Raw genomic sequence first — 56411 nt, 5'->3', positions numbered from 1 at the left:
CGGGACACCCTGACCGAGGGCGCCTACTTCTTCACCTTCATGGGCACCCCGTCGACCAGCAAGCCGTGGGGTTTCCAGTACGAGGGCCACCACGTGGCGATCAACTACTTCGTACTCGGCGACCAGGTCGTGATGACGCCGACCTTCATGGGCTCCGAGCCGACGTCGGCCACCTACAACGGCGAGAAGATCACCCTCTTCAAGCCGGAGACCAAGGCCGGTCTGGCGCTGCTGCGCTCCCTCACCTCGGCCCAGCGTGCCAAGGTGATCGACTCCAAGGTGAGCAAGTCCGGCACCGACATGAAGGCGGGCGCCGGCTCCGACAACCTGACCCTCGCCTACCAGGGCCTGCCCGGCTCCGAGCTCACCTCCGCCCAGCGGGACAAGCTCCTCGACCTGGTCCGCGTGTACGTCGGTTACATGGACGACGGCCATGCCGGGGTGAAGATGACGGAGGTGGAGAAGCACCTGGACCAGACGTACTTCTACTGGCTGGGCGCGACCAAGGACACCTCGGCCTTCTACTACCGGGTGCACAGCCCGGTCGTCCTCATCGAGTACGACGCCCAGTCCCCGCTCGCCTACGGGACGAAGACCGGCACCGGCGGCGGCCGGCCCTCGGGGCAGCCCACCGGCCAGATGACCGGGCAGCCCACCGGCGGTATGCCCTCCGGCGGGCCGGGCGGCGGTGGCATGGGCGGCCCCGACGGCACGCCCACCCAGCAGCACATCCACACCATCATCCGCACGCCCAACGGCGGCGACTACGGGGTCGACCTGCTCAAGCTCCACTTGGAGACCGACCACTGAGAAGCCCGCTCGGGGCTCACCAGAGCCGCGTGCGTCCAGGCCGGCTCGTGGGTCACCGGCTGGGCGGCGCGGGCGAGGGTACGACGGTCCGCGTGACTGCCGGCCGGTATCAGCGGACGTATGTCCACCTCGGCCACCAGTCCGCGGGTCGTCACCACTCGCCAGAGGGAGGCCAGCAGCGTGTCCTCGCCTACATAGGCGGGCACGGTGCTGGCCGCTCCCGCTTCCAGCCGGTAGTGCAGCCGCACCGGCTGGACGGGCGCGCCGGCGTCCAGTGCGGCCTGGAACACGGCCCGCCTGAAGCGCCCCTGGGCCCGGCCGCACCAGGTGCTGCCCTCCGGGAAGGCGACCACCGCGGCCCCCTCCCGCAGCGCCCCCGCGATCCGGCCGACGGTGTCCGGCAGGGCGCGCAGCCGGTCCCGGTCGATGAACAGCGCCCCGGCCCCGGCCACCAGCGCGCCGGCCACCGGCCACTCGCGGATCTCCTGCTTGGCGAGCATCCGCGCCGGCCGTACGGCGGCCAGCAGCGGGATGTCCATCCAGGAGATGTGGTTGGCGACGAGGAGCACCCCGCCGGTGCTCGGGGCACTGCCGGTGATCCGGACCTGGACCCCGGCGGCGCGGACGAGCGTCCGGGAGAACCGCCGCACCCACTCGGCGGGGATCCGCCCGCCGACCGGCAGCAGCGCGATGGCGACGAGCATCAGGGCCACGACCGCGGTGAACCGCAGCACGGCCCGGGGCAGGGCCGTGAGCGACCCCGCGCGCTCCACGCAGGCGCCCGGAGTGCAGGGCGCGCTGGGCAGCCAGACGCTCATCAGGCCGGGACGAGCGAGAGGAAGTGCCGCAGATAGCGCGCGTTGACCCGGCGCATCGACAGCAGCACGTACATGTCGGCGACCCCGAAGTCCGGGTCGTGCGCGGGCTCCCCGCACACCCAGGCGCCGAGGCGGAGGTAGCCGCGCAGCAGGGCGGGCAGTTCGGTGCGTCCCTCGGGGGCCGGGCCACTGGGCACCCAGGGCCGCAGCGGCCGTACCCGGAACTCCTCCGGCGCGAGGTGCTTGGCCTGGACCCGGTCCCAGGTGGCGGCGGCGAGGGCACCGCCGTCAGCGAGCGGGACGGAGCAGCAGCCGGCCAGCCACTCGTGGCCGCGGTCCACCATGTACCGGGCTATGCCGGCCCAGATCAGGCCGATCACGGCGCCGTCGCGGTGGGCGGGGTGCACGCAGGAGCGGCCGACCTCGACCAGGCCGGAGCGGATCCCGGCCAGCGGGCCGAGGTCGAACTCGCCCTCGGAGTACAGGCGACCGGCGACCGCGGCACGCTCCGGCGGCAGCAGCCGGTAGGTGCCGACGACCTCGCCGGTGAGGGCCTCGCGGATGAGCAGGTGGTCGCAGTACGCGTCGAAGGCGTCCACGTCCAGACCCGGCTCCGGCCCGTCGAGCCGGGCGCCCATCTCTCCGGCGAACACCTGGTAGCGCAGCCGCTGTGCGGCCCGGACGTCGTCCTCGTCACGGGCGAGCTGCACCAGATAGCCGGAGTCCCCGGGCGGGGCGGCGAGAGCGGGGGGTGAGGCGGGCATGGCGGTCATGGAGGTCTCCTGCGCCGAGCGGAAGCTGAGGAAATCTGCACCTGCTTTCTTCCGTGGCAGGCTGGACTCGGCGTGACGTGCGCGGGACCCGTGGATGTGGGACTGCTGAATGCCGGGGGTCGCAGGGCGTACGGTCACTGAGAGACGCGCCGGAGTAACGCTACCGTGGTCCGACGGCCACCCTGAAACGCGAGACGGGGCCGGAGAGCACCACCCCCGACCCCGCCCGTCCGCACCTTTCGGCGAACGACTTTCACTTTTCAGCGCCCCTCACAACAGCGCCCCCGAAAGGGGCGCGGGGAACTGCGCGACCAGCCCCCACGCACCCGCACTCCCCGACGGCGCTACCGCTTCCCCACCTTCCGGGTAGCCCGCAGCCACTCCTTGTTCATGCTCGTAATGGACACCAGCGGGATGCCCTTCGGACAAGCCGTAGCGCACTCCCCCGTCAGCGTGCACCCCCCGAACCCCTCCGAATCCATCTGCGCCACCATGTCCAGCACCCGCGTCTCCCGCTCGGGCGCCCCCTGCGGCAGCACGTTCAGATGGTTGATCTTGGCGGAGGTGAACAGCATCGCCGCCCCGTTGGGGCAGGCGGCGACACACGCCCCGCACCCGATGCACTCCGCGTGCTCGAACGCGAAGTCGGCGTCGGCCTTCGGCACCGCCGTGGCGTGGGCCTCCGGCGCGGCCCCGGTCGGCGCGGTGATGTACCCGCCGGCCTGGATGATCCGGTCGAACGCCGACCGGTCCACCACCAGGTCCTTGATCACCGGAAAGGCCGACGCCCGCCACGGCTCGATGTCGATCGTGTCGCCGTCCATGAAGGACCGCATGTGCAGCTGGCAGGTGGTGGTGCGCTCCGGCCCGTGCGCGTCCCCGTTGATCACGAGGGAGCACGCGCCGCAGATGCCCTCGCGGCAGTCGTGGTCGAAGGCGACCGGATCCTCGCCGCGCAGGATGAGTTCCTCGTTGAGGGTGTCCAGCATCTCCAGGAAGGACATGTCGGAGGAGATGCCGTCCACCTCGTACGTGGACATCGCGCCGTCGGCGTCGGCGTTCTGCTGCCGCCAGACGCGCAGGGTGAGCTTCATGCGTAGCTCCGCTGGGTGGGGTGGACGTACTCGAAGACCAGGTCTTCCTTGTGCAGGACCGGGGCGTCCCCGGTGCCGGTGAACTCCCAGGCGGCCGCGTACGCGAACTCGTCGTCCTTGCGGGCGGCCTCGCCGTCCGGCGTCTGGGACTCCTCCCGGAAGTGGCCGCCGCAGGACTCGGCGCGGTGCAGCGCGTCGAGGCACATCAGCTCGGCCAGTTCCAGGTAGTCGACGATGCGGTTGGCCTTCTCCAGGGACTGGTTGAACTCCTCGCCGGTCCCCGGCACCTTGATCCGCCGCCAGAACTCCTCACGGATCTGCGGGATGCGCTCAAGTGCCTTGCGCAGTCCGGCGTCCGTGCGGGCCATCCCGCAGAACTCCCACATCAGCTCGCCGAGTTCGCGGTGGAAGGAGTCGGGGGTGCGGTCGCCGTCGACGGACAGCAGCAGGTTCAGCCGGTCCTCCGTCTCGGCCAGCACCTCCTGGACCACGGGGTGTTCGGCCGTCACCGCCTCCTGGTGGGGGTGGCGGGCGAGGTAGTCGTTGATGGTGGCCGGGAGGACGAAGTAGCCGTCCGCCAGGCCCTGCATCAGCGCGGAGGCGCCGAGGCGGTTGGCCCCGTGGTCGGAGAAGTTGGCCTCGCCGACGGCGAACAGGCCGGGGACGGTGGTCTGGAGGTCGTAGTCGACCCAGAGCCCGCCCATCGTGTAGTGCACGGCGGGATAGATCCGCATCGGCACCTCGTACGGATCCTCGTCGGTGATCCGCTGGTACATGTCGAAGAGGTTGCCGTACTTCGCCTCGACGGCTCCCCGCCCCATCCGCTTGATGGCGTCGGCGAAGTCCAGATAGACACCCTGCCCGCCGGGGCCGACGCCCCGGCCCTCGTCGCAGACGTTCTTCGCGGCGCGGGAGGCGATGTCGCGCGGGACCAGGTTGCCGAAGGCCGGGTAGATGCGCTCCAGGTAGTAGTCGCGCTCGTCCTCGGGGATCCGGTTCGCGGGCCGGGTGTCGCCCTTGGCCTTGGGCACCCAGATCCGGCCGTCGTTGCGCAGCGACTCGCTCATCAGGGTGAGCTTGGACTGGTGGTCGCCGGTGCGCGGGATGCAGGTGGGGTGGATCTGCGTGAAGCAGGGGTTGGCGAAGTAGGCGCCGCGCCGGTGCGCCCGCCAGATCGCGGTGGCGTTGGAGTTCATGGCGTTCGTCGACAGGTAGAAGACGTTGCCGTAGCCGCCGCTGGCGAGGACGACGGCGTCCGCGAAGTACGTGTCGATACGGCCCGTGATCAGGTCCCGGGCCACGATCCCGCGGGCCCGCCCGTCGACGACGATCACGTCGAGCATCTCGGTACGCGGGTGCATTTCCACGTTCCCGGCGGCGATCTGCCTGCTCAGCGCCTGGTAGGCGCCGAGGAGCAGCTGCTGCCCGGTCTGCCCGCGGGCGTAGAAGGTCCGGGAGACCTGCACACCGCCGAAGGACCGGGTGTCGAGCAGACCGCCGTACTCACGCGCGAACGGCACGCCCTGCGCCACGCACTGGTCGATGATCTCCACGGAGATCTGCGCGAGGCGGTGGACGTTGGACTCGCGGGCCCGGAAGTCGCCGCCCTTGACGGTGTCGTAGAACAGCCGGTGGACGGAGTCGCCGTCGTTGCGGTAGTTCTTCGCCGCGTTGATCCCGCCCTGCGCGGCGATGGAGTGCGCGCGGCGCGGGGAGTCCTGGTAGCAGAACTGGACGACGTGGTAGCCCTGTTCGGCGAGGGTGGCCCCGGCGGAGCCGCCCGCGAGGCCGGTGCCGACGACGATCACGGTGTGCTTGCGCCGGTTGGCGGGGTTGACCAGCTTGGCCTCGAAACGGCGGGTGTCCCAGCGCTCGCTGACCGGGCCGTCGGGTGCCTTGCCGTCGGCGACGGCTTCACCTGTCGTGTAGTTCACGTAGTCGGTCATGTCAGCTCACCACTCCGGTCATGACGCCCACGGGTACGGCGATGAAGCCGGCCGTGAGCAGCAGTGCGAGGACGTCGGCCGTGGCCCTGAGGGCGCGTTCGCGGGTGCGGCTGCCGACGCCGAGGGTCTGGGCGGCGCTCCAGAAGCCGTGCCGGATGTGCAGGCCGAGCGCGAGCATCGCGACGATGTAGATGACGTCGCCGTACCAGGTGGAGAAGGTGTCCACGACGTTCTGGTACGGGTGGCCCTCCTGGAAGCCGCCGGAGTGCACGGTGCCGGTGGTCAGGTCGAGGATGTGCCAGACGATGAACAGGCCGAGGATGATCCCGCCCCAGCGCATGGTGCGGGTGGCGTAGGAAGCCCGCGGCTTCTTGTGCACGTACTTGCTCGGGCGTGCCCTGATGTCACGGCGGCTGAGCTGGTACGCGGACGTGGCGTGCGCGACCACCGCGACGACCAGGACGATCCGGATGAGCCAGAGCGTCCACTCGTAGTGCATGAACGGTTCACCGACGGTGCGCAGCCAGTGCGCGTAGTGGTTGAACTCGCCCGCCCCGAAGAAGATCTTCAGGTTCCCGATCACATGCGCGACCAGGTAGAGCAGCATGATCAGGCCACTGACGGCCATCACCGTCTTCTTGCCGACGGAGCTGTCCCACATCGTGCGCGCCATGGACGACCGTCGGTCCGTCCGCGTTGCCAGAGCCATGCTGAGGACGGTAGGGCCGAACGGCCCCATCGGTCCAAGACATGGTCCGGCTTGATTCGATAGGCAAGAGCTATCGTGTCACCATGCAGTTCCAGCAGCTTCAGTACTTCGTCGCCGTGGCCGAGACCCGGCACTTCACCCGGGCCGCCGAGCTGGTCCATGTCGCCCAGCCGTCGCTGTCCCAGCAGATCAAGGCGCTGGAGCGGGAGCTGGGGGCGGATCTGTTCCTGCGGGCGCGGGGCAACATCACCCTGACCGACGCGGGCGAGGCGCTGCTGCCGCTGGCCCGGCGGATCCTCGCGGACGCGGACACCGCCCGGTACGAGGTGCAGGAGCTGGTGCAGCTGCGCAGTGGCCGGGTGCGGCTGGGGGCGACGCCGAGTCTGTGCACCGGGTTGCTGCCGGACGTGCTGCGGGCGTTCCACGACCGGTATCCGGGGATCCAGCTGCTGATCGAGGAGAGCGGGTCCCATGATCTCGTACGGGAGCTGGCGCGTGGGGCGCTGGACCTGGCGCTGATCGTGCTGCCGCTGCCGCCGGGGTCGCCCGCGCTGACCACCGTGGAGCTGCTGCGGGAGGACCTGGTGGTGGTGTCCTCGCCCGAGGCGACGGTGCCCGGGCGGGGGCGGGGCGGGGTGCGGATCGCCGATCTGGAGGGGGAGCGGCTGGTGATGTTCCGGCACGGGTACGACCTGCGGGAGCTGACCGTCGCGGCGTGTCGCTCCGCTGGGTTCGAGCCGGGGTTTGCTGTCGAGGGGGGTGAGATGGACGCGGTGCTGGGGTTTGTGCGGGCGGGGTTGGGGATGGCCGTGGTGCCTCGGATGGTGGCCGCCCGGTCGGGGCGGGGGTTGCGGGTCACTCCGTTGGCTCGGCCGGGGTTGTACCGGACCATCGCGTTGGCTCACCGGAGTGATGTGGCGCCGCCTCGGGCTGCTCGGGAGTTGCAGAGGATGCTGTTGGAAAGGTGACAGAACGGGATCGCCGTACGACTGAGCACCGCGGCGGGCTGCGGGCTCGTTGTGGCTGGTCGCGCAGTTCCCCGCGCCCCTGAGGGGCGCGTTGCAGGCGGCGCGCCTTTCAAAGGACCGCTCACTCCTTCGTCGATCCCGCCAGCATTCCGGACACCAGCGTGCGCTGGGAGAAGAGGAACAGGACCAGGACCGGGAGGATCGCGATGATGATCGCCAATGCCAGTTCGGGGATGGTGATGTTCAGGCCTGCGCCTGCCACCGGGTTGAAGGACGGGGTGGAGGTGAGGAGTTGGTTCAGGCCTACCTGGACGGGGAACTCGTTGCTGTTCGGGAGGACCAGGTAGGGGAGGAAGAAGTTGTTCCAGTTGCCTACGAAGCTGAAGAACGCGACCAGGCCGATCACCGGCTTCGCCAGGGGCAGCGCGATGCGGGAGAAGAGCTGCCATTCGGTGCAGCCGTCGATCCTCGCGGCCGACAGCAGGTCTCTGGGGAGGCTGCTGCCGAAGTAGATGTACACGAGGTACACGCCGAACGGGTAGAAGGAGAAGGGCAGGATCACCGACCAGACCGTGCCGATCAGGTGGAAGCGGTTGAGCTCCAGGAAGACCGGCAGCACCAGAGTGGCCTGCGGCATGATCATGGTGACCAGGGTGATCACGAGGAGCGTCCTGCGGCCCCTGAACTTCGTCAGGGCCAGGGCGTAGCCGGCCGGGACGCTGACGGCGAGGGTCAGGACGAGGGAACCGCCGGAGTAGACCGCCGAGTTCTTCAGCCAGGTGAGCATCGCGCCGTCCTGGAAGGCGAAGAGATGGTGCCAGGCCGCGCCGATCTGCCCGAACGAGCCGAAGGACAGCGGGTTGTCGCGGACCACCTCCCCGGCCGTCTTGGAGGGGGCCAGCAGCAGCCAGATCACCGGCAGGACGAAGAACACCAGGAGGAAGGCCAGCAGGACGGCCACGATGAGGAAGGAGAGGGCTCGTGTCGGCCTGACGCGTCGGATCGGCGCTGCCGGAGCGAGAGTTGATTGCGTCATGACTCATCCAACCTGAACAGGTTCGAGCGGGCGACGAGCAGGCCCGCGGCCAGGAGCCCCACGGCGAGCAGGACGACGGAGATGGCGGCCGCGCCGTTGAAGTCGCCCTGCTGGAAGGCGTACACGTAGGCGAGCTGGTTGGGCGACCAGGTGGGGCTGACCCGGCCGAGGCTGGCCGTCTGGAGCAGCTGGGGCTCGACGAACAGCTGGGTGCCGGTCGCGAACGCCATGATGGTCATGTAGACGATCCACTGCCGGATCATCGGGATCTGGATGTGCCAGGCGGTCCGCCAGGGACCCGCACCGTCCATCCGGGCGGCTTCGATGACCTCGTCGGGGATGTTGTTGAGCGCCCCGTACATCACCACCATCCAGCCGCCGGCGCCGGTCCAGAAGGCGATGAGCATGAGGATCCACGGCAGGTTCGCGGGGGCGAGGACGGCCGCGAAGGTCTGCATGCCCATGCTCTTCAGCAGCCAGGACACCGGGCTGACGTCGGGATCCAGCATGAACAGCCAGACCAGGACGCTGGCCACGCCGGCGAGGGCGCCGGGGATGTAGTAGAGGAAGCGGAAGAGGGCGGAGGTGCCGGGGCGGACCCGGCTGCGCAGGATCACCGCGACCAGGACGACCAGGACGACGAGAGTGACCAGCCACAGCGCCAGGTAGATCAGCATGTGGGTGAAAGCCGGCCCGAAGCGGTAGTCCTGGACCACCTTGACGAACTGGTTCAGGCCGGTGAACTGGCCCCGGTCGTTGGTGAACGCCAGGTAGAAGGAGTACGCGGTCGGGACGATCCCGAAGGCGAGCAGGAGCAGTGCGTAGGCGGCGACGAAGTAGTGGCCCGCACGGCCGCGGGCCCTGCGCCGCGGCGGGGTGCCGCGGCGCAGGGGGGAGACGGCGACGTGCTCGGTCTCCAGCAGGGTCACTGGTTCTCCACCTTGTATCCGTGTGCCTTCGCCTCGTTGCTGATCTCCTTCTGCCAGGCCGGCAGCGTGTCGGTCAGGCTCTTCCCGGCGGTCAGCGCGGGCAGCACGACACTGGACCAGGCGGTGGCGTCGGAGAACTTGGTGTTCGACCAGCCGGTCCACACCTCGTCCGCGGCCTGCTGGAACGCCTCGCTGACGTCGTTGGCGAAGTAGCCGCTGTTGGCGGGGTTCTTCAGCCAGGCCTGCGCGGCCTCGGTGTAGGCGGGGTAGGTGGGCGCGGACGCCTGGTTCTCGTCGGAGGTGGTCAGCCAGGTGACCAGGTCCGTGGAGGCCTTGAGGTTGGCGCTGTGCGAGGACACCATCCAGACCCCGCCGCCGACGTTGCCGGTGGCCGCCTTCGTCTCCCCCTCCCAGGTGAGCGGGGGTGCCGCGGCGATCTGCTTGGCCGGGGCGTTGAAGGCCGCCTTGAAGAGGTACTGGCCGTACCAGGACGGGCCGTACGCCATCAGGACCTTGCTGCCGCTGTCCTTGGCGAAGCCCTGGCTGAAGAAGCCCTTGGTGGTGACGGCCTTGGCGTCGATCAGGCCGTCCAGGAGCTTCGCCGTGCGGGTGCAGTCCGGGTCCTGGAGGTCGGTGCGCAGGGTGTCCGGCTTCACCAGGTCGAAGGCCGGGCACTGGCCGGACCAGAAGTACGACTCGTGGGAGTTGGTGTCGCCGACCGAACCGACCAGGTAGCCGGGGTGTTCCTTGGCCACCTTCTTGCCGAGGGCCTCGTACTGCTCCCAGGTGGTGGGGACCTGGTAACCCCACTTGTCCATGAGGGACTTGTTGTACCAGAGGACGACCTGGGCGATGTCGTTGCGCAGGCAGTAGGTGTGGCCGTTGAACTGACAGGGCGTCAGAGAGCCCTTGGCGAAGCCGTCCAGGGTGTTCTGCGGGACGAGCTTGTCGTCCAGCGGGGCGGCGAACGGCTGCACGCCGGGCTTGGTGGGCTCCGAGGCCCAGGTGACGTCGGTGGGCGAGCCGAACACCACGTCGGGCCAGCCGCTGCCGGTCCGGTCGAAGAGCTGCACCTTGGACTGGAGGTAGGTCGAGCCGTCGGCCCCGCCGTCGTACGTGACGATGTCCATCTTCACGTCCGGGTGGGCCTTCTGGTACTTCTGCACCGACGGCAGGCGGGTGGAGTCCGTCCACACCGTGATCTGCGAGCCGTCCTTCTGCGTGGCCGGCTTGAAGGTCGCCTGGTCGGAGGAGGACTGGGCGGTGGTGTCGGCGCTGGCGCAGCCGGCCAGGAGCGCCGCGGTGGACAGGGAGAGCGCGGCGGCCGCGGTGCGCAGTGCGGTGCGGTGGCGGCCCGGTCTCGGGGCCCCGGTTCTCATGGACGTGGAAGACCTCATCGTCTTGCCTTTCTGTTCTTGCCGGTCAGCGCGGCTGTTCGACGAACGGCAGGAGTTCGCTGCCGTAGCCGAGGTCGAGGGGAAGGGCGATGCCGGGTCCCGTGGGGGCGTGGACCAGGCCCCGGTCGTCCACGTGGCGCTCGCGCACGACCGTGGTCGCGGTCACCAGGGACTCGTAGTAGGTGGTGTTGGAGATGGCCATGCACAGGTGGTGGTTCGGGATGTCCGAACCGTGCACCTCGGCGCGGAGCCGGTAGGCGTCGGCGAGGTGGGCGGTGCGCATGGCGCCGGTGATGCCGCCGCGGAGGGTGGTGCCGGCCCGGACGCCGAAGGTGGCGGCGCCGGCCCGGATGAAGTCGGCGGAGTTCATGTGAGCCCCGTCGGAGGTCTCGGCGACCAGCAGCGGGACGTCCACGGCCGCGGCGAGCTGCTGGTAGGCGGAGACGCTGAACTCGCGCATCGGCTCCTCGTACCAGAGGTAGTCCGCCTCGGAGAGGGCCCGCCCGAGGCGGATCGCGTCGGGCAGGTCGAAGCCGGCCGAGCCGTCGTACATCAGGGGCACGTCCGGGCCGACGTGCGCGCGCAGGGCGAGGCAGAGCTCGGCGTCGCGGCGGGCGTCGCCCCAGGCGTGCAGTTTGATGCCCCGGTAGCCGAGGTCCAGGCACTGGTCGGCGACGTCGAGGAACTCCTCGGTGGTGGCGAACGTCGACGTCGACGCGTAGGCGGGAATGGCTTCGCGGAAGCCGCCGAGCAGCCGCCAGACCGGCTGGCCGTGGTGGCGGCCGGCCAGGTCCCACAGGGCGATGTCGATCAGGCCCAGGGTGGGGAGCGGGAGTTCGTGGATACGGTCCAGCTCCCACACCCGGTGCCACAGCCACTCCCGCTGGAACGGGTCGGCCCCGACCAGTTCCTCGCGGAAGACCCGGTCCACCAGCTCGGTGAGGGTGGTGAAGGCTCCCGGGCGGGCGAACAGGGCCACTCCCTCGGCCCCCTCATCCGTGCCGATGCGCAGGACCGCGCCGTCGCCGACCGGAGCGCTGCCGCTCAGACCCTCCCGCCAGCGGAAGGGCGGGCTGGCCGCCGGAACGTCGATCCGGTGTACTTCGACATGGGTGATCTTCATCCTGGCTTTCGTTTCTGTGGGAAAGGGGATGGCGACGGCGGCCGGGAGCGAACGGCTCAGAAGCCGCCGTACGCCTGGAGTTCGTAGACGCTGCCGCCGTTCCAGCTGGAGCCGGTGACGGTCAGCCGCAGGTAGCGGGCGGTGACGGGCTGGTCGGCGAAGGAGTAGTTGGTCTGCGCGACGGTGTTGTCCGCGGTGTGGTCCTCGAAGGTCGACCAGTTGGCGCCGTCGGTCGAGTACTCCAGGCGGTACCTGTAGCCGCTCGGCTTCTCGAAGGTGGTGACCACGGCGGAGACGCCGGTGTCCTTGCCGAGGTCCACCTGGAGCCAGGACGGGTCGGGCAGCCCGAGGCCCTGCGCCCAGCGCGTCGACAGGTCGCCGTCGACCGCCTTCGCCGGTGCGTATCCCTCCGAGTCGGAGGAGGCCGTCGCGGTCTTGTCCAGGGCCAGGTCGTCGTCGGCCGGGGTGGTGACCTCCGCCGCGGGGCTGGGGTCGGAGGCGTTGAGCTCGGCGTCGCGGGCGACGACGGTGAAGGAGTACTTCGTCCCGGGCTTCAGGCCTGCAACCCGGTAGGTGGTGTCGCCGGTGACACCAATCCGCGTGCCGTCCTGGTAGACGACGTAACTGGTCACGCCGGTGTCGTCGGTGGCGGCCGGCCAGCTGACGTCCACCAGGCTGGGCAGCAGCGCCTTGGCGGTGGGCTGTCCGGGTGCCGTGGGGGCGGTGTGGTCGGTGCCGGGGGCGCGGGCGGTGCCGTAGACCTGGAAGTCGTAGATGCTGCCGCCGTTGCCGCTGGAGTCGGTCACGGTGAGCCGTACGAAGCGGCCGGTGACCGGGGTGCCGGCGTCGGCGTAGTCGGTCTGGGCGGTGGTGTTGTCGGCGGTGTGGTCCGCGAGGGTCTGCCAGTGGACCTCGTCGGGTGACACCTGGATGCGGTACTTGTAGCCGCTGCTCTTCTCGAAGGTGGTGATCGCGCCGGTCACGTCGTACGACGCGCCGAGGTCGACCTGGATCCAGGACGGGTCGGGCAGCCCGAGGCCCTGCGCCCAGCGCGTCGACAGGTCGCCGTCGACCGCCTTGGCCGGGACGTTGCCCTCGGAGTCGGAGGACGCGGTGACCGGCTTCTTCAGCGCCAGGTCCGAGCCGTCGGGCATCGTGACCTTCAGCGACCTGCTCGGCGCGGACTCGTTGCCGGCCGCGTCCCGGGCGGTGACGGTGAAGGTGTACGTCTGACCTGCCGTCAGGCCGGAGAGGCGGACCGAGGTCCTGCCGGAGGCGCTGACCAGCTTGCCGTCCCGGAAGACCGAGTAGCCGGTGACCCCGGTGTCGTCCGTGGCCGCCGTCCAGCTGAGGTCGGCGACGGTCGGGAAGTCGGTGACCGAGGTCAGGTCGCCGGGTGCGGTGGGTGCCTGGTGGTCGGTGACCGCGGGGCCCGGGTCGAGGTGCTGGTACGCCTTCTCCAGGCCCGCGTTGTCCACGATCGAGGCGGGCAGCTGGTCGCAGGAGCCGACCGTGGTGTTGCCGCTGACGTCGTTGTTCTGGCTCAGGTACTGGACGCTGAAGGCGGGCTGGGTGGTGTAGTTGCCCGTCGCCGCGTTGTCCTGGGCGTGGTTCATCAGCAGCCACTGGAAGGAGACGTCGCAGAACGCGTTGCCGGTGTTCTCCCAGTGCCGGCTGCCCTCGTCGTGGTAGACGGCGCCGTAGGCGGGGGCCGGGATGCCGTGGATGTAGTTGCCGGTGACCTTGCCGCCGGGGTCGCTGCTGAGCGTGTAGATCGCTCCGCCGTCGGCCTGCGACTGCATGATGTCGCTGATCTCGTTGTCGCTGACCACGTTGTCACGGCTGATCGTCGGGGTGTCCGAGACCGGGACGCCGGCGTTGTTCGGGTACGCCGAGTTGCCGCCCTGGTCGGTCAGGCCCCAGCCCCAGCCGACGGAGATGCCGCTGTAGGGCAGGTCGTGGACCTTGTTGTGGGTGATCACCGTGGAGTCGGTGTAGCCGGCCAGGATGCCCAGCGAGCCGTTGTACTGGTCGGCGACCTTGGTGACTACGTTGTCATCGACCAGGGTGTCCTTCGTGATGTCGCGGGGGTCGTCGGGATGGGCGTCGCCCCAGGTGACTCCGCCGATCTGGATGCCGGTCGCGGCGATCTGGCGGAAGACGTTGCCGGTGATCGTGGTGTGCTGGGTGCCGGTGTTCAGGTTCAGGCCGACGGCACCGAGGTGGGTGAAGGTGTTGCCGGTGAACTCGATGCCCTGCCCGTGGCTGACGTTGACGGCTCCCGGTGTCTTCTTCCAGTTCAGGCGCGTGGAGTCGAAGGTCGGGTTGTCGTCGCCGACCATCCGGAAGCCGGCCTGGCCCTCGATGAGGCCGTCGGACGAACTCGGTTCGAGCCAGGTGGAGTAGGAGAACGTGATCCCCTGGAAGGCCACGTCCGCGACGGGGTGGTCACGGGTGCCGTTCAGGTCGACCAGGTCCTGGACCACGGGCACGGTGACGTCCGCGGTCCTCATGTCCTCGCCCGGCTCGGGCATGTAGTAGACCTCGCCGGCGCTCTTGTCGAGGTACCACTCCCCCGGGCTGTCCAGCAGCTCGCGGGCGTTCTCCAGCCAGGTCGGGTTCTGGATCTCCTGGCCCTGCTGGAGGTTGGCGTTGTGCCAGCAGGGCTGCTGCATCGTCATCGAGTTGCCGGAGATGGACTCGACGGGGCAGCGCATCAGCTTCCAGCCCCAGGAGCTGACGACTTCGAGGTCCGAGGGGTTCTTGTAGCTGCTGATGCCGCTGTCGGTGAAGGTGTAGCCGGTGGACGTCTTGCTGAAGCCCGCGGGGTTCTTCCCGCTGCGGGCGCGCGTCCTCAACTCGCCGTTCACATACAGCTGGCGGGTGTCGAGGCCGGTCAGCTTCGCCTTGTAGACCTTGCCGTCGGCGTCGGCCCTGGTCCAGCCGGTGACCTGCTTGCCGCCGCTGATCACCGGGTGCGCGCCGGGTGCGGCCTCGTAGACGATCCGCTGCCCGTCCTTGCCGGAGTCCTGGGCGGTGAGGGCGAAGGTGCGGCTGAGCCGGTAGGTGCCGGACAGCAGCCGGACATGGACGTCGCCGTCGACCTTGCTCTTGGCGTCGCGCACGTAGTCCCGTGCGTGTTCCAGGGTCTTGAAGGGGTGGTCGGCGCTGCCCCGGCCGGTGTCCTTGCCGGTCGGGGAGACGTAGACGGTGAGCCCGGACGCTTTCGGGGCCGCCTGGGCCGGGGCGACGGCCAGGGGGGCCATCGCCAGGGCGACGGGCAGGGCGGCTATGAGGGTTCTCGGCAGGGGTACGGCTCTGCCCCTGCGCACAGACAGAAGAGACACGGAGATCCAATCGCCTGAGGGATGAAGCATCGGAACCGGGTCGTCCGCCCGGTTCCCGGGGTGCGGGCCTTCGTCGTACGGGTGCGGGCCCATGGGTGGTTGCTCGCGCCCACGCGGCGGAGCCGCACATTGATACAGCCCCGCGCCCCTTTCAGGGACGCTGGGTGCACGCCCCTGAAAGGGGCGCGCGGGGAACCGCGCGACCAGCCCCCACCGGGCCGCACCACGTCGACCGGCCTACGACACCGATGTCTGCGGCGGAAGGCCGGAGTCCCCGGGACCGCTGTCCGACGACGGCCGCGCGGGTGCCCCGGGGGCTGCGCGGTCGCCGAGGTTGAACAGCCGGTCGCGGATCTTCCGCTCGAACTGGCTCTGCGTGGTGGCGATGTGCTCCACCATCAACTCGCTCGCGAGATCGGCCTCCCCCGCGGCGACCGCCTCTGCGATGGCGAGATGCTGTCGTGCGGCGACCTCCAGCGAGCCCGGGGCGTCGCCGTGGAAGAGCAGCACGTCGGACTGGGACGCGAGGCGCCGTACGCCGGCGACGCTCGACCGCAGGAACACGTTGTGCGAGGCCGCGCCCACCGCGTCGTGGAACGCCTCGTCGGCCCGGGCGAAGGCGTGCCCGTCGTTCTGCTGGGCCGCCGTCAGGGAACTCTGCGCGCCCTCGCGGATGGTGCGCACCTCGATGGGGGTGGCGAGGCCGGCGGCCCGGCGGGCCGTCTCCGACTCGATCACCGTACGGTAGTCCAGCAGCATCAGGACGTCTTCCATGCTCGTCGGCCGGAAGTGCGACAGGTGGTCGTCCACCAGCCCGCCGGACGCCTCCGCGACGAAGATGCCGGCGCCCCGGCGCACGCTCAGCCGGCCGATGGCGGCCAGCACCTTGACGGCCTCACGCGTGACGTTGCGGGACGCCCCCAGGATCTCGGCCAGGCCCGCCTCCGTGGGGAGCCGGTCGCCCGGGCGCAGGTTCTGCTCGGCGATGTACTCCAGCAGTTGTTCGGCGACCAGTTCGTACCCCGGCCGGTAGGGACCGTCGGAGACCGCTGACGGATCGGCCACGGTGTACCCCCTCCTCCGCGTTCGGATTAATCAGGTTCATCGGCGGTGGTCACTATGACATCCGCGTTACGTGTAGGGAAGATGTTGAACAGAACCGGATTCAAGTGCCTGATGAGACAGGGCGATACGGCCTGTAAGCGACATCTCTCAGGGCCATTGCGCGGGAAGGATCTGATCCTTAGGGTCCTGCCCGACGGATGAAACTGATTCTTCGCCGTTCGTCCCTCAGGAGAGAGGTGAGCAAGGTGCAGCGCTTCGCCGCCGTCATCCGGCTGCGCCCGGAGAAGGAGTCCGAGTACCGCGCACTGCATGCGGCCGCCTGGCCGGGTGTGCTGGCGGCCCTCAAGCGGGCCCACATCGGCAACTACTCGATCTTCCTGCGGGACGGGCTGCTGTTCAGCTACCTGGAGTACTCGGGGAGCGACTACGCCGCCGACACCGCGGAGATCGCCGCCGACCCGGTGTCCCGCGAGTGGTGGGCCCTCACCGACCCCTGTCAGGAGCCGCTGGACACCGCTGCCGAGAACGAACGGTGGGCCCCCGCCGAGGAGATCTTCCACCTCGACTGAGGGCCCCCGAGGGGACGCCGGGTCAGCCCGTCGCGTCCACCAGTGCCAGCTCGTGCAGGCGTTCCGGCGGGCCCGGACGGGCGTAGTACCAGCCCTGGGCCGTGTCGCAGCCCAGTATCCGGAGCTGTTCCGCCTGGGCGCCCGTCTCCACGCCCTCCACCGTGACCGCGAGGTCCAGGCTGTGGGCCAGGGTGACGATGCCCTCCACGATCTTGAGGTCGACCGGATCCGCCGGGAACTGCTGCATGCTCTGGGTGAAGGAGCGGTCCAGCTTGAGGATGCTCACCGGCAGGCGGCGCAGGTTCGCGAGGTTCGAGTAACCGGTGCCGAAGTCGTCCAGGGCGATGTCCACGCCCATCTCGGCAAGGCGCCGCAGGGGTTTGAGGAGGTCGTCGTCGGCACCGATGAGGGCCGACTCGGTGACCTCCAGGCACAGGGCGTCGGGGGCCACCCCGGTCCGCTCCAGGATGTCCACCGTGTCCTGGACCAGGCCGGGGTGGCTGAGCTGGCACGGGGAGAGGTTGACGTTGATCCGCAGCGGACCGGCGGCGGTGTCCTCACCGTAGCGTTCTCGCCATTCGCGGGCCTGGCGGATCGACTCCTCCAGGACCCAGCGGCCCAACGGGACGATGAGACCGGTGTGTTCGGCGAGCGGGATGAACCGGTCGGGGCCGAGGACGCCGTGCTGCGGGTGCAGCCAGCGGACCAGGGCCTCGGCGCCGCGGACGCTGCCGTCGCCGAGGTGGACCAGCGGCTGGTACTCGATGAAGAACTCGTTCCGGTCCAGTGCGGCCGGCAGCGCCGTGGTCAGGCCGTGGCGGGTGATCGCGCGGGCGTCCGCCTCCGGGTCGGCGAGTTCGGAACGGTTGCCGCCCGCCGACTTGGCCCGGTACATCGTGATGTCGGCGCTGCGCAGCACCTCGGCCGGGGTGCGCTCGCCCGCCGGGCCCTCGACGATGCCGATGGAGCCGCGGACCATGAGGTCGCGGCCGTCGATGCTGATCGGGGTGACCAGGGCGTTCATGATGCGGTCGGCCAGGTCGTCGACCTCGCGCTGGGTGGCCGGGCCGGTGGTCAGCGCCACGAACTCGTCGCCGCCGAGCCGGGCGACCATCTCGCCGGGCGCGGTCGCGCAGGACTGCAGCCGGTCGGCGACCTCGACGAGCAGCCGGTCGCCGGCCGAGTGGCCGAGGCTGTCGTTGACGGTCTTGAAGCCGTCCAGGTCGAGGTAGCACAGCCCGAACCGCTGGCCCTCGCCGGCCGACAGGGCCTTCTCCAGGCGCTCGAAGAACAGCGTGCGGTTGGGCAGGCCGGTGAGCGCGTCGTGGGTGGCCTCGTAGCGCAGCCGGAGGTTGAGCAGCCGGCGCTCGGTGGTGTCCTCCATGAGGGCCAGCTGGTACTGCGGGTCGCCGTCCGCGTCCCGGAGCAGGGAGACGGTCAGGTTGGTCCACAGGACCGTTCCGTCGGAGCGGTTGAAGGCCTTCTCGACGTGGTAGTGCTCGCGTTCGCCGCGCACCAGCTCCTCGTAGAGCCGCCACGTCTGCGGCGCGTCCTCGGGGTGCGTCCACTCCATGACGTTGCGGCCGCGCAGGGTCTGCTCGGAGCCGCCGAACATGCGCAGCAGCGCGCCGTTGACCTGGAGGACGTTGCCTTCGAGGTCGGCGATGCCGATTCCTATCGCCGCGCCCTCGAAGACGGCGCGGAAGCGGGCCTCGCTGGCGTGCAGCGCCTGTGCGACCACGCCCTGGGCGCGCAACGCGGCCTGGGCGATGGCCTCCTGCTCGGCCAGCGTGCGCTCGCGCAGCGCCTGGGCGAACCCGGCGGCCATCGCGTGCTGGATCCGTGAGGAGCGCATCCGCAGCTCGTCCTGGGGGCCGTCCTCGCCGCAGTACAGGACCAGATACGCGTCGACGCAGTCGAGGGTGCGGGTCAGCGCCTCGGGGTCGGTGCAGTGCGCGTCGATGAGCGCGGCGCCCACCTGCCGGGCCTCGTCGGCGTCGAAGCCGTGCGCCAGCAGGATCTCGCTCAGCCGGCGGGCCAGCGGCAGCAGCTGCTCCTCGAACTCCGGGCGGGTCAGGGACGTCGAGGTGACCGGGAACACCGCCCGGCTCCAGATCGTCGCGAACCTGCGCAGTCTGTCCTCCGGGCCGCCCGGCTCCGCGGTCACGCCGCGATCCCCACGCCGGCGAATCCGGCGAAGGCATACGGATCCTCGTCCTCCGGCGCCGACTCCGGCCGCCAGTGGGGCATCGGCACCAGTCCGGGTTCCACCATGTCGTACCCCTCGAAGAACCGCGCGACCTCGTCGCGCGAGCGCATGATCAGCGGGTTGCGAATGTCCTTGTATACGTCCACCGCGCCCTCGGCCCGCTCGGCAGGCAACGGGATTCCCTCGTACGAGGCATGCGTGAGAACAAGCAGGCTGCCGGGCGCGAGTGCGTCGCGCAGCTGTGCCACTGCCCCGTACGGGTCGTCCGCGTCTTCCACGAAGTGCAGTATGGCAACGAGAAGCAAGGCCACTGGCCGATTCAGGTCGATGAGGCGCTCCACCTGAGGGCTCGACAGGATCTCCTGGGGCTTGCGGAGATCGGCCGCCACGACGTCCGCGTCCTCGTTGCCCTCCAGGACGGCGTTGCTGTGCGCCACGGCCACCGGATCGTGGTCGACGTACACCACGCGGGCGCCGGGGTGCGCCGCCTGCGCGACCTCGTGGACGTTGCCGAAGGTGGGGATGCCGGAACCGATGTCCAGGAACTGGTCGATGCCGGTGCCCACCGCGTGGCGCACGGCGCGGCGCATGAAGGCCCGGTTGGCCTGCATGATCTTCGGGAGGCCGGGCAGGTGCGTCATCGCCTTGCGGGCCGCTTCCCGGTCGACCTCGAAATTGTGCGAACCGCCCAGGTAGTAGTCGTAGATACGCGAAACGCTCGGCACCGTGATGTCGATGCTTCGTGGGGCCCAGGCGGGACGCTCCATGTATCTCTCCAAGGCTGAGGCGATCCGGTGTTCGAGCAGAGGCTACTGATCGTCTGCGAACAGGGCGAGCCGAAACGGAAATTGACCGTCCGTTCCCGGTCATGGCCTGGGAATTCGGTGTTCGGTTTGGGGGCGTTCGGGCATTGCGTCGGGTGCGGGTGCGTTGTGGTTGCTCGCGCCCACGCGGCGGAGCCGCATATCGACACAGCCCCGCGCCCCTGACGGGGCGCTGGAGGCGGGGCGCGTCAAATAGCACCCGGATTGCATGCCAAAGAGCCCGCCCCCTCCGTTCGGTGTGGAGGGGGCGGGCGGTCGTGCGCCGTTGTGTCGGCGTGCGGCTGTTAGCTCGGCGCGCCGACCAGCTTTCCTTCGGGCGAGACGGCGTACCAAGTGCCGCCGACGCCCTGGCCGTTGGTGTCCCCGGCCTTCGAGTCCCCGGAGAAGGTGTAGATCGGCCAGCAGTTGACCGTCTGCTGCTTCGCGCCGTTGTCGGGCCGGGTGAAGCCCATCAGGCCCTTCTTCACGATGCCCTTGGTGTCACTGGAGGCGACCTCCGCGACGGCCGGCCACTTCGCGAGGCAGTCACCGGTGCAGTTGGAGACGACCTTGGGCCACGCCTTGTCCTTGATGAAGCGGTAGACCGTCATGCCGTTCTTGTCGACGATGATGTCGCCGAGCTTGGCGTCCTTGCGCACCGACAGACCGGGCAGGGAGGCCAGCGTGGCCTTCTTGCCGTCGGGGGCCGCCGCGAACCACTTGCCGCCCACACCCTGGCCGTTGACGTCACCGGCGTTGACGTCCTTGGCGTAGCGGTACACCGGCCAGCCGCCGACGGTCAGCTGCTTGGTGCCGTCGGTGCGGGTGACCTCGCCGAGCAGGGACTTGTCGATGCCCGAACCGGCCGTGGCGTCGTTGGCGGGCACCGGCGGCCAGGTGGTGGCGCAGTCGCCGTCGCAGTTCGACTTGGGGGGATTGGCGGTGTCGGCATCGAAACGGTAGAGGGTGAGGCCGCTGCTGTCGGTCAGCACCTTGCCCAGGTCGGGGTTGCTGGCCACGGTCAGCTCGCCGGCGGGCGCGACCGCGGCGGGGGAGCTGGAGGCCTGGCTGCCGTCGGCACCGTAGCCGTTGCCCGCGCCGGTCGAAGCGGAGGGGTTGGTGATGCTGCCGATGCCGGCCGGGGCCGTGGCACCGACGTTCTGGGCCGCCGAGGACGGAGTGGTCACGTTGTCCGAACCGCACGCCGTCGCGAACACCATCACCCCCGCGGCCGTAGCCACCAGCGAGGCGCTCCTCCACGAGGTCTTCATCGTCAACTCCCCATAATCGCCTGGTTATTGCAGCGCCTCTGTGCCGCCGCACGACACCAGGTACGGATGCCGGGGGCCGAAGTGTTCAACGGGCGCACAAATTTCTTTCGGCACACTGTGGCCGCGGCCCCCGTCCCGCACGGGCGTACGCTTCGAGCCATCCGCGGGACGGCATGATTCAAACCGGTTTACGCCGCATGTCCCCCGTTCGGGCCAATCACCCGGTACTCCGGCGTACGACGGCGCCCGACGCCCCATGATCTCCGTCGTGCATGCACCCGAAGCGACCAGACTCGCGCCCGTCCCGAGGGTGTTGGCCCTGCTGACGCTGACGTGGACCCTGGTGGGCTGCCCGGTCGGCACGGCGTCGGCCGACGCCTGCGCCTCCGCCTCGACGGGCCCCGACGGCATTCACGCGGTGGCCGTCGCCGGGGGCTCCTGGCCCACTCCCCCGCCGTGTCCGGCGCCCACCCCGCCGCCCTGCCCCACGCCCACCCCGACGCCCACGCCCACTCCGACGCCCACCCCGACACCGACGCCCTCACCGACTCCCGAACCCACCCCGACGCCGAAGCCGACGCACAGCCGCCCGCCGGCGCCGCGCCCGGCACCACCGCCACCACCCCGGCGGGCGCCGGCCCCGAAACCCACGCCCACTCCGCCCCCGCCGCCGGCTCCGCGGCCCCGGCCCAAGCCGACGCCGCCCCCCGCCCCGTCGCCGAAGCCCACCCCGCGGCCCTCGCCGACCCCGGTGACCTACCCGCCGTACCACGTCCAGTCGACCGGCGCGGCGGCCCCGAACCGCACCTCCCCGGTCACCTACGTCCTGCTCATCGCCGTACCCGCGATCATCGCCGTCGCCGCGTTCCGCGCGCGCTGACGGCCGGCCCACTGATTCCTGGAGGCTTCCGTTGCCGGATTGGCTTGTTCTCGTCCTCGCGATGCTCGCGGCCGTCGCCGTGGTCGTGATCATCACCCTCGTTCGCGACAAGAGGGCGGCGGAGGACGAGGATCCCTCCGAGACGCCGGACGTCATCGAGTACATGACCATGTGGATCGGCGTCATCTACGCCATCGTCCTCGGTCTGGCGGTGGCCGGGGTGTGGGAGGCCCGCAGCGCCGCCCAGGACCATGTGCAGGCGGAGGCGCAGGCGCTGCACGAGATCTACGAACGGGTGCGGGTGTATTCGCCCGACACGCGTGACCGGATCCGGGCGGACGTCGACGCCTATGCCGCCCAGGTCGTCGGCAAGGAATGGAAGGAGATGGCCGACCACGGCCGGCTCTCCCGGCGCGGTGCCGATCTGCTCGCGCAGATCCGTCAGGACGTCACCGACTACGAACCGCAGACCGACTTCCAGGCGCAGGCCTACCAGCCGCTGGTGGACCAGGTGGCCGCTCTCGACCAGGCGCGCAGCGCCCGGGCCGACTCGACCGGCGCGACCATGCCGAACGTGGTGTGGATCGGGCTGCTGACCGGAGCGGCGATCACCATCGGCATGGTCTTCGCGCTGCAGATCAGGCGCACCCGGCGCGAGCTGATCCTCGCCGGCCTGTTCTCCGCGACCATCACCTTCATGCTGTTCCTGATCTGGGACTTCGACGAACCGTACAGCCGCGGCATCACGGCGACGGCACAGCCGTTCCTGAACCTCTTCCCGCACATCAAGGGGTAGCGAGGTCCCGGAGCGCCCCGGGGGACGTCGCGCCACGCCGTCGAGGTCCCCCGGACGGCCCAGTCATCTCCCCCGTTCGCACTACTGCGATCGCGCGCGTGTGCGGATGTTTCTAGCGTTCCGATCATCGAGGTGCATTCCCGGCACTGGCGGAACAGGTCCGCATGCTGCTCCTCGGGGACCGGAGGAACCACCATGCGCGCGATACGCGTTGCTTCGGCCGCACTGCTGGGTGTCGGTGCTCTCGCCCTCTCCGCTCCGGCCATCCTCGCGAGCGACAGCGGCGACGGGGGCCGGGACGGCTCGTCCTTCGGCTTCCGGGTGACGCCCACCACCGTGACGGCGGGCGGCCGGGTGAGTCTGCATCTGGACCGCGGCAGCGGCTGCCGGGGCGCCGCGACGGTCACCTCGGGCGTGTTCGACACGGTCAGCATCCCGTCGGAGCGGGACTCGGTGACGGCCACGGTCGACCGGAACGCGAAGTCGCAGGCGTCGTACCGGGTGACGTTCAACTGCGACGGGTCCAGCGCCTCGACCGAACTGGCCATCGCGAGCGGCACGTCGGCCGGACACGGCGACGGGCATACGGACGGACGCACCGACGGGCACGGCAACGAGGACGGAAACGGGCGCGCCGACGACCAGAGCGGCGGGACCGACGGCGGACGTACGGACGGGCGCACCGACAGCAGTACGGGCGGGCACAGCGGCGATCGCACCGACGGGCGCACCGACAGCGGCACGGACAGCCGCGCCGACGCCGGTACCGACGGGCGCACGGACGACGGTTCCGGCAGCGGCCAGTCGCTCAACCCGCAGCCCATTCCGCCCGGGCGGGGGGTCCAGGCCGGTGAGGGCGGCAGCATCGGCGGGTTCGACCTCCAGGAGATCGGCCTCGGCGCGGCGCTCGTCGTCGGCTCGGTCGGTACGGCGTACCGGCGCTCGCGCAGGCACTCCGGCGAGGACCGCGCCTGACCAGGACGTGGCGGGGCGGGCCTGGGCCCGGGTCCGCCGAGGGACCGGGGCGCAGGCCCGCCGGGTCAGATCCGCTTCTCGCTCCGTCGGCGCACCCAGAACCCGCAGCCGGCGAGCACGGCAGCGCCCACCATGCCGCCGCCGATCGCCATGTCGGTCGGGGTGGCCCCGGTGGAGATGCTGCCGCCGAGTCCGCCGCGCACCCCGCCGAGCACGAAGAACGCGGACCGCCGGAGCAGGGTGCGCCCGTCGCAGCGGACGGTCAGGTCGTAGGGGCCCGGGCTGGCGTTCCGTTCGATGGTGGCGACACCACGCGCCATGTCGCCGCCGAACGGAAACAGCGGCGCCGTGTGGAAGGCACGGGAGGTCATGACGCCGTTGCGGCAGTTGTTGACGGTGACGGTGAGCCGCTGGCCGGTGGCGATCGACCGGGGCTGGGCGACGATGTCGCGCGCGCCGTCGCCCCGGCCGTCGAAGTCGTCGAAGCGCCCGTCACCCCTGCCGTCGAAGTCGTCGAAGCGCCCGTCTCCACCCCGTCCGTCGAAGCGGTTGTCGAAGCGCCCGTCCCCGCCCCGTCCGTCGAAGCGGTTGTCGAAGCGCCCCTCGCCGCCCCGTCCGCCGAAGCCGTTGTTGGACCGCCCGTCACCGCCGAACCCGCCCACGCCGAACCCGGGGACGCCCACTCCGGGAACCGCGACTCCAGGAACGACCCCGACACCGCCGACACCAGGGGCGACCCCGACACCACCGACGCCACCGACACCACCGACGCCGCCGATACCACCGACACCGGTCCCGGGGGCGACGCCCGTCCCACCGACGACCGGGGCCTGGGTGTTGGGCGGGCCGCCGGGGTTGCCCAGGCCGTCGGCGACGGCCACGGGGGCGGCGGCGCCGAGAACGGCGACCACTGTGCACGCGGCCGCCAGCGCACGTGAGTTTCGCATCTCTTCCTCCGCGGAAGGCGCCCCGGGAACGGTCCCCGGTGGATCGGCGAGAAAGCACCTCCCGACAAGACCCTCAGATGCCCAGAACACGCCCGCATTTCGAGAATGGTCCGTCCTGGTGAGGGGACACGCCGAGAGAAAAGCGCACAATCGGATATTGCCGCAGGTCACGGACCGTCAGAAAAATCCTGGGAACGGCAACTCGGATGGCTCACCGGAATACCCGCGGGCCACCCGTTCGCCCGTCGCCCCGTCGCCGCACACGCGTGGGGGACTTAGCTTTTTCCCATGCGCAATACGGACCTGAAGGCGGCCGCGTCGAGAGGGGATGGCGAATGTCTGCGTCCGAACTTTCCGAGCTGGCCGAAGAGGAGGAGCGGCGGAGGAAGCGTGCCCCCTGGGGCGTGATAGCGCTCGTTCTGCTGACCGGTCTGGCACTCATTCGGAACGGTTCGGGAGAGTTCGACATCGGTCCCCCGCAGCCGGCCTCGGCCGCCGCCCCGGACAGCCGTACCACGGTCCCGGGCACCTTCGCCACGGCTCCCGCCCCGCTGCCGTTCGCCACGGCGGACCGGATCAGGATCCCCGCGATCCGGGTCGACGCACCGGTGATGCCGGTGGGTCTGGACACGGACGGCTGGATCGCGGCACCGCCGCCGGAGGACCCCAATCTGGCCGGGTGGTTCACCGGGGGTGTCTCGCCCGGGGAGAACGGCACGTCCGTCGTCGTGGGCCATGTCGACAACACGAAGGGTCCGGCGGTCTTCTACGGACTCGGTTCCCTGAAGAAGGGAAACCGGATCGAGGTCGACCGCCAGGACGGCAGGACGGCCGTGTTCGAGATCTACGGAATCGAGGTCTTCGCGAAGGCCGGTTTCCCGGGCGACCGGGTCTACGGTTCCAAGGGCACACCGGAGTTGCGGGTCATCACCTGCGGCGGCGGTTTCTCGAAGCAGAACGGCTACGACGGGAACGTCGTGGTCTTCGCCCGCCTGGTCGAGGCCCGCTGAGGCCACCACCGGGCGGGCGCGGGCCCGTTCACATACGGCGGCGCGGCACGGTCAGGTGATAACCGTTGTCCAGCAGATAGGGCAGATACTCACGCAGGGCCTGGACGCTCTGCGAGCGGTCGCCCCCGGCGTCGTGGGAGAGGACCACGACACCGGGGGCGGCGCCGTTCTCGATCGTGTCGACGATGGTACGGGTGCCCGGGACGGTCCAGTCGGTGCTGTCCACGGTCCAGGCCATCGGCTCCATGCCCATCTCGGCGCCGAGTTGGAAGGCCGCGCGGTTCCAGGCGCCGTAGGGCGCGCGGAACCACTGCGGGCGTTCACCGTAGGTGTCCTCGATGACGTCGCTGGTGCTCGTCATCTCGTCGCGGATCTCACTTCGGTCGAGGGTGGTCAGCAGCGGATGCGTCCAGGTGTGGTTGCCCACCACATGCCCCTCCTCGGCCATCCGCGCGACCAGTTCCCGGTTCACGACGATGCACTCCCCGCACAGGAAGAACATCGCCCGCACGTCGTACTTGGCGAGGGTGTCCAGGATGTGCGGGGTGTAGTTCGGGTTGGGGCCGTCGTCGAAGGTGAGCATCATGCGTCTGCCGCTGCGGGAGATCTCCGTGATGGGTTCCTTGCGGACCTTGAGCTTGCCCGGCCCGGCGGGCGGCGGGCCGTATCCGGTGAGCGGCTGGAGCCGGAAGGCGGAGGACTTGAGCGCCGGGCGGGCCTGCGCCCCCGCGGCCGGGGCGACTCCGCCGGCCCCTTCCTCGGCGCTGCTCGCCAGCACGACTCCCGCGGTGGCCGCGGATCCCAGAGCGGCACCGCCGGCGAGCAGCAGCCGGCGTCGGGTGAACAACTGATCCTTCTCCATGAGTCATCAGTCGCCCGGCGGGGCTCCGGCGCACCACTTCGACACCGGTGCGGCGGCGGGAAAGCACCCGCACGGACCAGCATCGGGAGGTTTCGGTAAGAAAAGAACAAAAAGTATCAAAGGTGGCGGACCAGTGGGAAGGGGAGCGTCTCGCGGATGGTCAGGCCGGTGAGGAACATGACCATCCGGTCGACACCGATACCGAGCCCGCCGGTGGGCGGCATCGCGTATTCGAGGGCGTCGAGGAAGTCCTCGTCGAGCTCCATCGCCTCGGGGTCCCCGCCGGCCGCGAGCAGCGACTGGGCGGTGAGCCGGCGGCGCTGTTCCAGGGGGTCGGTCAGTTCGGAGTAGGCGGTGCCGAGTTCGGTGCCGAAGGCGACCAGGTCCCAGCGTTCGGCGAGCCGCGGGTCGGAGCGGTGCTGCCGGGTGAGCGGGGAGACGTCGATCGGGAAGTCCTTGTAGAAGGTGGGCAGCTGGGTGCGCTCCTCCACCAGGCGCTCGTACATCTCAAGGACCACGTCGCCGGGCCCGTCGTCGGCCGTGTACGGCACCCCGACGCGGTCGCAGTGCCGGTGCAGCCGCAGCAGCTCGGTGCCGGGGCCGATCTCCTCCCCCAGCACCTCGGAGATCGCCCCGTGGACGGTCTTGACCGGCCAGGTGCCGGAGATGTCGTACTCCCGGCCGTCCCTGCGGGCCACCGGCGCGCCGAGGGCGGCGGTCGCGGCGCCCTGGATCAGCTCACGGGCGAGGTCGAGCATCACGTCGTAGTCGGCGTACGCCTGGTAGGCCTCCAGCATCGTGAACTCGGGGTTGTGCTTGTGGGAGACGCCCTCGTTGCGGAAGGTCCGGCCCAGTTCGAAGACCTTCTCCAGACCGCCGACGCAGAGCCGTTTCAGGTAGAGCTCGGGGGCGATGCGGAGGTAGAGGTCGAGGTCGTAGGCGTTGATGTGGGTGGTGAAGGGGCGGGCGTTGGCGCCGCCGTGGATCTGCTGGAGCATCGGGGTCTCGACCTCCAGGTAGCCGCGGTCCAGGAGGCCCTGGCGCAGCGCCTGTACGGCGGTGGAGCGGGCGCGGACCAGGGCGCGGGCGGCGGGGCTGGTGGCGAGGTCGAGGTAGCGGCGGCGGACCCTGGCCTCGGGGTCGGCGAGGCCGCGGTACTTGTCGGGCAGCGGGCGCAGGCACTTGGCGGTGAGCTGCCAGTCGGTGACGAAGAGGGTCGGTTCGCCCGTGTCGCTGACGCCCGCCCGGCCGGTGGCGGTGATCTGGTCGCCGATGTCGGTGTCGGCGGTGAACCGGTCGAGGGCGGGTCCCGACCCGTCGCGGGTGAGGGCGAGTTGGCGGTCGCCGGACCAGTCGCGCAGCGTCACGAAGACGATCCCGCCGAAGTCGCGGACCAGCATGATCCGCCCGGCGACGGTGGCCGTCTCGCCGTCGCGCACGTCGGCGAGGGCGCGCAGCGGTGCACCGGCGGCCACCGGGTAGGGGTCGACGCCCGCCGCCCGCAGCCGGTCCAGCTTGCGGCGCCGGACCCGGAACTGGTCCGGCAGGCCGGCGTCCGGTGCGCCGGGCCCGGTCTCGTCCCCTGCGTCGGCACCGGCCACCGGCGCGGACGGCGGCGCCTCGACGGGCCGCGGTCCGGTCTGCGGGTGCCCCTTTCCCCAGAGTGTGCGCAGGGACGGTACGGAGACGAAGCCCTCGGCGATTCCGGAGGCCAGGCCGATCCGGGCCAGGGAGCCGGCGTCGCCGTAGCAGAGGAAGCGGGGGTACCACTCGGGGCGGTACTTGGCGTTGGAGCGGTACAGGGCCTCCAGCTGCCACCAGCGGGAGAAGAACAGCAGCAGCCCGCGCCACAGCCGCAGCACCGGTCCGGCGCCGATGCGGGCGCCCTCCTCGAAGACCGAGCGGAAGACGGCGAAGTTCAGCGAGATGCGGCGCACGCCCAGTTTGGGGGCGGCCGCGCACAGGTCGGCGACCATGAACTCCATCACCCCGTTGGGGGCGGTGCGGTCACGGCGCATCAGGTCGAGGGAGACGCCGTCGGCTCCCCAGGGCACGAAGGAGAGCAGGGCGAGCAGTCTGCCGTCCTCGGCCATGGCCTCGACGAGCAGGCAGTCGCCGTCGGCGGGGTCGCCGAGCCGGTCCAGGGCCATGGAGAAGCCGCGTTCGGTCTCGGTGTCGCGCCAGGCGTCGGCCCTGTCGACGACCTCCTCCATCTCCGTCTCGGTGAGGGTGGCGTGGCGGTGGATGCGGCAGCTGGCGCCGGTGCGCCGGACGCGGTTGACGGCCTGCCGGGTGACCCGCATCTCGCGGCCGCCCAGGTCGAAGCCGGCGACGTGCAGGATCGCCTCGTCGCCGAGCTGCAGGGCGCCGAGGCCGGCGCGGACATAGGCCCTGGCGCCGTCCTCGGAGGCGCCCATCACGGCAGGCGCCCAGGCGTGCCGGCGGGCCACGTCCAGCCAGGCGGCGATGGCGTGCGGCCAGGCCTCGGGATCGCCGACGGGGTCGCCGCTGGCCAGGCAGACGCCGGCCTCGACCCGGTAGGTGACGGCGGCCTTGCCGCTGGGCGAGAAGACGACGGCCTTGTCGCGGCGGGTGGCGAAGTAGCCGAGGGAGTCCCGGTCGCCGTAGGCCTTGAGAAGGGCGCGGATGCGGGCCTCCTCGTCGCCGTGCAGGGCCGCTTCCAGGCGCTGCGAACGGAACAGGGTGGCGGCGGCGTTGAGCAGGGCGAGGGCGCCGAAGAGGCCGAGCAGGAAGGCGACGAAGCGGGGCGGGCGGCCGCCGTAGCTGCGGACCGAGACCAGGCCGCCGCAGACCCGGTCGGCCGCCCAGACCAGGTGCTGGCCGTGCGGGAGCGAGCCGGGGAAGAGCGAGACCAGGCCCCAGCCGGCCAGGATCGCCACCAGCAGGCCGATCAGCAGGACGCCGAGGGCCCGGCGCACGGCGGCCCTTCGGGAGGCGGCGTAGAACTCCCGGCGGGCCACGATCAGCAGGGCCAGGGCGAGTCCGCAGACCACCAGTGAGCTGAACGGGTACCAGCCGAAGCCGAAGGCGATGGTCAGGATGTCGGCCAGCACCAGCAGGCCGAGGTAGATCACCACCAGCCACCAGGCGACCTTCTTGCGGGCGGCGGTGGCGCCGCCGAGCAGGAACAGGAAGACCGCGTAGGCCAGGTTGGGGCTGACGGGCACCACGACGGCGTCGATGAAGTGCACGGCCGGGTGGAGGAGCACGCGCAGCGGGGCGACGAAGGAGAGCAGGGCGCACAGCAGGGCGAGGGTGCCGAAGAAGGTCCCGAAGGCCTCCGGCACCCAGGTCAGCCGCCCGCCGCCGGGCGGACGTATCGGGCCCGCCGGCTCCCTGCCCGTGGCGGGCTCCACGGCGGCACTCATGTCTCCGACTGTAGGAAGGGCCCGCGGGGCCCGCCCGTCGAGCAGCCCGAGCCCGGCGAGCGGCTGCGGGCCGGTGGGGGCTGGTCGCGCAGTTCCCCGCGCCCCTGACGGGGCGCCGTGCAGCCCCCTGTTTTTTTGGGGGCGCGGGGCTGTATCAATATGCGGCTCCGCCGCGTGGGCGCGAGCAACCACCCCCAACCCGCACCCGCCCGACGGGCCCCGCGCACCCACCGGACCTGCGAATTCCGATAGCCTCGGATCGTGGCGGAACAACACCAGTTCGAGCGGGGCACGGACGGCCCCAAGGTCATCGTGGTCGGTGTGGACGGCTCGGACTCCTCGTGGCGCGCGGCGTCCTACGCGGGCGGTCTGGCCCGGCGGCAGCACGCGCTGCTGGCGGTCGTGTACGTCCAGCCGGTCCTGGCGGCCGGGGCGGCGCTCGGGGCACCGGTGGCGGAGACCACCGACGAGATCGCGGAGGACCTGGTCGCGCAGATCCGGGACGCGACCGAGCGCCTCAAGGGGATATTCGAGGTGCGCTGGGAGTTCCACACCTTCCGCGGCGACGCCTACAGCGGACTGGTGAAGGCGGCCGACGAGCTGAAGGCCGACGCGGTCGTGGTGGGCGCCTCCGAGCAGGCCGGCCACCGGTTCATCGGCTCGGTCGCGATCCGTCTGGTGAAGGCGGGACGGTGGCCGGTGACGGTGGTGCCGTAGCGGTTTCCCGCAGGAGCAGCAGCGGGGTCGCCAGGAGCAGGATCCCGGCGAGGGCGATCGCGGTGCGCGGGCCGGTGAGGCTCGCCAGCAGGCCCCACAGGGCGGTCATGGCGGCCGTGGTGGCCTTGCCGGTGACGGACCAGGCGGACAGGGTGCGGGCGATCCGGTCGTCCGGGGTGTGCTCCAGGCGGCGGGTGGCGCACACCGGGCTGTAGACGGCCGAGCAGGTGATCACGCCGAGCTCCAGGACCATCACCAGCAGCAGTCCGGGCAGCCCGGGCCCGACGAAGGCCAGCCCGAGAGGCCAGACGGCGCGCAGGGCGCTCGCGGCGCGCAGCACCCGCCACTGCCCGTACCGGGCGACCAGCGGCCGGGCCAGCCGGGCGCCGAGGAGGCCGCCCAGGCAGGGCACGGCGAAGGCGAGGCCGTACTGCCAGGGGGCGAAGCCGAGCGGGCCGAGCATGAGGACGGCCAGCGCGGGTGCGGCGACCATGATCAGGGCGTTGCCCGCGAGGCTGTTGTAGAAGAGGGGCCGCAGGGCCGGGCTGGCGAGGATGTACCGCCAGCCGTCGAGCAGGTCCCCGGCGCGCAGGCGCTGCGCGTCCCTGGGTGCGGGGCGGGGTTCGCCGCCGCCGACGGCCCGGATGCCCAGGGCCGACAGCAGGAAGCTGACCGCGTTCGCCGCGACGGTCGTCACCGGGCCGAACAGGCCGATCGCGGCGCCGCCGAGGGGCGGGCCGAGGACCAGCGCGGTCCAGTTGGTGGATTCGAAGCGGGCGTTCGCGGTGAGCAGCCGGTCGGCCGGGACGAGGGACTTCAGGAAGGCGCCGGAGGCCGCGCCGAAGGTGATGTCGGCGGCCGCGACGACCACCGAGACCAGCAGCAGCTGCCCCAGGCCGAGGGCGCCGAGGGCGTACGCGGCCGGGACGGTGAGCAGTGCGGCGAACCTGACGAGGTCCATCGCCATCATCACCGGCCGCTTGCGCCGGAACTCCACCCACGGCCCGAGCGGCACCGCCGCCACCGCGCCCACGGCGGGCCCGGTCGCGGCGAGCAGCGCCACCTCGGCGGACCCCGCGTGCAGCGCGATGACGGCGATCACCGAGAACGCGTCGAAGGCGAGATAGGTGCCGAGCGCACTCACCGAGTACGCGGCCCACAGCCACCCGAACCGCCGCCCCATGCACAACCTCCCGTTGACCCCGGGACATGAAAACGTGCAGGTGGCCGCCGAATCAAACAACCCCCGGGCCCGCTGCCACAACCGCCGGTTGTACGGTGTGGACGTGGACCTCACCGCAGTGCGCACCTTCGTCGCCGTGGCCGACTGCGGGCAGTTCCAGGAGGCCGCCGCCGTGCTGGCGGTCACCCAGCAGGCCGTGTCCAAGCGGATCGCGGCGCTGGAGAAGGATCTGGGGGTGCGGCTGTTCACCCGGACCGCGCGGGGCGCCGGGCCGACCGCCGACGGCCGGGCCTTCCTGCCGTACGCCCGGGAGCTGCTGCTGGCCGAGGAGCGGGCGGCGGCCTCCGTACGACGGGGCCGGCGCCCCCTGCGGGTCGACGTGGTCGGCGCCCGGCTCGCCCCTGCGGCCCTGCTGCGCGGCTTCCACGAGGCGCATCCGGACCTCCCGCTGGACGTCGTCACGCTCTTCGACGTGGACTCGGCGCTGACCGCGCTGCGCTCCGGTGCGGTCGACGCCTCCTTCCGGGCCGTCGCCATGCCCGGCCGGCCGCTGCCCAGGGGCGTCGAGGCCGTCCGGGTGTACGACGAGCCGGTCCAGCTGCTCACCGGCCCGGGGCACGCCCTGGCCGGCCGGGCCTCGGTCACGCCCGGGGAGCTGGCCGGGCACCGGCTCTGGATGCCCGGGATCGTGGAGGGCACCGAGTGGGCCGCGTACTACGCCTCCCTCGCCGCCGAGTTCGGGCTCGTGATCGACTCCTCCGGCCCCAACTTCTCCGGGGCGTTGCAGGACGCGCTCGCGGGCTCCGACACCCTGGCGACCCTGGTCAGCGAGCAGACCCGGCTGGCCTGGCCGGCCGGCCACGGTCTGCGCCGGATCCCGCTGCTGGACCCGACCCCGCTCTACCCGCACTCGCTGCTGTGGGCCGCCGCCAACCCGCATCCCGCGCTCACCGCCCTGCGCACCCATCTCGCGGACGCCCGGCCTCCGCGCACCGCCGCCCGCACCTGGACGCCGGGGTGGGCCGAGACCGTGCGTGGCGCCTTCCGTCCTTGAGGCCCCTGAGCCATCATGATCGGCCGTCAGCCGTTCGCGATCGGCGAAGAGGTGAGGCACATGGCCAGGCTCCGCATGGGTGCAGGAATTCTCCGTCGCAAACCCATCGAACACTTCGAGGAGACCGAGGTCAGCGAGGGACCCCGGCTGGACAGGTCGCCGGGGCTGTGGCAGCTGACCGCGATCGGCGTGGGCGGCATCATCGGCGCGGGTACCGGGGGTCTGGGGGTGTCCCCCAGACAAGCACAGCACCCTCGCCGGCACGGTGGCCAACGAGACGGCGGGGCCCGCCGTGCTGGTCTCGTTCCTCATCGCCGGTCTGGCGAGCGCCTTCGCCGCGCTGTCGTACGCCGAGTTCGCCGGGCTGATCCCGAAGGCGGGGTCGGCGTACACGTACGGCTATGCGGTGCTCGGCGAGTTCGCGGGCTGGTTCATCGGCTGGGACCTGCTGCTGGAGTACACGGCGATCGTGGCGGTGGTCGCGATCGGCATCTCGGGGTACTTCGGCTTCCTGGTCGAGGAGACGGGCGAGAACCTGCCGCACTGGATGCTCGGCGCGCCGGGCACCGGGTCCGGCCACCGGGTCGACCTGTTCGCCGCGATCCTCTGTCTGCCGATCGCCTACCTGCTCAACCTCGGCATCCGCAGCGCGGCCCGCTTCGAGACGATCGTGGTGGTGCTCAAGGTGCTGGTGGTACTGCTGGTGATCGGTGTCGGCGTCTTCCACATCAGTTCGGCGAACTACCACCCCTTCTTCCCGTTCGGCGTCAGCGGTGCGTTCACCGGGGCGGCGACCGTGTTCTTCGCCGTCTTCGGGTACGACGCGATGTCGACGGCGGCCGAGGAGTCGAAGGACGCGCAGCGGCACTTGCCGAAGGCGATCATCTACTCGCTGGCGATCTCGATGGTGCTGTACGTGGCTGCCTGTCTGGTCCTGACGGGCATGCAGGACTACAAGGAGATCGACCCGGAGAGCGGTTTCTCGACGGCGTTCAAGTCGGTGGGGCTGAGCGGTCTTGCGGACGTGATCGCGGTGGGCGCGATCATCCTGGCTGATCACGTTCCTGAAGTGGGAGACCTGGGTGCGGTTCGCGGTCTGGTTCGTGATCGGGTGCGTGATCTACTTCGGCTGCTCGTACAAGAGGTCGCGGCTGGCGGGGCGTCAGAGGGCCCGGAGGAAGTCGAGCAGGAGGGCGTTGAAGACCTCGGGCTTCTCCAGGTTCGGATAGTGGCCCACCCCTTCGACGACCTCGGCGCGACCGTCCGGGACCTCGCGGGCCAGGCGGTCGGCGGCGGCGAGCAGGGCGGTGGGTTCCAGGCCGCCGTTGATCGTGAGGACCGGCACGTCGATCTTGGGCACCCGGGGCCAGGAGCCGGTCACCGGGACATGCCGGTCCGGCTCGCCGGGGGTGTGCTTGGAGATCGTCCGCAGGGCCATCTCCCGCAGCCGGCGCGGGATGTCCGGGTCGAGGTCGGTGACGGCACGATGCTCGCCGGCCACGCCCCGCAGGAAGACGTCGGCCCAGCCTTCGAAGTCGCCGGCGCCCAGGGTGCGGGCGTACTCGTCCTGGAGTCCCTTGTGCCAGCAGTCCGTGTACCGGAAGTCGCCGGTCGCCGCACCGCAGGTGACCACCGCGCGGACCAGTTCGGGGTGTTCCAGCACCGTGTCGGTGGCGATCACCCCGCCCATGGACAGGCCGACCAGGACGGCGGGCCCCGCGTCCAGACGGCGCAGCAGCTCCGCGAGGTCGTCGGCCCAGCGGAAGGGCCTGCTCGCGTTGGCGGAAGAGCCGTGGCCGCGGACGTCCGGGGCGATCACCCGGTACTCGGCGGCGAGCGCCGGGATCTGCCGGTGCCAGAAGCGGTGGTCGACGTATCCGGAGTGGAGCAGGACCACCGGGTCGCCGGAGCCGGTGTCGAGGTAGGCGAGGTCGCCGTCGGAGGACGGGAAGAAGCGGACGTCCGCAGCACCATTCATGACAACCAAGGTGTCATCTTCGGGAGGGTTTGACAACCGGGTTGTCATGACGGGTTTGACACCCCGGTTGCCATGACGGCTCGGTGCATGATGGCCGGGTGAACGACATCGACAAGCCCCTCGCCCCCGACGAGCTGGGCGAGCGCATCACCGAGGTGTTCGATCTGATCGGCCCGCTGTACCGGCGCGCCTTCCGCAAGGTCGAGCAGGGCGAGCAGATCGAGGGGGCCTCGGTCGGGGTGCGCTCGGTGCTGGACCTGCTGCGCCGGTACGAGCCCATGACGGTGCCCCAGATGGGCCGGATCATGGCGCTGAGCCGGCAGTTCGTGCAGCGCATGGTGAACGACGCGGTGGCACACGGCTGGGCCGAGGTCACCCCCAACCCGGCGCACCAGCGCTCCTCCCTGATCCGCCTCACGGACGAGGGCCGGGCGACCATCACCGCGGTCCTCGCCCGCGAGCACGCCCTGAACCGGCAGGTCGGCGGCGACCTGACCGACACCGAGATCACCGCGTGCGTACGGGTGCTGAAGCAGCTGCTGGCCACGTTCGACCACGTCGACGTGGACTGACCGCCGCGTGACCACCGCTACTCCCCCATCACCAGCCCGTCCTTGGCGGCCCCGCGGCTGAGCACCACGTCCCGGATGGCGTCCCGGGCGCCGGTGAAGTCGGCACCCTGGCCGATGGCCGCGTTGAGGTCGACGACCCGGCCCGCGTCGAGGTCGTACAGCTGCGGGATGAACTCGGCCTTGGCCACCTCCCAGCGGCCGCCCGGACGGGCGGGCGGGGTGAAGGTGAAGCGGGCGAGGGTGGACTCGTTGCCGCGCGGGTCCTGCTGACGCTGACTGTTGTACATCTCGCCGGCCATCTGGTCGCCGAGGCCGTAGACCACCCAGGTGCCGTTGACCTTCTCGTACGCCTGCGGGATGTGCGCGTGGGTGCCGAGGAGCAGGTCGATGTCGGGGCGGCCGCCGGTGCGCGCGGCGGTGAGCCGCTTGGCGAGGGTGAGCTGCTGCTGGTCGGGGGCGTCGGTCCCCTCGGTGCCCCAGTGCAGGGAGACGACGACCACGTCGGCGCCGGCCTGCCGGGCGGCGCGGGCGTCGGCGAGGACGCGGTTCTCGTCGAGGAGGCCGACCGCCCAGGGCTGGCCGGGCGGCAGGGAGTTGCTGTTGACGTCGTAGGTGTACGAGAGCTGGGCGACCCGGGCCCGGCCCGCGTTCATCAGGGTGAGGGTGCCGGCCTCGGCATCGGTGCGGGCGGTGCCGGAGTGCCGCAGGCCCACCCGGTCCAGCGCGTCGAGGGTGCGCTGGATGCCCGCGGCACCGTCGTCGAGGGCGCGGTCGGAGGCGGTGGAGCAGCCGTCGTAGCCGGTGGCGGCGAGGGCCTCGGCGAGCTGCGGCGGGGAGGTGAGGCCGGCGCGGCCGCCGTCGCCGCCGGTGACGGTCGCCAGGTGACAGAGCGCCAGATCGGCTCGGGAGACGACGGGCGCGACGCCGGCGAGCATCGGGCGGAAGTCGTAGCCGTTGCCGCCGGCGTCGAAGTTCGCGTGGTCCACCGCGGACTTCTGCGGCATGACGTCACCGGCGGCGACGAGGGTGAAGCCGCCGGTGGCGGGCACCGCGGGCGCCGGGTGGCCGGGCGGGACGGCACGCTCCTCCCGCACATGGTTCTGACAGGCGGCTGCGGCGGCGAGAAGGGCGGTCAGGGCCAGGGCCGCCTGGCGTCTGCGATTGATCATCAGGAGCACCCCAGAGTCGCAAGCCTTGTCCGATTTACAGATCAATGGGTACGAAGGTGAGGGCGGCCGCAAACAACTCAGGCGCCCCGATTGACCCATCCGGGTCGGGTAAGGGGTATGACGGACCGTTCGTCGCACCGTTCGCCGACGCGATCGACCGTCCGTCGCACACCCCTGTGCACCCTCTGTCCCCCGGCCGGACCCTGCGATGCCATACGGCCATGACGGCCGGAACCACCCTTCCCGACGGGACGACGACCGCCGAGCACGAGCTCGTCGCACTCCAGCGCGACCACGGCCGGCCGCTCTTCGCGCTGCTGCTGCGGCTCAGCGACGGGGACCGGCAGCGGGCCGAGGACCTCGTCCAGGAGACCCTCGTGCGCGCCTGGCAGCACCCCGAGGCGCTGCGCACCGACGCCTTCGACTCCGTGCTGCCCTGGCTGCTGACCGTCGGCCGGCGGCTCGCCATCGACGCGCGGCGGGCCCGGCAGGCACGGCCCGCCGAGGTGCACGACGCCGTCCTGGAGAACACCCGGGCCATCGGCGACCACGCCGAACGCGCCGCCGCGACGCTCGACGTCCGGGAGGCTGTGAAGACTCTCACCCCGGAACACCGTGAAGTCCTGGTGCTGGTGTATTTCCAAGGGGCGAGTGTTGCGGAAGCCGCCGAGACCCTCGGGATTCCACCCGGTACCGTGAAGTCGCGGGCGTACTACGCGCTGCGCGCCCTGCGCCGGGTTCTGCCCGGTTATGCACCCGACCTGCGATGAAACCGTAAGCCAGGTCAAACCTCGGTAAAGCGCCTTGCTGAGGACCATGTTTGAGCAATCAGCTGTCTTCATCCGTGTTCCGCACCGGGAGAGGGACGGACCCGGGGTCGGGGCCACGCGCGCACCGGAGGAAGGCAGGACGGGATGCTGCACAGAGGTCAAGAGAGCACGGACGGGGCCGGAAGCGGGGAACTCGCGGTCCCGATGGCCTGGTTGTACGCCGAGTACATCGCCGACGAGCTGCTGCGCACCGGCGATCTCATGCCACCGACGTCCTTCGAGTTCCGGGCCGGCCGTGACGCGCTGGCGCTGACCATCTTCCTCTCCGACACGGACGGCGAACTGTCGGGCATCCGGGTCGTGTCCCAGTTGGAGACCTGGCTTTCGCTCACGGCGTACGACCAGCCGTGGCAGAACTGGGTGGGAGAACGTATGGCTGTAGTGACGGCCGAGGCGCTTGAGGCGGGCGGGCCGTCACCGGACCTGGATCTGGCCGCGGCCGCCTGGCGCTGGCTGGAGGAGACCGAGCTGCTCGCGCCCGACCTGGACGCGGTGCCGGGCGGTGGTTCGGTGTTCGGCGAGGACGACGGACCGAAGGTGTGGACCCCCGCCTGGCGGCTCGGTCTGCCCCTCGGGCATCTCGCCATCCATCTTTTTTGATTCAGGACCAATCCGCGGGCCCGGCCGCTCCGAATCCGTTGATTACGATTCTGTACGTGGCTTGAGTGAAACGGCTGCCGACTGCGTACGGGTGGGAGCAAGGAACAACGAGTAACCCCCACCCGCACCCTTCGGCACGAGGATTCGTCATGAGGTCCCTGGAAAGGCATCGCGACGTCGGCGCGTACGCGCTCGGCGTGCTGGACGAGGCGGAGGCCTTCCGCTTCGAGGACCATCTCATGGAGTGCCCCAGCTGCTCGGCACACGTGACCGAGTTCGGCCCCGCGGCACGGCAGTTGATGCTGTACCGCAGGGCCACGCCGCGCTTCGTGCACCCCATGGCACAGCCCGGCCCCCGGCTCCTCGACCGGCTGCTCGCCGAGGTCGCGACCCGGCACCGGGCCAAGCGCCGCAAGCTGCTGTACGGCCTCGCCGCCTCGGTGGTGTTCGCGGTCGCCGGCCCCGGCATCGCGACCTATGCCGGCCACGACACCGCCCCGGCCGTGCAGGTCACCGCGGCCACCGACGCGCAGTCCGGCATCTGGGCGCAGGTGAAGTCGCAGGACACCGACTCGGGCAGCACGATCGAGCTGGAGGTGAAGGACCCGGACGGGCCGCGCTCCTGCCGTCTGGTCGCCGTCGGCGACGACGGCTCCGAGCAGGTCGTGACCACCTGGGCGGAGCGGGACCACGACGACCGGGTGAGCACCATGACGGGCGGCTCCTCGATGCACCCGGACGAGATCGACCGCTACGAGGTGCGCGACGCGGACGGGCAGCGCCTGGTGACGCTGGACCCCAAGTGAGCGCCGGCTACCTGAGCAGCCGCGACATCCGGCGGTCCGCGAGCGGCTTGCCGCCGGTCTGGCAGGCCGGGCAGTACTGCAGCGAGGAGTCGCTGAAGGAGACCTCGCGGATGGTGTCGCCGCAGACCGGGCAGGGCTCGCCGGTCCGGCCGTGGACGCGCAGCCCGCTCTTCTTCTCCGACTTGAGCCGCCCTGCCGCCAGGCCGTGGGAGCGCTCCACCGCCTCGGTGAGGGTGGTGCGCAGCGCCTCGTACAGCCGGTGCGTCTCCTCGGGGGTCAGGGACGCGGCCAGCTTGAACGGGGACATCTTCGCCGCGTGCAGGATCTCGTCGCTGTAGGCGTTGCCCACCCCGGCGATCAGGCTCTGGTCGCGCAGGGCGCCCTTCAGCTGCCGTCGCTCGTCCCCCAGCAGGGCCGCCAGGCGCTCCTCGTCGAAGTCCGCGGCCAGCGGGTCGGGGCCGAGCCGGGCGATACCGGGGACGTCCTGCGGGTCGCGCACGATGTACACGGCCAGCTTCTTCTGGGTGCCGGCCTCGGTGAGGTCGAAGCCCGCACCGGTCTCCAGGGCCGCCCGCAGGGCCAGGGGGCCTTTCCCGGGGCGGGGCAGCCCGTCCGGCAGCCGGTCCTTCCACTGCAGCCAGCCCGCGCGGGCCAGGTGGGTGACGAACCGCAGCCCGCGGTCACCCTCGATGTCCAGGAACTTGCCGTGCCGGTGCACGGCGACGACCTCGCTGCCCTCGAAGGCGCCGACCGGCGGGTCGTACGTCTTCAGGACGCTGATGGCGACCGGCAGCACGCGCACGACCTGGCGGCCGACCAGGTTCTCGGTCAGGAAGTCCCTGAGCGCTTCGACCTCGGGCAGTTCGGGCATGCGTCCAGGGTGCCACCCGCTGCGCCTGCGCTCCGCCGGAAGTGCCGCATCGGGTCGTCCTACGGCTGCGGCGCCGTGGGGGCTGGTCGCGCCCACGCGGCGGAGCCGCACATGTCTCGGCCCCGCGCCCCTACGGGGCGCTGCCGTCGTCCTTCTCCGGCATCCGGAACTCGCACCAGACCGCCTTGCCGCCGCCGCGCGCCTCCACGCCCCACACGTCGGCGATCTCGTCGACGAGCAGCAGCCCCCGCCCGGACACCCCGTCCTCGCCCGCCTCGCGGCGGCGCGGCAGGGCGCTGGAGGAGTCCTCGACCTCGACGCGGAGCCGGCGGTCGCTGCCGCTGAGGACCCTGAGGGTGACGATCGCGGAGCCCTCGGTGTGCATCAGCGCGTTGGTGATCAGTTCGTCGGCGACCAGCTCGATCTCGTCGGCGCGGTCCCCGGCGCCCCAGGCGCGGACGGCGGCGCGGACCATGTGCCGGGCCAGGGCGAGCGCCTCGGGGTCGCCGGAGGCCACGTGCTGCTGGAGACGGCCGACGGCCTGTGCGGTGTCGGAGCCGCGGCGGCGCAGCAGGAGCAGGGCGACGTCGTCGTCACCGCCCCGCACCTCGGCGATCTCGATCAGCACGTCGGCGAGCGCGCGCACGTCCTCGGGTCCCTCCGTGACCTGCTCGATCAGGACCTGTATCCCGTCCCCGAGGTCCTTGCCGGGCTGCTCGACGAGCCCGTCGGTGCACAGCAGCAGCGTCTCGCCGGGATCGAGCTCCACGGTGGACACCGGGTATTCCAGGCTCTGGAACTCGGCGGACAGGCCGAGCGGCAGCCCGCCCTCGACGGGGACCCGGCGGCAGCCGCCGTCGGCGGCGCGGACCAGCGGGTCGATGTGCCCGGCGCGCACCACCTGGACGACACCGGTGGCCAGGTCGGCCTCGGCGTACAGGCAGGTGGCGAAGCGGTCGGTGTCGAGCTCGTCGAGGAAGACGGAGGCACGGGCCATCACGGTGGCCGGGGCGTGGCCCTCGGCGGCGTAGGCGCGCAGCACGATGCGCAGCTGGCCCATGACGGCCGCCGCGTGCGTGTCGTGCCCCTGGACGTCGCCGATGACCGCGCCGACCCGGCCGCCGGGCAGCGGGATCAGGTCGTACCAGTCGCCGCCGATGTCCCGGCCCAGGGAGCCGCCGGCGCTCGCCGAGCGGTAGCGGACGGCGACGTCGGCTCCGCGCACGCTGGGGATGGTGCGCGGCAGCATCGCCTGCTGGAGGCCCTGCGCGAGGTCCTTCTCCTGCTCGAAGAGCATGGCGCGCTGCAGGCTCTGCGCGATGCTGCTGCCGAGGGCGACCAGGACGGCGCGTTCCTCGCTGGAGAAGCCGAGCCGGTCGTTGTAGAGCAGGCCCATGGCGCCGATCGGGCGGGCCTGGGCGATCAGGGGCAGGTAGGCGGCCGAGGTGATGTGCAGGTCGGTGATGTGCGGCCACAGTATCGGGTAGCCGTCGGCGAACTCCTCCGGCGACTCGATGAAACGCGGGCTGAGGGTGCGCACCACCTCGCCCATCGGGTAGGGCTCCTCTATCCGGGTGATCCGGGTGCCGGGCACGAAGCTCCCGGCCGGCCCCTCGGCGACCAGCCGGATCCGGCCGGCCTCGACCAGGCCCATCACCAGACTGGTGGCGCCCAGGTTGGGGATGCCGTGGGTGTCCTTGAGGACGTCGATGACCTCCTGGACGCTGCTGGCGTGCGCGAGCGCCGCGGTGACCGCCTGGACGACGCCGGTCTGCCGGCGCAGCGCCTGCCCCTGGGCGTCCCGCAGGTTGCGGACCTCGCTGTCCTCCAGCTCCTGGGTGGCGTCCCGGACGATCCCGACGACCCGGCGCGGGCGGCCCGTCTCGTCGCGCCGGATGTAGCCCTGGGTGTGGGTCCAGCGCGCGGTGCCGTCGCGGCGCCGGATGCGGAAGTACGTTCCGTAGTTCTCGCTGCCGTCCTTGATGGCCCGGGACACCACCGCGTCCAGCCTGCTGGACTCCGCCGGGGGTACCCGGGCGGCGAGGGTCTCGGGGCGGCCGTCGTACTCCTCGGGGGTCAGGTCGAACACCTCGTGCGCCTGGGCGTCCATGTGGAAGAGGCCGGCGTCGAGGTCCCAGTCGAAGGTGCCCATGTGGTTGAGCGCGAGGATCGGGTGGTCCGGGTGGGCGGGCCAGTCGTCCGGGAGTGACGGAGCGCGCGCTCCCCGATCAGCCATGGGGCCACCATGCCAGGGGAACCCATATCGGGCAATTTCTCCCCTATTGTCTGCTTCACTCGCTCGGGTTACGCAAGCGGGCAGGCGCGGTACACAGGGTGACAGGACCCCGCCGATCCGGGGGCCGCACAATGGAGAGAGTCAGGAGCGCACGGCCGTGGACTGGTTCACCGCACCCGGGTACTGGTTGAGCCGGCTGGTCTTCCAGCGGGCTCTGGCCGGCGTGTACCTCGTCGCGTTCCTGGTGGCGGCGCGGCAGTTCCGGGCCCTGCTGGGCGAGCGCGGGATGCTGCCGATCCCGAGGTTCGTCGCCCGGGTCCCCTTCCGGCGGGCGCCGAGCCTCTTCTATCTGCACTACTCGGACCGCTTCTTCGCGGGCTGCGCCTGGGCGGGCTGCGCGGTGTCGGCGGCACTGCTGGCGGGAGCGGACTGCGAACTCCCGCTGTGGGCCGGGATGGTGCTGTGGCTGATCCCCTGGGCCCTGTACCTCTCGATCGTCAACGTCGGCCAGACGTGGTACGCGTTCGGCTGGGAGTCGCTGCTCCTGGAGACCGGCTTCCTCGCCGTCTTCCTGGGCAACGACGAGGTGGCCCCGCCGGTCGTCGTGCTCTTCCTGCTGCGCTGGATCCTGTTCCGGGTGGAGTTCGGGGCGGGCCTGATCAAGATGCGCGGGGACGCCTGCTGGCGCAAGCTGACCTGCCTCCACTACCACCACGAGACCCAGCCGATGCCGGGCCCGCTGAGCTGGTTCTTCCACCACCTGCCGGGGCCGGTGCACAAGGCGGAGGTGGCCGCGAACCACGTCACCCAGCTGCTGGTCCCCGTCCTGCTGTTCACCCCGCAGCCGATCGCGACGGCGGCCGCGTCCCTGATGATCCTCACCCAGCTCTGGCTGGTGGTCTCCGGCAACTTCTCCTGGCTGAACTGGATCGCCATCGTGCTGGCCCTGTCGGCGCTCCGCCTCCCCACGAACCGTCGTGCGGCACCACCCACCCCGCTCTGGTACGAGGTGGTCGTCCTCGCCGTGGCCGCGCTGCTCCTCTACCTGAGCTACCACCCGGTGCTGAACATGGTCTCCCGCCGGCAGGTCATGAACCGCTCCTTCGACCCGCTCCACCTGGTCAACACCTACGGCGCCTTCGGCACCGTCAGCCGGGTCCGCTACGAGGTGGTGGTCGAGGGCACGCTGGACGGCACACCGCGCGAGGACTCGGACTGGCGGGAGTACGAGTTCAAGGGCAAGCCGGGCGATCCTCGTTACTGGCCCCGCCAGTTCGCGCCCTACCACCTGCGCCTGGACTGGCTGATGTGGTTCGCCGCCCTCTCCCCCGCGTACGCCGGGGACTGGTTCGGCGGCCTGGTGGAACGCCTCCTGGAGAACGACCGCGACACGCTGCGGCTGCTGCGCCGCTCACCCTTCCCGCCCGACGAGCCCCCGCGCTTCGTCCGCGCCCGCCTCTTCCGCTACCGCTACACCAGCTGGCGGGAGCTTCGGGAGACGGGCGCGTGCTGGGAGCGGACGTACGTGCGGGAGTTCCTGCCGCCGACGCGGCTGGCGGCGGCCGCTCAGAGGCGGTAGACGCGGGCGGCGGTGGTCTCGAAGACGGCGGTGCGGTCGGCCGGAGCGATCAACCGGGTCGCCGCGTCGAAGACTTCGCCGTACGTCCCGGCCAGGACGCACACCGGCCAGTCCGAGCCGAACATCAGGCGGTCCGGGCCGAAGGCGTCCAGGACCGTGTCGGCGTACGGGCGCAGGTCGTCGACGGTCCAGGAGGCGGGGTCGGCCTCCGTGACCATGCCGGAGAGCTTGCACACGGTGTTGGGCAGGGCGGCGAGGGCGCGGACGGCGGAGGCCCAGGGTTCGCGGGTGCCGGCGGCGATGGGGGGCTTGCCCAGGTGGTCCAGGACGAAGGTGAGTCGCGGGTGGGTCTCGGCGGCCTTGACGGCGGCCGGGAGCTGGTGGGGCTGGACGATGAGGTCGTAGACCAGGCCGGCGTCGGCGAGCGCGGTCAGCCCCCGGCCGACGTCCGGGCGCAGCAGCCATTCCGGGTCGGGTTCGCCCTGGACCTGGTGGCGGATGCCCTTCAGGTAGGCGCCGCCGGGGAGTTCGCTCAGGCGGGCGAGTTCTTCGGCGATGTCGGGGCGGGTGAGATCGGTCCAGCCGACGACCCCGGCGACCAGGTCGTGGGTGTCGGCGAGGGCGAGGAACTCGGGGGTCTCCTCGGGGACGGTGATCGTCTGGACGAGGACCGTGCGGGTGACCCCGGCCGCCGCCGCCTCGGGTTCGAGGTCCTCGACGGTGAAGTTCCTTCGGAGCGGCTGGAGCTCGGGTCCGGTGATCCAGTCCTGGTCGCGTACCGAGAGGTCCCAGACGTGGTGGTGGGCGTCGATCGTCATGGCAGCTCCCATACGACGGGCAGGCCGGCCTCCGAGCCTGCCTCGGAGTAGTCGTGGACGACGTCGAGAAGCTCGGCCATCCGGGCCTGCCAGGCCACGTTGACCGGGAGCTTCGCCAGCTCGGCGAGGAGGCGGCCGTAGTCGGCGCAGTCCAGGACGTGGAAGAGGTCGGTGCCGCTGCGCCAGATGGTCCAGGAGGTGGCGCCGGCGGCCCGGATGGCGTCGGTGAGTTCGGTGGGGACCTCGCGGTGGGCGGCCTCGTACGCGGCGACGCGGTCCGCGTGGACCTTGGTGTGCAGGGCCACTCTCATGACGGGTCCGCCCCGGGTACGGGGGTGTCGGCGGGCAGCAGGCCGGTGGCGTGCAGCTCCTGCCAGAAGGCGGCGGGGACGTGGGTGGCGAACTGTCGTGCCCCGTCCGCGATCTCGGCCGCGGAGCGGGCACCGACCAGGACGCTGGCCACGGCCGGGTGGGCCGCGCAGAAGGCGAGGGCGGCGGCGCGCAGGGTGGTGCCGTGCTGTTCCGCGAGCGCCTTGAGACGCAGGGCACGGGACAGCAGCTCGTCGGACACCTGGGCGTAGTTGTAGGTGGCGTCGGGCTTCGGATCGGCCAACAGGCCGGAGTTGAAGGCGCCGCCGATCACCACCGAGGTGCCGCGCTCCTCGGCCGCGGGGAGGAGGTCGGCGAGGGCGCTCTGGTCGAGGAGGGTGTAGCGGCCCGCGCACAGCACCACGTCGACGTCGGTGTCGCGCACGAACCGGGTGAGCATGGCCGTCTGGTTCATGCCGGCGCCGATCGCGCCCACGACCCCCTCGGCGCGGAGCTTCTCCAGGGCCGGGTAGCCCTCGCGGAAGGCCTCTTCGGCGTGGTCGTCGGGGTCGTGCAGGTAGACGACGTCGACCCGGTCGAGGCCGAGCCGCTCCAGGCTGGCCTCCAGGGTGCGGCGGATGCCGTCGTCGGTGAAGTCCCAGACCCGGCGGAGGGTGTCGGGCACGGCGAAGCCGTGGGCGAGGTCGTCGCCGTCGCCGGGCCCCGGCTCCAGCCGGCGGCCGACCTTGGTGGAGAGGGTGTACGCATCCCGGTCGTACTGGCGCAGGGCCTCGCCCAGCCGCCGCTCGGACAGCCCCAGGCCGTAGTGCGGGGCGGTGTCGAAGTAGCGGATGCCCTGCTGCCAGGCGGCGGTGACCGTGTCGTGCGCCTGCTGGTCGGGGAGTTCGGTGTAGAGGTTGCCGATCACGGCGGCGCCGAGGCCCAGGGGGCTGACCCGGACGCCGCTGCGGCCGAGGGCGTTCACCGGCCCACCGGCCGCAGCCTGAGGCCCTGCATGCCGCCGTCGACGGCGAGGGAGGTGCCGGTGGTCGCGCCGGACAGCGGGCTCGCCAGGTAGGCGATGGCACCGGCGACCTCGGCGGCGGAGACCAGGCGCCCGGACGGCTGGCGGGCCTCCAGGGCGGCGCGTTCGGCAGCCGGGTCGGACGCCCGGTCGAGGAGCCGGCCGATCCACGGGGTGTCCGCCGTACCGGGGTTGACGCAGTTCACGCGGACGCCCTCGCGGACGTGGTCGGCGGCCATGGCCAGGGTGAGCGAGTAGACGGCGCCCTTGGTGGCGCTGTACAGGGCACGCTGCGGCAGGCCCGCGGTGGCCGCGATGGAGCAGGTGTTGACGATCGCGGCGTGCTCCGAGCGGCGCAGGTGCGGCAGGGCGGCGCGGGCGGCGCGGACCATGCCGAGGACGTTGACGTCGAAGACGCGGCGCCATTCGTCGTCGTCGTTGTCCTCGACCGTGCCCTGGGCGCCGATGCCGGCGTTGTTGACAAGGATGTCGAGGCCACCAAGAGCTTCCATCGCGCTCTCCACGGCCGTCCGGACCGAGGTGTCGTCGGTGACGTCGGCCCGGAAGCCGAGCAGCGGCTTCTCGACGGAGGACGGGTCGAGGTCGAGGACGGCGACCTGGGCGCCGCGCCCGGCGAGCAGCTCGGCGGTGGCCCGCCCGATCCCGGAGGCGCCGCCGGTGACCAGGGCCCTCAGACCCTCGAAGTCGGTCATGCCGCCTGTCCCTTCTGTGTTGCGGGGTCGGCGGCCCAGAAGGTGCCGCCGGGATAGGTGTACTCCGCGACGGACTCCGGTCGCATGGCGGCCGAGAAGCCCGGTGCGGTGGGTGCCGCGTAATGACCTTCCCGGATCACCACCGGATCGAGGAAGTGGTCGTGCAGATGATCGACGTACTCGATGACCCGGTCCTCGGTGGTGCCGGAGACGGCCAGGTAGTCGAACATCGAAAGGTGCTGGACGAGTTCGCACAGTCCCACGCCGCCCGCGTGCGGGCAGACCGGCACGCCGAACTTGGCGGCAAGCAGCAGGATGGCGAGGTTCTCGTTGACGCCGGCGACCCGGGCCGCGTCGATCTGGACGATGTCGAGGGCACCGGCCTGGAGCAGCTGTTTGAAGACGATCCGGTTCTGGACGTGTTCGCCGGTGGCGACCTTGACCGGGGCGACCGCCCGGCGGATCGCCGCGTGGCCGAGGATGTCGTCGGGGCTGGTGGGCTCCTCGATCCAGTACGGGTCGAACTCGGCGAGGGCCTTGGTCCAGCGGATCGCCTCGTCGACGTTCCAGCGCTGGTTGGCGTCGACGGCCATGCGGATGTCCGGTCCGACGACGGCGCGGGCGACCCGGCAGCGCCGGATGTCGTCGTCCAGGTCGGCGCCGACCTTCAGCTTGATCTGCCGGAAGCCGTCGGCGACCGCCTGGGCGGCGAGCCGGGTGAGTTTCTCGTCGTCGTAGCCGAGCCAGCCGGCCGAGGTGGTGTAGGCGGGGAAGCCGCGCTCAAGGAGGCGGGCCCGGCGTTCGTCCGCGCCCTCGCGGCCCCGGCGCAGGATGGCCAGGGCCTCCTCGGGGGTGAGGGCGTCGGTGAGGTAGCGGAAGTCGATCTGGCGGACGATCCACTCGGGCTCGGCGTCGGCCAGCAGCTGCCACAGCGGCTTTCCGGCGCGGCGGGCGGCGAGGTCCCAGACGGCGTTGACCACCGCGCCGATCGCCATGTGCATCACGCCCTTCTCGGGGCCGAGCCAGCGCAGCTGGCTGTCGCCGATCAGGTCCTGGTAGAGGGTTCCGGGGTCGTCGCAGAGATCGGCGACCGGGCGGCCGAGCACATGGTTCCGCAGCGCGTCGATCGCGGCGACCTGGACGTCGTTGCCCCGCCCGATGGTGAACGTGAACCCGTGCCCCTCGTGCCCGTCGCCCGCGTCGGTGCGCAGGACGACGTAGGCCGCCGAGTAGTCGGGGTCCGGGTTCATCGCGTCGGAGCCGTCGAGCTCGCGCGAGGTGGGGAAGCGGATGTCGTGGGTTTCGAGCGCGATGACGCGACTGGAGGGGCCGGGGCTCGGGGACACGGATTGCCTTTCCGTCGGGGGAGGTTCTGGACGCGGGTCGATCAGTCCTGGGCCCGTCCCGTGGTGACACGGGCGATCATGAGGGCGACGAGGATGATGCCGCCGTAGATGGCCTGGATCCAGAACGACGGCACCTGCGCCAGGGTGAGCAGGTTCTGTACGACACCCAGAAGGAGTACGCCGGTCAGGGCGCCGAACATGGTGCCCTTGCCGCCGTCCAGGCTGATGCCGCCGATCACCGCCGCGGCGAACACGGTGAAGATCATGTTGTTGCCCTGGTTGGCGCTGATCGCGCCCACGTAACCGGTCTGCATGATCCCGCCGACCGAGGCGAGGACACCGGCCACCACGAACACGCCGAGCATCACGCGGTCGACGCGGATGCCGGCGGCGCGGGCCGCGTCGGCGTTGCCGCCGATGGCGTAGAGGGCACGGCCGACCCGGTGGTACCTCAGCACGAGCCCGGTGACCGCGAAGGCGACCGCGGCCAGCCACACCGACATGGGGACGCTGAGGAAGGTGGAGGTGGCCAGGGTGAAGAAGCTGTCGGGCATGCCGAACAGGGTCTTGCCCTTGGTGGCGCCGACCAGCACGCCGCGCAGCACGATCAGCATCGCGAGCGTCACGATGAACGCGTTGAGCTTGAACTTGACGACCAGGATCCCGTTGAAGGCACCGACGGCCGCGCCGACGACCAGGATCGCCACCATGGCGAGGGCGGCGGGGAGTTCGGTGCCCCAGCCGGACTCGGCCGACGGGAGCACCAGGAGGGCGCCGACGGCGGGCGCGATGCCGACGACCGACTCCAGGGAGAGGTCGAACTTGCCGGTGATCAGGACCAGCGACTCGGCGAGCACCACCATCGCGAGGGCGGCGGAGGCGCCGAGGATGGAGATCAGGTTGCGCTCGGTGAGGAACGAGTCGTTGACCACCGCGCCGAGCACCATGAGCAGCAACAGCGCGGGGACGAGGGCGAGTTCACGGGCCCGGCGCAGCAGGACGGTACGGGCCGCGCGCGGGTCCGGGGAGCGCACCGGGGTGAACACCGGGGCCTTGGTCTCAGCCATGGTCCACTCCTTCGGGCATGGAGTCCACTCCTTCTATGGAGGCGATCAGCTCGTGGTCGTGCCAGCCGGCCGGGTGTTCGGCGACGATCCGGCCGTGGAAGAGGACGAGGACGCGGTCGCAGCGGCGCAGGTCGTCGAGTTCGTCGGAGACGACCAGCACGGCGGTGCCGTCCTCACGGGCGCTGTCCACGCGGGCCAGCAGGGACTCCTTGGACTTCACGTCGACGCCCGCGGTGGGGTTGACCAGGACGAGCAGCCGGGGGTCGGAGGCGAGGGCGCGGGCCATGACGACCTTCTGCGCGTTGCCGCCGGAGAGGTCGGAGACGGGCTGTTCGGGGCCCTCGGCGTGGATGTCGAGGCGTTCGATGAGCCCGGTGGCGAAGCCGCGCTTGCGGTCGGTGCCGACGAATCCGCCGCGGCCGAGCCGGTCAAGGACGGTCATGGTGGCGTTGTCGCCGATGCTCATGCCGGAGACCAGGCCCTGTTCGTGCCGGTCCCGGGGGACGAAGCCGACGCCGGCCCTGAGCGCGGCCCGCACGTCGCCGAACGGCAGCTGTTTCTGTTGCAGTTGTGCGGTTCCGCCGGTCGGGGTACGCAACCCGGCGATGGTCTCGGCGAGTTCGATCTTCCCGCTGCCGCTGGTCCCGGCGAGGCCGACGACCTCGCCGCTGCGGACGGTGAGATCGATGCCGTCGTACGACTCCGACGTGAGCCCGCTGGTGCTGAGGACGACGGGCGCCTCGGCGGCCACCGCGTCCCGCGGCCGCTGCTCCTGCCCGGTCACCGCCTCCCCCGCCATCGCCTCCACCAGGGCGGCCCTGGGCAGGTCGGCGACGGGGGCGGTGATGATCCAGCGGGCGTCCCGGAGCACGGTGACGGTCTGGCAGACCTCGTACACCTCCTGGAGGTGGTGCGAGATGAACAGGAAGGTCACACCCGAGTCCTGGAGGGCCCGCATCCGGCTGAACAGCCGCTCGATCTCCCGGTTGTCGAGCTGGGCGGTCGGCTCGTCGAGGACGATGAACCGGGCGCCGAAGCTCAACGCGCGGGCGATCTCGACCATCTGGCGGTCCTCGACCTTGAGGTCGGCGGTGCGCGCCTCGGGGTCGACGCGGACGTCCCAGGTGTCGAGAAGCGCGGCCGCCTCGCCGCGCAGCCGGCGCCAGCTGATGAAACCCCGGTGCAGGGGCTGCCGGTTGATGAAGAGGTTCTCGGCGACCGTCAGCTCCGGTACGACGGTCGGCTTCTGGTAGACGCAGGCCACCTTGCGCCGCCAGGCATCGCGGTCGGCGAGCGGGGGCGCGGGTTCGCCGTCGAAGCGGACCGTGCCCTCGTCCGGGGCCTGGAGGCCGGTGAGGACGTTGACCAGGGTGGACTTGCCGGCGCCGTTGCGGCCGACGAGGGCGTGGGACTCGCCCGGCAGGACGGTGAGCCGGCCGTCGGCGAGGGCGACGGTGGGGCCGTACCGCTTGACGATGTCCCGGGCCTCAACGAGTGGCGTGATCATTTGACCGTGTTGCCCCACAGCTTCGGGTCGTCCACGTTGTCCTTGGTGACCAGGGGCGCCGGGAGCTGGTCCTCCAGGATCCCGCTCGCCAGCTTGACGATCGTGGAGTCGTGGTCGGTCGGACCGGGCTTGAACGTCTTCCCCTCCATCGCCGCCTTGATGTAGTACATGCCGTACTTGGCGTAGGCGTCGGCGGGCTGGGAGACGGTCGCGTCGATCTGGCCCTTGCGGATGGCGTCGAACTCCTGCGGGATGCCGTCGTTGGAGACGATCACTATGTGCCCGCTCTGCCCGGCCGTCTTGAGCATGCCCTTGGACTTCAGGGTCTGCAGGGTCGGGGCGAGGTAGACACCGCCGGCCTGCATGTAGATGCCCTTGATGTCGGGGTTGGCGTTGAGGAGGGTGCTCAGCTGGGCGGCGGCCGTGTCGGACTCCCACTTGGCGGGGATCTCCAGGACCTTGAGCTTCGGGTACTTCTGCTTCACGCAGGAGCGGAACGCCTCGGAGCGGTCCCGGCCGTTGACCGAGGCCAGGTCGCCCATGATCTGCACGACCTTGCCGCTGGTGACGTGCTGGCCGAGGTAGTCGCAGGCCTTGGTGCCGTAGGCGACGTTGTCGGCGCGCACCACCATGGCGACCTTGCCCTTGTCGGGCGCCACGTCCACGGCGACCACCGGCACGCCCTTGCGCTGGGCCTGGTCCAGGCCCGCCTCGATGGCCGCGCTGTCCAGCGGCGCGACGACCAGGCCCTTCACGCCCTGGTTGAGCTCGTTGTTGATGTCGGTGATCTGCTGCGAGGGGTCGCTGTTGGAGTTGACCGTCTTCAGCGCGTCCACGCCTTCGGACTTCGCCATCTTGGGCACGTAGTCGTTGTACGACTGCCAGAACGGCGAGGTCAGCAGGGGCAGGATCACCCCGACCTTGCCGGTGCCACCGCCCCCGGCACTGCCGCTGCCGGTGTCGTTCGTACTGCCGCAGGCGGCGAGCACGAGCGAGGCGCCGACGGCCAGGGCCGTCGCACCGGTGATCCGGGACCTGTTCCGCTTCCTCAGTGTTCTGCCGGGCATCTTGGCAGCTCCTCATCGAGCGTGTTCGAGCAGATGACGGCATACTTATCAGACCACTCAGCGGATTCAACACCCTGCAGACGCTAATTTTCCGTCGATGAGCCGTCGAACGAGCCATAGTGGTCCGACCACCTCGCTGGTTAGACTTCGGCGCACCGGCGACAGGAGGAGTGGCGTGGCGGACACCGGGGAAGCACAGAACGGCGTTGGTGCTCCGCAGAAGGGCACGGTGACGCAGCGAGCCATCGAGCGGATCAAGGCGATGATCGCGGAGGGCCGGCTGGAGCCGGGCCAGCGGCTGCCGACGGAACGGGACCTCGCCGTCCAGCTGGGCATGTCCCGCAGCTCCATGCGCGAGGCGATCCGCGCGCTGACGGTCCTGGGCGTCCTGGAGGCCCGGCACGGCTCCGGTATCTACGTCACCCAGCTGGAGGCGGGTGACCTGCTGGAGACGTTCGGTGTGGTCGCCGATCTGTCACGCGGGCCGCAGGTGGTGGAGCTGCTGGAGGTGCGGCGGGTACTGGAGTCGACGGCGACGGCGCTGGCCGCGGCGCGGATCACGCCCGACCAGCTGGCCGAGGTGGAGAAGCACCTCACGGCCATGAACGCGACGGACGATCCCGAGGAGATCCTCGCGCACGACCTCGCGTTCCATCGGGTGATCGCGGGCGCCGCGGGGAACGACACGATGGCCGCGATCCTGGAGGGGCTGTCGTCGCGGACCTTCCGGGCCCGGGTGTGGCGCGGGTACGAGGAGGAGGGGGCGTTCGCGCGGACGCGCCGGGAGCATGCGGCGATCCACCGGGCCCTGGTCGCCCGGGACCCGGAGGCGGCGAGGGCCGCGGCGGCCGCGCATGTGGGTGAGGTGGAGGAATGGCTGCGGAGTCAGCTGGGCGCCTGACAGGCCGTCCCGTGCGGTGTGCCCGGCCGGCGTCCGCCGCTACGGACGACCGGCCCCGTCCGCCCATGCTGTCGGATTCTGACCATAGGGCGTCACGATTGCGTCACCTCCCTCGCCGACCTGGCTCCTAGGTTGGGAGCGCGGCGCGGCGCCCGGGGTGATGCGCCGCCTCCCACGCATTCACCGGCAGGAAGGCGCGACCATGACCGAGACGCGAGCAGCGGTGGTCCATCCCGGCTCGGGGAGGTTCGTCTGGCAGCAGGTCCTGCTGGAGGACCCCCGGCCGGACGAGGTCCTCGTGCGTGTCGTGGCCGCGGGAATCTGCCATACCGACCTCGCTGTCCGGGACGAGAAGCTCCACACCCCGCTGCCCGCCGTCCTCGGCCACGAGGGGGCCGGTGTCGTGGAAGCCGTCGGCTCCGGAGTGACCCGGGTCGGCGTCGGTGACAAGGTGCTGCTCTCCTTCAGTTCCTGCGGCCGGTGCGAGGCCTGCGAACACGGCCATCCCGGCTACTGCGACACCTTCGTCCCGCGCAATTTCGCCGGTGCCCGGCCCGACGGCAGTACGCCGATCCGCACCGCCGACGGCACCCCGCTGGGCGGGCGCTTCTTCGGCCAGTCCTCCTTCGCCCGCCATTGCGTGGTCGACGAGCGCAGTGTCGTACCGGTCGAGGCCGGTGACGAGGACGAGTTGGCGCTGCTCGCCCCCATCGGCTGCGGTGTGCAGACCGGCGCGGGCGCCGTGCTCAACGAACTGCGTCCCGGCCCCGGAGACGCGGTCGCCGTCTTCGGCGCGGGGGCGGTGGGGCTGTCCGCGGTCATGGCAGCCGCGCTGACCCCGGCTGCCCGGGTCATCGCCGTCGACATCGTGCCCTCGCGCCTCGACCTCGCCCGGGAGTTGGGGGCGACCGATGTCGTCGACGGCGCGGAGGAGGACGTTCCCGCGCGGCTGAAGGAGATCACGGCGGGCCGGGGCGTGACCCACGCGCTGGAGAGCAGCGGCGTTCCCGCCCTGCTGCGGCAGGCCACCGACTCGCTCGCCGTTCGGGGAACCGTGGCCGTGGTCGGGGCGCCCCCGGTCGGTACCGACGGCACCTTCGACGTCAACTTCCTGCTCAACGGGCGCATTGTCCGGGGCGTCACCGAGGGCGACAGCGACCTGCTCCGCTTCGTCCCGTCCCTCGTCGGCCTGTACCGGGCGGGGCGCCTGCCCTACGACCGGATGATCCGCTTCTACTCACCCGACGAGATCAACGACGCCGCAGCCGACGCGGCGAGCGGAAAAGTCGTCAAACCGGTGCTGCGCATCCCTGCCTGACGGCGCCGCGCGCCGCCCTGCCGTCTCCTCGCCCCCCGCCAGACAGCTGCGTTCTGCCGACGTCCGTTCCGGAGCCTGCCATGCCCCTCTCCCTGTTCCCGCCCGACGGCCTTGCCGAGCCGGGTGCCCCTCGCCCGGTGCTCCCCCTGGCCGCCTACCGGGAGGCGATAGGCCTCGACGAGCCGTTCCGTCCGGCGGCGGCCCCGGCACCCGCCGACCGGCTGGACGACCAGGTGCGTACCGTGCTGCGCATGCTCAGCGCGGACCCGGCCGTGTCCCGGCTCGGGTTGCGCGCCGGTTCCCTGCTCGACCCCGGCACGGCCGACGCGGCCACCGCCCGGCGACTCCTGCGCGCCCTGCTCACGGTCCGTCCTCCCGGTCCGCTGCCCGGCGCCGCCGCCGAGCTGCTCGACGCCGTCCTCGGTGCGGAACGCCGGCTGCGGCCCACCGTCGCGGTCCGGCGACTTCCCTCGATCGCCGAGGAGTTCCCCCGAACCTCGTACCGGGCGGCGCGGCACACCGCGCTGTGGCGGGGCGACCTCACCACGCTCGCGGCGGACGCGATCGTCAACGCCGCGAACAGCGCCCTGCTCGGCTGCTTCCGGCCGCTCCATCCCTGTATCGACAACGCCATCCACAGCGCCGCCGGCCCTCGGCTGCGGGACGACTGCGAGACCGTCATGGCGCTCCAGGGCACCGCCGAGCCCACGGGAACCGCCAAGATCACCCGGGGACACCACCTGCCCGCGCGTCACGTCCTGCACACCGTCGGCCCGATCACCGACGGCAGGCCCCGTACCGGGGACGCGGTGGCGCTGGCCGCTTCCTACCGAGCCTGCCTCGACCTCGCCGCCGAGGTGGGGACGATCCGCACCCTGGCCTTCTGCGCCGTGAGCACCGGCGTCTTCGGGTACCCCAAGGACGAGGCCGCCCGGGTCGCCCTGCGCACCGTCGCCGACTGGCTCGCCGCACACCCCGACCGGTTCGACCGGATCGTGTTCACCGTGTTCAAGGCCGACGACGAGACGGCCTACCGCAGAGCCCTCGGCACAGCCGCCTGACCCGCACCCCGGCCGGTCGTCGGCCGTCGGCCCCGGCCTGGGCTCCCCGGCCGCCCGTGGCTGCCGTGCACCTCCCGCACCCCCGTACCGAAGGAAACTCACCATGCCCGTCACCCGTGACATGCTGATCGACGGCAAGGACGTGCCAGCCCTCTCCGGCCGTACCACCCAGGACATGGACCCCTACACGGCCGAGGTCTACGCGACCGTTCCGGCGGCCGGCCCGGAGGACGTGACGCGGGCGGTGGACGCCGCGGACGCGGCCTTCGCGCAGTGGGCGGCGGGCACCCCGTTCGCCCGCAGGGCGGTCTTCCTCAAAGCCGCCGACCTGCTGGACTCCAGGACCGAGCAGGTCGTCGAGACCATGGCCCGCGAGGCGGGCGGAACGCGCCCCTGGGCGCACTTCAACGCGCGCCTCGGGGCCGACATCCTGCGCGAGGCGGCCGCCGCGGTCACCGCGCCGCGTGGCGAGGTCCTCAGTGCCCAGGAGGAGGGCGTGCTGGGGCTGGCCGTGCGCGAACCGCTGGGCGTGGTGGCGGCGTTCGCGCCGTGGAACGCTCCGGTCATCCTCGGTATGCGGGCCGTCGCGGGTCCTCTGGCGGCGGGCAACACGGTGGTCGTCAAGCCGAGCGAGGACGCGCCCATCGCCTGCGGACTGCTCATCGCCGACGTGCTGCGCGAAGCGGGTCTGCCCGACGGGGTTCTCAATGTGGTCACGAACGACCGCGAGGACGCCGCCCGGATCGCGGAGACGCTGATAGCGGATCCCCGGGTGCGTGCCGTGAACTTCACCGGCTCCACGAACGTCGGCCGCATCATCGGCATGCACGCGGCCGACCATGTGAAGCCGGCCGTCCTCGAACTGGGCGGCAAGAACGCGGTGATCGTCCTCGCCGACGCCGACGTGGACTACGCCGTCGACGCCGTGACGTTCAGCGTGTTCATGAACTCGGGCCAGATCTGCATGTCGGCCGACCGCGTCCTCGTGCACGCCTCGCTCGCCGAGGAGTTCAAGGAGAAGTTCACCGCGAAGGCCGCCGCGCTCCGGGCCGGTGACCCGGGCCACCCGCAGACGGTCGTGGGCCCGCTGGTCAGCCCGTCCGCGGCGAGGCGCGTCGCGGGTCTGGTCCGGGACGCGGTCGCCGCGGGTGCCACCGTGCTCACGGGCGGCGGCCGGCCGGAGGGCACCGTGCATCCGGCGACCGTGCTGACCGACGTGCCCAGGAGCGCCGAGCTCTACTACGCGGAGGCCTTCGGTCCGGTGTGTGTCGTCGAGACGTTCACCGACGACGACACCGCGATCGCTCTCGCCAACGACACCGAGAACGGTCTGACCTGCGGCATCATCACCGAGAACGCGACCCACGGCCTGGCCGTCGCGCGCCGCGTCCGCACCGGGATCGTGCACATCAACGACCAGTCCGTGGCGGACGAGCCGCACGCGCCCTTCGGCGGCGTCAAGGCCTCCGGATACGGCCGGTTCGGCGGGCGGTGGGGCATCGAGGCGTTCTCCAACACCCGTTGGGTGACCGTCGCGGCCCGGCAGGCCCGCTACCCGTTCTGACCGTCCGTCGGTTCATGAGGGGCCTGGCGACCGCGGACTGTGTCGCGGAAGTCGATCGGGGACCGGCCGACCCGGTGCAGGAAGTACTTGTTGAACTGGGAGGGGTTCACGAAACCGAGCTGGTCCGAGATCTGGGCGGCGGTCCGGTCGCTGTGCGCCAGCAGGCGCTTGGCCTCCAGTACGACGCGGCGGTCGACGAACTCCTTCGCGCTCAGCCCGGCGCTGTTCAGCGTGGCCCGGGCCAGCGTGCGTGCCGAATAGCCGAGGATCCGGGCGTAGTCCTCCACCCGCCGGGTGCGGGTGAAGTTCCGCTCGACGACGTCACGGAAGCGGAGATAGGTCTCGTCGGGCTCCGGTGCGGGGCCGCCGGCCGGAACCGTCAGATGGGCCAGCCG

The 56411-nt window shown here is 71.3% G+C and carries 50 protein-coding genes and 1 pseudogene (2 of these 51 running past the window's edge); 19 read left to right on the top strand and 32 right to left on the bottom strand.

Annotated features, from left to right (window positions below; all coding sequences use genetic code 11):
* Positions 1-810: the 3' portion of a DUF3500 domain-containing protein gene (locus SSP29_RS41350; RefSeq protein ID WP_089106096.1), read on the top strand. Its footprint begins 579 nt before the window's first position; 810 of the gene's 1389 nt are visible here — the last part of the coding sequence; its start codon lies off the left edge, out of view; the stop codon is at positions 808-810.
* Here the strand turns inward: SSP29_RS41350 and SSP29_RS41345 are convergent.
* From SSP29_RS41345 to SSP29_RS41325, 5 genes are all read right to left on the bottom strand, one after another.
* Positions 765-1628 (bottom strand): lysophospholipid acyltransferase family protein, encoded by an 864-nt coding sequence (locus tag SSP29_RS41345; RefSeq protein ID WP_089106095.1) that lies wholly within the window; start codon positions 1626-1628, stop codon positions 765-767. The two genes, SSP29_RS41350 and SSP29_RS41345, sit on opposite strands and share 46 nt — an antisense overlap.
* Positions 1628-2392, bottom strand: coding sequence for a GNAT family N-acetyltransferase (locus tag SSP29_RS41340; RefSeq protein WP_245883501.1), 765 nt, complete (start codon positions 2390-2392; stop codon positions 1628-1630). Before SSP29_RS41340 ends, SSP29_RS41345 begins: the two co-directional genes overlap by 1 nt.
* 353 nt (positions 2393-2745) lie before the next feature.
* Positions 2746-3495, bottom strand: coding sequence for a succinate dehydrogenase/fumarate reductase iron-sulfur subunit (locus SSP29_RS41335; protein WP_089106093.1), 750 nt, complete (start codon positions 3493-3495; stop codon positions 2746-2748).
* Positions 3492-5441: a fumarate reductase/succinate dehydrogenase flavoprotein subunit gene (locus SSP29_RS41330; protein ID WP_089106092.1), complete on the bottom strand. Its 1950-nt coding sequence runs from the start codon at positions 5439-5441 to the stop codon at positions 3492-3494. The genes SSP29_RS41335 and SSP29_RS41330 overlap by 4 nt, the downstream gene beginning before the upstream one ends.
* A 1-nt stretch (position 5442) precedes the next feature.
* On the bottom strand, positions 5443-6114 hold the full coding sequence (locus SSP29_RS41325) for a succinate dehydrogenase (RefSeq protein ID WP_089106091.1): 672 nt from the start codon (positions 6112-6114) through the stop codon (positions 5443-5445).
* Between the two features lie 119 nt (positions 6115-6233).
* On the opposite strand from SSP29_RS41325, the gene SSP29_RS41320 reads away from it, so the two are divergent.
* Complete coding sequence (locus SSP29_RS41320) at positions 6234-7118, top strand: LysR family transcriptional regulator (RefSeq protein ID WP_089106143.1); 885 nt, start codon at positions 6234-6236, stop codon at positions 7116-7118.
* A 121-nt stretch (positions 7119-7239) separates the two neighbouring features.
* Here SSP29_RS41320 and SSP29_RS41315 read toward each other — a convergent pair whose 3' ends face one another.
* From SSP29_RS41315 to SSP29_RS41290, 6 genes are all read right to left on the bottom strand, one after another.
* A complete protein-coding gene (locus SSP29_RS41315; protein WP_089106090.1) occupies positions 7240-8154 on the bottom strand; it encodes a carbohydrate ABC transporter permease in 915 nt (304 codons plus the stop codon).
* Entirely contained in the window at positions 8151-9083 is a 933-nt protein-coding gene (locus tag SSP29_RS41310) for a carbohydrate ABC transporter permease (protein ID WP_089106089.1), read from the bottom strand. Before SSP29_RS41310 ends, SSP29_RS41315 begins: the two co-directional genes overlap by 4 nt.
* Positions 9080-10462, bottom strand: a complete 1383-nt coding sequence (locus tag SSP29_RS41305; RefSeq protein ID WP_438363838.1) for an ABC transporter substrate-binding protein — start codon at positions 10460-10462, stop codon at positions 9080-9082. Before SSP29_RS41305 ends, SSP29_RS41310 begins: the two co-directional genes overlap by 4 nt.
* A gap of 43 nt (positions 10463-10505) precedes the next feature.
* A complete protein-coding gene (locus SSP29_RS41300) occupies positions 10506-11603 on the bottom strand; it encodes an enolase C-terminal domain-like protein (RefSeq protein WP_089106087.1) in 1098 nt (365 codons plus the stop codon).
* 56 nt (positions 11604-11659) lie between these two features.
* A complete protein-coding gene (locus SSP29_RS41295) occupies positions 11660-14869 on the bottom strand; it encodes a discoidin domain-containing protein (protein ID WP_089106086.1) in 3210 nt (1069 codons plus the stop codon).
* Between the two features lie 318 nt (positions 14870-15187).
* A complete protein-coding gene (locus SSP29_RS41290; protein ID WP_089106085.1) occupies positions 15188-16015 on the bottom strand; it encodes a FadR/GntR family transcriptional regulator in 828 nt (275 codons plus the stop codon).
* A gap of 245 nt (positions 16016-16260) precedes the next feature.
* Between SSP29_RS41290 and SSP29_RS41285 the strand changes: the two genes are divergently transcribed.
* Positions 16261-16584, top strand: coding sequence for an L-rhamnose mutarotase (locus SSP29_RS41285; protein ID WP_245883500.1), 324 nt, complete (start codon positions 16261-16263; stop codon positions 16582-16584).
* 22 nt (positions 16585-16606) lie between these two features.
* Here the strand turns inward: SSP29_RS41285 and SSP29_RS41280 are convergent, their stop codons facing one another.
* The 4 genes from SSP29_RS41280 to SSP29_RS59425 all read right to left on the bottom strand — a co-directional run bounded on the left by SSP29_RS41280 (position 16607) and on the right by SSP29_RS59425 (position 21518).
* A complete protein-coding gene (locus tag SSP29_RS41280) occupies positions 16607-18751 on the bottom strand; it encodes a putative bifunctional diguanylate cyclase/phosphodiesterase (RefSeq protein WP_089106083.1) in 2145 nt (714 codons plus the stop codon).
* The gene (locus SSP29_RS41275) at positions 18748-19560 is read right to left on the bottom strand and encodes an SAM-dependent methyltransferase (RefSeq protein WP_089106082.1); all 813 of its coding nucleotides are present in this window, start codon (positions 19558-19560) and stop codon (positions 18748-18750) included. Before SSP29_RS41275 ends, SSP29_RS41280 begins: the two co-directional genes overlap by 4 nt.
* Positions 19561-19901: 341 nt before the next feature.
* Complete coding sequence (locus SSP29_RS41270; RefSeq protein WP_089106081.1) at positions 19902-20867, bottom strand: SCO0930 family lipoprotein; 966 nt, start codon at positions 20865-20867, stop codon at positions 19902-19904.
* A gap of 411 nt (positions 20868-21278) precedes the next feature.
* Positions 21279-21518: a hypothetical protein gene (locus SSP29_RS59425; RefSeq protein WP_150135906.1), complete on the bottom strand. Its 240-nt coding sequence runs from the start codon at positions 21516-21518 to the stop codon at positions 21279-21281.
* Between the two features lie 100 nt (positions 21519-21618).
* Between SSP29_RS59425 and SSP29_RS61025 the strand changes: the two genes are divergently transcribed.
* From SSP29_RS61025 to SSP29_RS51980, 3 genes are all read left to right on the top strand, one after another.
* Complete coding sequence (locus SSP29_RS61025) at positions 21619-21747, top strand: hypothetical protein (RefSeq protein ID WP_256216080.1); 129 nt, start codon at positions 21619-21621, stop codon at positions 21745-21747.
* Between the two features lie 31 nt (positions 21748-21778).
* Positions 21779-22543: a bestrophin-like domain gene (locus SSP29_RS41260; RefSeq protein ID WP_150135905.1), complete on the top strand. Its 765-nt coding sequence runs from the start codon at positions 21779-21781 to the stop codon at positions 22541-22543.
* Positions 22544-22738: 195 nt separating this feature from the next.
* Entirely contained in the window at positions 22739-23518 is a 780-nt protein-coding gene (locus SSP29_RS51980; RefSeq protein ID WP_107436350.1) for a hypothetical protein, read from the top strand.
* Between the two features lie 65 nt (positions 23519-23583).
* On the opposite strand, the gene SSP29_RS58865 is transcribed toward SSP29_RS51980, so the two are convergent.
* The gene (locus tag SSP29_RS58865) at positions 23584-24465 is read right to left on the bottom strand and encodes a hypothetical protein (protein WP_150135904.1); all 882 of its coding nucleotides are present in this window, start codon (positions 24463-24465) and stop codon (positions 23584-23586) included.
* A gap of 335 nt (positions 24466-24800) precedes the next feature.
* On the opposite strand from SSP29_RS58865, the gene SSP29_RS41235 reads away from it, so the two are divergent.
* Complete coding sequence (locus SSP29_RS41235; RefSeq protein WP_089106078.1) at positions 24801-25475, top strand: class F sortase; 675 nt, start codon at positions 24801-24803, stop codon at positions 25473-25475.
* 28 nt (positions 25476-25503) lie between these two features.
* Here SSP29_RS41235 and SSP29_RS41230 read toward each other — a convergent pair whose 3' ends face one another.
* A complete protein-coding gene (locus SSP29_RS41230; protein WP_089106077.1) occupies positions 25504-26337 on the bottom strand; it encodes a polysaccharide deacetylase family protein in 834 nt (277 codons plus the stop codon).
* Between the two features lie 116 nt (positions 26338-26453).
* Positions 26454-29726 carry a bifunctional lysylphosphatidylglycerol synthetase/lysine--tRNA ligase LysX gene (gene lysX, locus SSP29_RS41225; RefSeq protein ID WP_089106076.1) on the bottom strand — a complete coding sequence of 1091 codons (3273 nt, stop codon included), beginning with the start codon at positions 29724-29726 and terminating at the stop codon, positions 26454-26456.
* A gap of 261 nt (positions 29727-29987) precedes the next feature.
* Between lysX and SSP29_RS41220 the strand changes: the two genes are divergently transcribed.
* Positions 29988-30443, top strand: coding sequence for a universal stress protein (locus SSP29_RS41220; RefSeq protein ID WP_089106075.1), 456 nt, complete (start codon positions 29988-29990; stop codon positions 30441-30443).
* Here SSP29_RS41220 and SSP29_RS41215 read toward each other — a convergent pair.
* Positions 30379-31626 (bottom strand): MFS transporter, encoded by a 1248-nt coding sequence (locus SSP29_RS41215; protein WP_089106074.1) that lies wholly within the window; start codon positions 31624-31626, stop codon positions 30379-30381. The two genes, SSP29_RS41220 and SSP29_RS41215, sit on opposite strands and share 65 nt — an antisense overlap.
* A gap of 103 nt (positions 31627-31729) precedes the next feature.
* Between SSP29_RS41215 and SSP29_RS41210 the strand changes: the two genes are divergently transcribed.
* Together SSP29_RS41210 and SSP29_RS57325 are read left to right on the top strand one after the other, a co-directional pair.
* Positions 31730-32680, top strand: coding sequence for a LysR family transcriptional regulator (locus tag SSP29_RS41210; RefSeq protein ID WP_089106142.1), 951 nt, complete (start codon positions 31730-31732; stop codon positions 32678-32680).
* A 60-nt stretch (positions 32681-32740) separates the two neighbouring features.
* A pseudogene (locus SSP29_RS57325) lies at positions 32741-33909 on the top strand (amino acid permease).
* On the opposite strand, the gene SSP29_RS57320 reads toward SSP29_RS57325, so the two are convergent.
* Complete coding sequence (locus SSP29_RS57320; RefSeq protein ID WP_089106073.1) at positions 33843-34658, bottom strand: alpha/beta fold hydrolase; 816 nt, start codon at positions 34656-34658, stop codon at positions 33843-33845. The pseudogene SSP29_RS57325 and the gene SSP29_RS57320 overlap by 67 nt on opposite strands.
* Positions 34659-34756: 98 nt before the next feature.
* On the opposite strand from SSP29_RS57320, the gene SSP29_RS41195 reads away from it, so the two are divergent.
* Positions 34757-35230: a MarR family winged helix-turn-helix transcriptional regulator gene (locus SSP29_RS41195; protein WP_089106072.1), complete on the top strand. Its 474-nt coding sequence runs from the start codon at positions 34757-34759 to the stop codon at positions 35228-35230.
* A 17-nt stretch (positions 35231-35247) separates the two neighbouring features.
* Here the strand turns inward: SSP29_RS41195 and SSP29_RS41190 are convergent, their stop codons facing one another.
* The gene (locus SSP29_RS41190) at positions 35248-36399 is read right to left on the bottom strand and encodes a CapA family protein (protein ID WP_089106141.1); all 1152 of its coding nucleotides are present in this window, start codon (positions 36397-36399) and stop codon (positions 35248-35250) included.
* Between the two features lie 221 nt (positions 36400-36620).
* On the opposite strand from SSP29_RS41190, the gene SSP29_RS41185 reads away from it, so the two are divergent.
* The 3 genes from SSP29_RS41185 (at position 36621) to SSP29_RS41175 (ending at position 38635) form a co-directional block, all read left to right on the top strand.
* Positions 36621-37169 carry a sigma-70 family RNA polymerase sigma factor gene (locus SSP29_RS41185; protein ID WP_089106071.1) on the top strand — a complete coding sequence of 183 codons (549 nt, stop codon included), beginning with the start codon at positions 36621-36623 and terminating at the stop codon, positions 37167-37169.
* A 144-nt stretch (positions 37170-37313) separates the two neighbouring features.
* Positions 37314-37829, top strand: a complete 516-nt coding sequence (locus SSP29_RS41180) for a hypothetical protein (protein ID WP_089106070.1) — start codon at positions 37314-37316, stop codon at positions 37827-37829.
* A gap of 149 nt (positions 37830-37978) precedes the next feature.
* A complete protein-coding gene (locus SSP29_RS41175; protein WP_089106069.1) occupies positions 37979-38635 on the top strand; it encodes a zf-HC2 domain-containing protein in 657 nt (218 codons plus the stop codon).
* A gap of 7 nt (positions 38636-38642) precedes the next feature.
* Here the strand turns inward: SSP29_RS41175 and SSP29_RS41170 are convergent, their stop codons facing one another.
* Complete coding sequence (locus SSP29_RS41170; protein ID WP_089106068.1) at positions 38643-39506, bottom strand: Fpg/Nei family DNA glycosylase; 864 nt, start codon at positions 39504-39506, stop codon at positions 38643-38645.
* A 130-nt stretch (positions 39507-39636) separates the two neighbouring features.
* The gene (locus SSP29_RS41165) at positions 39637-41742 is read right to left on the bottom strand and encodes a SpoIIE family protein phosphatase (RefSeq protein WP_089106067.1); all 2106 of its coding nucleotides are present in this window, start codon (positions 41740-41742) and stop codon (positions 39637-39639) included.
* A gap of 157 nt (positions 41743-41899) precedes the next feature.
* On the opposite strand from SSP29_RS41165, the gene SSP29_RS41160 reads away from it, so the two are divergent.
* A complete protein-coding gene (locus tag SSP29_RS41160) occupies positions 41900-43321 on the top strand; it encodes a lipase maturation factor family protein (RefSeq protein ID WP_089106066.1) in 1422 nt (473 codons plus the stop codon).
* Here SSP29_RS41160 and SSP29_RS41155 read toward each other — a convergent pair.
* From SSP29_RS41155 to SSP29_RS41120, 8 genes are read right to left on the bottom strand one after another with little or no spacing between them, the layout of a single operon-like run.
* Entirely contained in the window at positions 43309-44139 is an 831-nt protein-coding gene (locus tag SSP29_RS41155) for an amidohydrolase family protein (protein WP_089106065.1), read from the bottom strand. The two genes, SSP29_RS41160 and SSP29_RS41155, sit on opposite strands and share 13 nt — an antisense overlap.
* Complete coding sequence (locus tag SSP29_RS41150; protein WP_089106064.1) at positions 44136-44450, bottom strand: L-rhamnose mutarotase; 315 nt, start codon at positions 44448-44450, stop codon at positions 44136-44138. Before SSP29_RS41150 ends, SSP29_RS41155 begins: the two co-directional genes overlap by 4 nt.
* Positions 44447-45433: an aldo/keto reductase gene (locus tag SSP29_RS41145; protein ID WP_089106063.1), complete on the bottom strand. Its 987-nt coding sequence runs from the start codon at positions 45431-45433 to the stop codon at positions 44447-44449. Before SSP29_RS41145 ends, SSP29_RS41150 begins: the two co-directional genes overlap by 4 nt.
* Positions 45430-46185 (bottom strand): SDR family NAD(P)-dependent oxidoreductase, encoded by a 756-nt coding sequence (locus tag SSP29_RS41140; protein ID WP_089106062.1) that lies wholly within the window; start codon positions 46183-46185, stop codon positions 45430-45432. The genes SSP29_RS41145 and SSP29_RS41140 overlap by 4 nt, the downstream gene beginning before the upstream one ends.
* Positions 46182-47531: an L-fuconate dehydratase gene (locus SSP29_RS41135; RefSeq protein WP_089106061.1), complete on the bottom strand. Its 1350-nt coding sequence runs from the start codon at positions 47529-47531 to the stop codon at positions 46182-46184. The genes SSP29_RS41140 and SSP29_RS41135 overlap by 4 nt, the downstream gene beginning before the upstream one ends.
* Positions 47532-47572: 41 nt before the next feature.
* Positions 47573-48598 carry an ABC transporter permease gene (locus SSP29_RS41130; RefSeq protein WP_089106060.1) on the bottom strand — a complete coding sequence of 342 codons (1026 nt, stop codon included), beginning with the start codon at positions 48596-48598 and terminating at the stop codon, positions 47573-47575.
* Positions 48591-50105, bottom strand: coding sequence for a sugar ABC transporter ATP-binding protein (locus tag SSP29_RS41125; RefSeq protein ID WP_089106059.1), 1515 nt, complete (start codon positions 50103-50105; stop codon positions 48591-48593). Before SSP29_RS41125 ends, SSP29_RS41130 begins: the two co-directional genes overlap by 8 nt.
* Positions 50102-51172 (bottom strand): sugar ABC transporter substrate-binding protein, encoded by a 1071-nt coding sequence (locus SSP29_RS41120; RefSeq protein ID WP_089106058.1) that lies wholly within the window; start codon positions 51170-51172, stop codon positions 50102-50104. The genes SSP29_RS41125 and SSP29_RS41120 overlap by 4 nt, the downstream gene beginning before the upstream one ends.
* Before the next feature lie 175 nt (positions 51173-51347).
* Here SSP29_RS41120 and SSP29_RS41115 point away from each other — a divergent pair, with 175 nt between their 5' ends.
* The 4 genes from SSP29_RS41115 to SSP29_RS41100 all read left to right on the top strand — a co-directional run bounded on the left by SSP29_RS41115 (position 51348) and on the right by SSP29_RS41100 (position 56016).
* Positions 51348-52073 (top strand): FadR/GntR family transcriptional regulator, encoded by a 726-nt coding sequence (locus SSP29_RS41115; protein WP_089106057.1) that lies wholly within the window; start codon positions 51348-51350, stop codon positions 52071-52073.
* Between the two features lie 202 nt (positions 52074-52275).
* Complete coding sequence (locus SSP29_RS41110; RefSeq protein WP_089106056.1) at positions 52276-53391, top strand: NAD(P)-dependent alcohol dehydrogenase; 1116 nt, start codon at positions 52276-52278, stop codon at positions 53389-53391.
* A gap of 80 nt (positions 53392-53471) precedes the next feature.
* A complete protein-coding gene (locus tag SSP29_RS41105) occupies positions 53472-54452 on the top strand; it encodes a macro domain-containing protein (RefSeq protein ID WP_089106055.1) in 981 nt (326 codons plus the stop codon).
* A 103-nt stretch (positions 54453-54555) separates the two neighbouring features.
* Positions 54556-56016: an aldehyde dehydrogenase family protein gene (locus SSP29_RS41100; RefSeq protein WP_089106054.1), complete on the top strand. Its 1461-nt coding sequence runs from the start codon at positions 54556-54558 to the stop codon at positions 56014-56016.
* Here SSP29_RS41100 and SSP29_RS41095 read toward each other — a convergent pair.
* Positions 56004-56411: the 3' portion of a helix-turn-helix domain-containing protein gene (locus SSP29_RS41095; protein ID WP_089106053.1), read on the bottom strand. It continues 516 nt past the right edge of the window; 408 of the gene's 924 nt are visible here — the last part of the coding sequence; its start codon lies off the right edge, out of view — the gene reads right to left on this strand; it ends in the stop codon at positions 56004-56006. The genes SSP29_RS41100 and SSP29_RS41095 overlap by 13 nt on opposite strands.

The organism is Streptomyces hyaluromycini (assembly GCF_002217755.1).
Taxonomy (GTDB): domain Bacteria; phylum Actinomycetota; class Actinomycetes; order Streptomycetales; family Streptomycetaceae; genus Streptomyces; species Streptomyces hyaluromycini.
This window is presented reverse-complemented; position numbering and strand designations above follow the sequence as displayed.

Excerpts from the sequence above, each read along its gene's own strand:
- SSP29_RS41345 (WP_089106095.1), bottom strand. The coding sequence starts at position 1,628 with ATGAGCGTCTGGCTGCCCAGCGCGCCCTGCACTCCGGGCGCCTGCGTG.
- SSP29_RS41340 (WP_245883501.1), bottom strand. The coding sequence starts at position 2,392 with ATGCCCGCCTCACCCCCCGCTCTCGCCGCCCCGCCCGGGGACTCCGGC.
- SSP29_RS41335 (WP_089106093.1), bottom strand. The coding sequence starts at position 3,495 with ATGAAGCTCACCCTGCGCGTCTGGCGGCAGCAGAACGCCGACGCCGAC.
- SSP29_RS41330 (WP_089106092.1), bottom strand. The coding sequence starts at position 5,441 with ATGACCGACTACGTGAACTACACGACAGGTGAAGCCGTCGCCGACGGC.
- SSP29_RS41325 (WP_089106091.1), bottom strand. The coding sequence starts at position 6,114 with ATGGCGCGCACGATGTGGGACAGCTCCGTCGGCAAGAAGACGGTGATG.
- SSP29_RS41320 (WP_089106143.1), top strand. The coding sequence starts at position 6,234 with ATGCAGTTCCAGCAGCTTCAGTACTTCGTCGCCGTGGCCGAGACCCGG.
- SSP29_RS41315 (WP_089106090.1), bottom strand. The coding sequence starts at position 8,154 with ATGACGCAATCAACTCTCGCTCCGGCAGCGCCGATCCGACGCGTCAGG.
- SSP29_RS41305 (WP_438363838.1), bottom strand. The coding sequence starts at position 10,462 with ATGAGAACCGGGGCCCCGAGACCGGGCCGCCACCGCACCGCACTGCGC.
- SSP29_RS41300 (WP_089106087.1), bottom strand. The coding sequence starts at position 11,603 with ATGAAGATCACCCATGTCGAAGTACACCGGATCGACGTTCCGGCGGCC.
- SSP29_RS41295 (WP_089106086.1), bottom strand. The coding sequence starts at position 14,869 with ATGGCCCCCCTGGCCGTCGCCCCGGCCCAGGCGGCCCCGAAAGCGTCC.
- SSP29_RS41275 (WP_089106082.1), bottom strand. The coding sequence starts at position 19,560 with ATGGAGCGTCCCGCCTGGGCCCCACGAAGCATCGACATCACGGTGCCG.
- SSP29_RS41270 (WP_089106081.1), bottom strand. The coding sequence starts at position 20,867 with ATGAAGACCTCGTGGAGGAGCGCCTCGCTGGTGGCTACGGCCGCGGGG.
- SSP29_RS51980 (WP_107436350.1), top strand. The coding sequence starts at position 22,739 with ATGCGCGCGATACGCGTTGCTTCGGCCGCACTGCTGGGTGTCGGTGCT.
- SSP29_RS58865 (WP_150135904.1), bottom strand. The coding sequence starts at position 24,465 with ATGCGAAACTCACGTGCGCTGGCGGCCGCGTGCACAGTGGTCGCCGTT.
- SSP29_RS41235 (WP_089106078.1), top strand. The coding sequence starts at position 24,801 with ATGTCTGCGTCCGAACTTTCCGAGCTGGCCGAAGAGGAGGAGCGGCGG.
- SSP29_RS41230 (WP_089106077.1), bottom strand. The coding sequence starts at position 26,337 with ATGGAGAAGGATCAGTTGTTCACCCGACGCCGGCTGCTGCTCGCCGGC.
- lysX (WP_089106076.1), bottom strand. The coding sequence starts at position 29,726 with ATGAGTGCCGCCGTGGAGCCCGCCACGGGCAGGGAGCCGGCGGGCCCG.
- SSP29_RS41215 (WP_089106074.1), bottom strand. The coding sequence starts at position 31,626 with ATGGGGCGGCGGTTCGGGTGGCTGTGGGCCGCGTACTCGGTGAGTGCG.
- SSP29_RS57320 (WP_089106073.1), bottom strand. The coding sequence starts at position 34,658 with ATGAATGGTGCTGCGGACGTCCGCTTCTTCCCGTCCTCCGACGGCGAC.
- SSP29_RS41190 (WP_089106141.1), bottom strand. The coding sequence starts at position 36,399 with ATGATCAATCGCAGACGCCAGGCGGCCCTGGCCCTGACCGCCCTTCTC.
- SSP29_RS41185 (WP_089106071.1), top strand. The coding sequence starts at position 36,621 with ATGACGGCCGGAACCACCCTTCCCGACGGGACGACGACCGCCGAGCAC.
- SSP29_RS41180 (WP_089106070.1), top strand. The coding sequence starts at position 37,314 with ATGCTGCACAGAGGTCAAGAGAGCACGGACGGGGCCGGAAGCGGGGAA.
- SSP29_RS41175 (WP_089106069.1), top strand. The coding sequence starts at position 37,979 with ATGAGGTCCCTGGAAAGGCATCGCGACGTCGGCGCGTACGCGCTCGGC.
- SSP29_RS41170 (WP_089106068.1), bottom strand. The coding sequence starts at position 39,506 with ATGCCCGAACTGCCCGAGGTCGAAGCGCTCAGGGACTTCCTGACCGAG.
- SSP29_RS41165 (WP_089106067.1), bottom strand. The coding sequence starts at position 41,742 with ATGGCTGATCGGGGAGCGCGCGCTCCGTCACTCCCGGACGACTGGCCC.
- SSP29_RS41155 (WP_089106065.1), bottom strand. The coding sequence starts at position 44,139 with ATGACGATCGACGCCCACCACCACGTCTGGGACCTCTCGGTACGCGAC.
- SSP29_RS41150 (WP_089106064.1), bottom strand. The coding sequence starts at position 44,450 with ATGAGAGTGGCCCTGCACACCAAGGTCCACGCGGACCGCGTCGCCGCG.
- SSP29_RS41140 (WP_089106062.1), bottom strand. The coding sequence starts at position 46,185 with ATGACCGACTTCGAGGGTCTGAGGGCCCTGGTCACCGGCGGCGCCTCC.
- SSP29_RS41130 (WP_089106060.1), bottom strand. The coding sequence starts at position 48,598 with ATGGCTGAGACCAAGGCCCCGGTGTTCACCCCGGTGCGCTCCCCGGAC.
- SSP29_RS41125 (WP_089106059.1), bottom strand. The coding sequence starts at position 50,105 with ATGATCACGCCACTCGTTGAGGCCCGGGACATCGTCAAGCGGTACGGC.
- SSP29_RS41120 (WP_089106058.1), bottom strand. The coding sequence starts at position 51,172 with ATGCCCGGCAGAACACTGAGGAAGCGGAACAGGTCCCGGATCACCGGT.
- SSP29_RS41110 (WP_089106056.1), top strand. The coding sequence starts at position 52,276 with ATGACCGAGACGCGAGCAGCGGTGGTCCATCCCGGCTCGGGGAGGTTC.
- SSP29_RS41105 (WP_089106055.1), top strand. The coding sequence starts at position 53,472 with ATGCCCCTCTCCCTGTTCCCGCCCGACGGCCTTGCCGAGCCGGGTGCC.
- SSP29_RS41100 (WP_089106054.1), top strand. The coding sequence starts at position 54,556 with ATGCCCGTCACCCGTGACATGCTGATCGACGGCAAGGACGTGCCAGCC.